Origin of the sequence: Falsiroseomonas sp. (assembly GCF_051859025.1) — a bacterium.
In the GTDB taxonomy this organism is placed as follows: domain Bacteria; phylum Pseudomonadota; class Alphaproteobacteria; order Acetobacterales; family Acetobacteraceae; genus Falsiroseomonas.
This window is the reverse complement of sequence record NZ_JBHYGL010000014.1, coordinates 1-55,564: the sequence shown is the minus strand read 5'-3', so window position 1 is coordinate 55,564 and position 55,564 is coordinate 1. Positions and strand designations below refer to the sequence as shown.

The window sequence follows — 55,564 nt, the reverse complement described above, 5'->3', positions numbered from 1 at the left end:
CTCGCCCGCTGGCTGCGGCGGCCGCATCTGGCGGGGTAGGCTGCCCCTATAACTTGCCCGTCTTCTTGCTGTTCGCCGTCACCCGGTCCACCAGCCCCAGCACCAGCGCCCCCAGCAGGAACATGCCGTGGATGGCCAAACCCCAGGTCACGGCGCGGTCGTCGTAATTGCCGATCTCCATGAAGATCTGCAGCAGGTGGATGGAGGAGATGGCGATCAGCGCCGTCGCCAGCTTCAGCTTCAGGTTCCCGGGATCCACCGCCGCCAGCCAGCGCACATCCTTCTCGCCATCCTTGGCCCCCAGCGGGTTGACCAGGCTGTCATAGGAGGAGACGGCCACCATCACGACGAGCGAGGCGACAAGCGCGGCATCCAGCAGGTGCAGCAGATCCAGCAATTGCTGGTTGTCCGCCCCGTTCGCGGCGTTGGTCGCGAACTTCCACAGCTTCTTGAGGAAGCCCACCGCGTAGATCGCGAGGGCCACCACCAGCCCGCCGAAGAACACCACCAGCAGGTAGCGGCTGGCGATCATGGCCTTGTCGAGGATGGACTGCATGTCAGGCTCCCGGTTATGCGCGATGTGGCATTCGCCGGCGCGGTTTGGAAGCTTGCCACGCCGCCATCATGACGGGAGACGACCATGACCATTCGCCGCATCGCGGAGGAGCAGCGCCTTTCGGGCGCCGTGATGGGGGGCGGCATCATCTGGCTGGCCGGCCAGGTGGCGGATGACCCGACGCTGGACGCCGAAGGGCAGACGGCCGACATCCTGGCCCAGATCGACGCCCTGCTGGCGGAGGCCGGGACCGACAAGCGCGCGCTGATGTCGGTGACGATCGTGCTGGCCGATATCCGGGACGCGCCGGCGATGAACCGCGCCTGGGATGCCTGGCTCGATGCCGGCGCCAAGCCCGCCCGCATGACGATCGAGGCCGCGCTTGTCGATCCGCGCTGGAAGGTGGAGATCACCGGCGTGGCGCTGGCGCCGTGAACCCGCTTCCGCCGCGCCGGCTGCTGCATGCCTGGGCGCGGTCCGTCGCCTTCACCGTCGCGCTGTCCCTGCTGGTGGCGCTGGGGGTGGGGGATGAGGGGCTGGCGCTTCCGGCCGTGGTGCTGGGCGTGGCGGGGCTCGGGCTCGGCCTGCTGTATCGCCTGTTCCCGCGCGGGCTGCATTTCGCCTTCGGCACGGCGACGGGCCTGGCGCTCTATGCCACGCTCTTCGTCGTGCTGGGGCGGGCGCAATTCCCGCAGGCCGCGGAATGGTCCCGCCCTATCGCCTTCCTGCTGCCGGTGCTGGCCTTCCTGGGCACCGTCTTCTGGCGCCGGCGCGAATTGGCGGAGATCGCGGAGAAGCAGGAGGCCGAGAGCCTGGACCTGCTGCCCTATGCCGCGCGCTGGCTGGCCGGGGTCTCCGCCGTGGGGCTGGTCTGCTTCGCGCTGCCGGTGAACCGCCTGGCGCCGGAATGGCAGGCGCTGACGCTGATGGTGGCGATGGCCGCGATCGGCGGCGTGGCAGCCTACTCGGTCCGGGACGTGGTGCGGTTGCTGGTCGATGTGGCGCTGATCATGGAGGAACTGGGCAGCCGCGCCCGCCACCTGGCGGTGCCGATCGTGGCCTTCCTGCTGATGTATGCGCTGCTGGTCATCGGCTTCGGTGCCACCTACCGCATCGCCGACGGGCTCAGCCACCACGCGCTGTTCATGGGGCCAGACGGGCCGATCCGGCTGAGCTATTCGGATGCGCTGCACTTCTCCATCGCGACGCTCTCTACCGTCGGCTATGGCGATATCCGCCCCGCCGACGACGGCGCGCGGGTGCTGGCGAGCCTGGAGGTGCTGGCGGGCCAGCTGCTGCTGCTGTTCGGCTTCGCCGAGATCATGCGCAGCCGCCGGGTGCGGACGGAAGGCCCGGCCGGCCGGGCGCGGGTGGCGGCGGACGCCCATGTAGACCCTGGCGGGGCCGCCGGGCATTCTCCGCCGCCGCGCGGCCATGGCGGGCACTGAGGCACCGCAGTGCCGACACGCCCGGGCCGTGGGGCTGCCTTAATTCAGGATCATTCCTGACGCCGACCGAGGAGTGGACATGCGTATCCTGCTGACGGGTGGCCTGGGGTTCATCGGTTCCGCCGTGATCCGCCGCCTGATCGCCACCACCGACCATGTGGTGGTGAATGTGGACAAGGAGACCTATGCGGCGAGCCATGAGGCGCTGGACGCCGCCCGCGGCCACGCCCGGCACGTCCACCTGAAGGCCGATATCTGCGACCCCGCCGCCATGGCCGCCGCCTTCGCGGAATGGCAGCCGGAGGTGGTGATGCATTTGGCGGCCGAGAGCCATGTGGACCGGTCCATCGACGGCCCGGCGGAGTTCATCCGCACCAACGTCGTCGGCACCCAGGTCCTGCTGGAAGCGGCGCGGGCCTATTGGTCGGGCCTGGACGCCCCCCGCAAGGCGGCCTTCCGCTTCCACCACATCTCGACCGACGAGGTCTTCGGCAGCCTGGAATCGGTTGAAGAAAAACCCTTCGACGAACACACGCCCTATGACCCGCGCAGCCCCTACAGCGCGTCCAAGGCGGCGTCGGACCATCTGGTGCGGGCCTGGCACCACACCTACGGGTTTCCCGCCTTCGTCTCCAACACCACGAACAACTACGGCCCCTGGCAATTCCCGGAGAAGCTGATCCCGCTGGTCAGCCTCAACGCGCTGGATGGCAAGCCGCTGCCGGTCTATGGCGATGGCTCCAACATCCGCGACTGGATCCATGTGGAGGACCATGCGGAGGCGCTGGTGCTGGCGGCGCTGCATGCCGGCAAGCCCGGCGGGACCTATTGCATCGGCCCGCGGCAGGAACGCAGCAACCTCCAGGTCGTGCACGCCATCTGCGCCGTGCTGGACCGGCTGCGGCCGGACCCCGCGGGGCCCCGCGCGCGGCTGATCACCTTCGTGAAGGACCGGCCGGGCCATGATTTCCGCTACGCCATGGACCCCACCTCGGCCGAGGTCGCGCTGGGCTGGCGGGCGAAATACGATTTCGAGAGTGGGCTGGAGCACACCTTGCGCTGGTACCTCGACCATGAGGATTGGTGGGGCCCGATCCGCGCGCGGCGCTATGCGGGGCAGCGGCTGGGCGGCGCCAACACGGCAGGTTGATGCCTGTGGGGGCGGAACGACGACGGAAGGAAACGGTTTCGGTGGCCATGGATAATTGGCGCGGCAAGCGGGTTCTGGTGACGGGCGGGGCGGGGTTCCTGGGCAGCGGCATCTGCCATGCCCTGGCGGCGCAGGGCGCGCGGGTGGTGGCGCTGGACGCCATGGTGCCGGATGGCGGCGCCAATCCGCTGAACCTGGAAGGCAGCAACGTGATGCTGGTGCGCGGCGACATCCGCGACGCCGAGATGCACAGCCTGTGCAATGGCATCGACGTGCTGTTCAACATGGCCGCCCAGACCAGCCATATGGGCGGGCAGAAGGACCCGGTTTCCGACATCGCCATCAATGCCGTGGCGCAGGTGCGGCTGATCGGCATCATGCGGGAAGCGGCGCCGAAGGCGGTGGTGGTGCATGCCTCCACAAGGCAGTTCTACGGCCGCCCGCAATACATGCCGGTGGATGAGAAGCACACGGTGAACCCGCCGGATTCCAACGGCGTCTCCAAATGGGCGGGGGAGCAGTACTGGCTGCTGGAGAACCGGGTGCATGGCCGCCCCGTCGTCTCCCTTCGTTTGACCAATTGCTACGGCCCGCGGCTGCGCATCAAGGATGCGCGGCAGACCTTCCTCGGCATCTGGATCCGCCGGGTGCTGGAAGGGGAGGCCTTCGAGGTCTGGGGCGGCGAGCAGCTGCGCGACCTCACCTACCTCGACGACGTCACCGATGCCTTTCTCCGCGCGGCCAGCCACGCGACGGAGCCGCAGGTGAATGGCCATGTCTTCAACATCGGCGGTCCGCCCCCACTCTCGCTGAAGGATCTGGCGGATCGCCTGGTCGCGGCGAATGGCGGCAAGGGCAGCTATGTCATGAAGGAATTCCCGGCCGATCGCGCGCAGATCGACATCGGCAGCTACGCCGCCGATGACCGCGCCTTCCGCGCCGCCACCGGCTGGTGGCCGCGGGTGGATGTGGATGAAGGCCTGCGCCGATCGCTCGAATGGTACCGTCCGCGTCTCGACGAATACGTGGCCTGAGGGGGCCGATCACCATGAATGCCACCACCATCACCGTCCCGCAGGCCGATCCCGGCGCGAGCTACCGCGCCCATAAGGAGGAGATCGACGCCGCCGCGCTGCGCGCGTTGGGCTCCGGCTGGTACATCCTGGGCAAGGAAGGCGAGGCCTTCGAAAAGGAATACGCGGCCTGGCAGGGCCAGAAGCGCGCCGTCGGCTGCGCCAACGGCACGGATGCGCTGGCGCTGACGCTCCGCGGCATGGGCATCGGCCCGGGCTGCACCGTCGTCACCGTCTCCCACACCGCCGTGGCCACGGTGGCGGCGATCGAGATGACGGGCGCGACGCCCCTGCTGGTCGATATCGACCCCGACACCTTCACCATGGATGCGGATGAGCTGGTGGCGGTGCTGGACGACCCGCCGCCGGGCCTGCCGCCGATCCGCGCCATCATCCCGGTGCATCTTTACGGCCAGGCCTGCGACCTCGACCCCATGCTGGCGGCCTGCCGCGCGCATGGCGTGATGGTCATCGAGGATTGCAGCCAGGCGCATGGCGCGTCGCTCACGGGGCGTAAGGTCGGCACCATGGGGGACGCCGCCTGCTTCTCCCTGTACCCGACCAAGAACCTGGGCGCGCTGGGCGATGGCGGCGTGCTGACCACGGATGACGAGGCCCTGGCCGACCGCATCGGCGCCATCCGGCAATACGGGTGGAAGGAGCGCTACATCAGCGACGGCGTGGGCGTGAACAGCCGGCTCGATGAGATCCAGGCCGCCATCCTGCGCGTGAAGCTGAACTACCTCGATGCCGGGAACGCCCGCCGCCAGGCGATCGCGGCGGCGTATGACGAGGCGTTGGCCGGCACGCGCTACGCCGCGCCGATCCGGCGCGTGGGGTCCGGCCATGTCTTCCACCAGTATGTCCTGCGGGTGCCGGAACGCGCGGCGCTGATGGCCAGGCTGCGGGCGGAAGGCGTGGCCACCGCCATCCACTATCCGTCCCCCGTCCACCTGCAGCCCGCCTATCGCGGCCGCACGCCCCTGGGACCGGCCGGCTGCGCGGAGACGGCGCGGGCGGCGGCGGAAGTGATGAGCCTGCCCATGTTCCCGGAACTCACCGATGCCCAGGTCGGGCATGTTTGCACGGTGCTCCGGGGGTTGTAGCAAGCGGGATCACCATAACCGGGGGATCCCAGGACCATGACGACGAAGAAGACCGCCCTCATCACCGGCGCCGGCCGCAACATCGGCCGCGCCATCGCCCTCGGCCTGGCGGAGGATGGGTTCAACGTCGTCATCAACGGCTCCTCCGACCGCGCGGCAGCGGAAGCGGTGGCGGCCGAGGCCCGGGTGAAGGGCGTCGGCGCGCTGGTCGCCATGGGCGATGTCGGCAGCCCCGAGGATTGCCGGCGCATCGCGGCGGAGGCGATTGCCGCCTTCGGCGCGGTTGATGTGCTGGTGAACAACGCCGCGCTGCGCCCCCAGCACAAGTTTCTCGAATTGACCCCGGCGGAGTTCCGCCGGGTGATGGCCGTGGACCTGGAAGGCGCCATCTGGCTGTCCCAGGCCTGCATCCCTGGGATGCTGGAGCGCGGCTGGGGCCGGATCGTGAACTTCACCGGCATGAACGCGATCCATGGCTATGCCGGCAGGGCGCCCGTTTCCGTCGCCAAGCATGGCCTCTGGGGCCTGACGAAGTCGCTCGGCAAGGAATTCGGGCCGAAGGGCATCACGGTGAACGCCATCTCCCCGGGCCCGATCGAGGCCGATGACGACCAGCCCGGCGTCCAGACCCACCGCCACGGCTATGTCGCCAAGGTGCCGGTGGGCCGCATGGGCAAGCCCGCGGAGGTCGCTTCCGTGGTGCGGATGCTGGTCAGCCCGGGCGGCGCCTATGTGAACGGCCAGATGCTGGCGGTGAATGGCGGCGCGGAAACCTGACACCAAGTTTCTATTCGCGCCGTGTCGTCAAGATTTTGGACACAGCCTCGCGCGAAGATGATGTTAGGATGAGGGTGCCGGGGGCCTGAAGCAGGCCCATGGCGCGCCATGCCCCGGCCCCGCTGGCCCGGGGCCAGGCGGGCCTTGGCATTGGGGGCGATGGAAGCGCAGCAGCAAGGCCGGGTGCGTGAGACGGAACCGGAGGCCTTCCGCTTCCGGCCGCTGCGCGCCTGGGCTTCAAGGCCGGGCCGGGCCCGGGCGCTGGGTGTCCTGGCCGGGCTCATGCTGGCCGTCTGCTTCCTTTCCCTCTTCGCCCTGCTCGGCCAGCGCGAACAGCGCGCCGCGTCAGAGGAAGCGCGCCGCGACGTGATCGGCGTGCTCGCCAGCGTGGTGGACCAGCTGACCCGCGCGCTGGAAACCACCGATATCCTGCTGATCGAGATGGTGCGCGGCATCGAGCAACGCGGCCAGCCCTGGGAGATCGACCGCGTCGGCATGCGCCTGGCGCAGCTGCCCCACCTCCGCGCCGCGGCGGTCGTGAATGCGGAAGGGCGGATCGTCTTCTCGACGGAGGAGGCGCTGCTGGGCACCTCTCTGGCGGACCGGCGGTGGCTGGAGGTTTCGCCCAGCGGGGCCTCCCAGCTCGCGATCGGCAGCCCGGAGCCGGGGCGCTTCCTCGGCCGGCCCGGCCAGACCATCCAGCAGGCGGGGCGGTGGAGCATCCCGCTGCTGCGGCCCATCCTGGACCCGAACGGCCTGCCGGGCGGCTTCGTCATCGCGCTGATGAACCCGGAATACCTCACCGCCATCGGCCAGCGCGCGGCGGATGCCTTCGAGGTTTCCGTCCGTTTCCACCGGCTGGATGCCGTGCTGCTGGCGCGGTCCGACGGAAGGGCGGAGGGCGTCGGCATCGCCAACCCCGCCGCCTGGCTGTTCCGGGATTACCTGCCGCGGCTCGATGCCGGCATCCAGCAGATGGAGGACAGCACCGGCGCCCCCGCCACCGCCGCCTTCGGCGTCACCGCCACCGGCATGATGGTGGTGGAGGTGTCGCGGACGCTCGATCTGATCCTGGCGCCGGTCCATCGCCACCGGCTTGAGATCGGCCTCGGCATCGGTGTGCTGGCCATCGTCACGCTGGTCTGCCTGGCGGTGATGATCCGCTTCAGCCGCCTGGTGCAGGCCCAGCAGGACGCCGCCAGCGCGGCGGAGGAACGCCACCAGATGGCGGCGCGGGAGACGGCGCTGCTGCGGTCCAGCCGGGCGGAGACGACCCGCCTGCTGGATGGCGTGCCGACGCTGATGTTCCAGGTGGAAGTCTCCCCCCGCGCATCCCCCCGCTATCGCCGCATCGGCGGCAATGTGGAGGCGGTGACGGGCTGGCCGGCGGAGGTGATCGAGGCGCCCGGCGGCTGGGCGGCGCTGCGCGCGCCAGAGCCCGACGCCTTCAACGAATTCATGGAGGCGGTGGCGCGGGAGGGACAGTCCCAGCGCGAGTTCCGCCTGCGCCAGCCCGATGGCGGCGGCCGCTGGCTGCGCACCGTTGCCGCCGTGACCCAGCGGCGCGGGGACGGTGTGGTGGAGATCGTCGGCTACACCGCCGATGTCAGCGCGGAGCGGGAGCGCGCCGGGCAGCTGGCCGCGGCCGGGCGCCTCGCCTCGCTGGGCGAGATGGCGACGGGCCTGGCCCATGAACTCCGCCAGCCCCTGACCATCATGTCCCTGGCCGCGCAGAACCTGCAGAAGGCGCTGGATTCCGGCCGGCTTTCCGCGGCGCGGCAGCGGATCGAACGCATCGTCGAGCAATCCGCCCGCGCCGGGAACATCATCGAACACCTCCGCCGCTTCGCCCGCGGATCGGATGAGGCGACGCCCACGGAACCCGTGGCGCTGGAGGCGGCGGTGGAGGGCGCCATGACGCTGGTCGGCGGGTCGCTGCGCGACGCCGATGTCGCCGTCTCCGTCGATTTCGGCGCCGCATCGCCGGTCGTGATGGGGCATCTGGTGGGGCTGGAGCAGGTGCTGGTGAACCTGCTGATGAATGCCTGCCACGCGATGGAAACCCTGCCGCCGGGCCAGCCGCGCCACATCACCATCGCGCTGGGCGCGGCGCCGCCGGAAGGCCGGGTGGAATTGCAGCTGCGCGATACCGGCGGCGGCATCGCGCCCAGGGTGCTGGCCCGGATCTTCGAACCCTTCGTCACCACCAAGGGCGTGGACAAGGGCACGGGCCTCGGCCTGTCCATCTGCCATGGCCTGGTGAAGGCCATGGGCGGCAGCATCGCCGCGCGGAACGAGGATGGCGGCGCGGTCTTCACCATCACCCTCCTCCAGTCGGAGGCGGTCGCTCAGTCGCCGCGGAGCGAGGCGCCGCCGGCCTTCCATTCCATCGCCGCGTCCAACGGGTAGATCGGGCGCGGCACTTCCCGCCAGGGCACGCGCGCCAGCACCACGGTGGTCAGGCCGGGCACATCGACCTCGATGATCCGGTCGGGGGTCCAGATGTCGTCGAAGCCGGCGCGGAAATGCCCGCGGGACTTCACCACCAGCGACCGCACGGCGCGGAGATCGACGCCGAGCGATTCCACCATCCGCGGTTCCGCCAATTGCCGGCGGTTGGTGACGACGGCGACTCGCACGCCGCCGATGCGCAGCAAGGCGGTCGCGCCGGTGGAGACGCTGCGGCCGCGATAGATGCCGCGGCGGCCGACGACCTCCCCCTCGCTCAGCGCCTCCACCACCGCCTCGGCCTCGAAGGGCTTCGAGAAGATGTTGGTCTCATCGCGGTTGAAGCGGGCGATGAAACGCGCGCCGAGGCCGAGCGCATGGGCCTCCGCCGCCAGGGCGGGGTCGTTGTGGATGCCGAAGACGGCGCCCTCCACGCCCGCCTTCACGAAGGATTCGAGGATGAAGGCGGTGTTGCCGCGCCCGCCGCCGCCGGGATTGTCGGCGACATCGGCGAAGAGGAGGGAGGGCGCCGCGGCCTCGCGCCCGGCGGCCAGGGCCATCGCCGTCGCGTCCTCCAGGCTCGTCAAATTGGTGATCCACGTCGAGCGCGTGGACCAGATCCAGGCCGCGATCTCCTCCGCCACCTGTTGCGCCCGCGCGCCGTCGGTGCGGGTGGTGACGATGACGGAAAGCCCGTTCTTCGGCGTGTCGCCCAGCGAGAAGCCGGAGGAGATGGAGACGTTCAGCACCTCATGGTCCAGGTAGCGCTGGCCGAAGGCGATGGCATCGGCATAGGGACCGCCGGCGGTGTTCTGGCTGGTGGCGGGCGGGATGAAGGGCAGTTTCACGAAGGCGCTGCGCGGCCGCATGCCGCCCAGCATGGCGCGCATCACCGCCGCGCATTCCGCCCCGCGCTCCGCCTGGTCCACATGCGGGTTGGTGACGTAGGCGGCCAGCATGTCCGCGGCCTCCACCATCGACCAGGCGACATTGGCATGCAGGTCGAGCGTGCCGAGGATGGGGACATCCGGGCCCACGATGGCGCGGACACGCTTCAGCAGCGTGCCATCGGGGTCGCGGTCCACGGTCGCGGTCGCGGCGCCATGCAGCGCCAGGAAGACGCCATCCAGCGGCATCGCCGCGCGCAGCGCCGATTCCAGCCGCGCCACCACATCGTCGAAGACATCCTGGTCCATGGGGCCGGAGGCACCGGCCGTGGCGGCGATGGTGAAGACGGGCTGCCAGGGCCGGCCGGCATCCATCGCACGCATGAAGCCCGAAAGCCCCGCCGGCGCGCGGGGTGCGGGCTTCGCCAGGTCCGCTTCCAGCGCATCGCCTTCCAGCCAGCAGGAAGCCTCGAACTCCGCCCGCGTGGCGACCGGCGCATGGCCGTTGCTTTCCAGCATGAAGCCGCCGAGTGCGATGCGTGGGCCTGTCATGGCGCGTTTTCCCCTAAAGCGAGGGAAGCCTATGGCCGTGGCGCTGGCGCGTCCATGCGCGGCCGGGCAGGATGGGGGCGGGGCGACGGGAGGCCCGAATCATGAAAAAGACCATCATCGCCGCGGCGATGCTCGCCCTGGGGGCGAGTGGCGCGACCGCGCAGAACCTGACCATCGCGACCAGCCTGTCGCTGAACACGATGGACCCGCATTTCTTCAACGGCTTCCCCGCGGGGTCCGCGCATCCGCAGATCTGGGACGCGCTGACCGAGATCGACGAGAATTTGCAGGTGAAACCGGGCCTCGCCACCGCCTGGCGGCTGATCGACGCGAATACCTGGGAATTCGACCTCCGTCCCGGCGTGCGCTTCCATGACGGCACGCCCTTCACCGCCGCCGACATCACCGCGACCTTCGCGCGGGTGCCCAACGTGCAGAACAGCCCGGCGCTGTTCACCAGCTTCATCCGGACGGTGCGGGAGGTGACCGTGGTGAACGACACCACCATCCGCATCACCACCAGCACCCCGACCGCGACTCTGCCGGGGGACCTGGCCCGCGTGCTGCTGGTGGCCGCACGGGATGCCGGGCAGACGACCAGCGAATTCAACGCCGGCCGCGTGAACGGCACCGGACCCTATCGCTTCGCCGGCTACGTCAACAGCGAAAGCCTGTCGCTGACGCGCAGCGATACGCATTGGGGCCCGCGCGCCGCCTGGGGCAACGTCACCATCCGCACCATCGCGCGGGACCCGTCCCGCGTCGCGGCGCTGCTGGCGGGCGATGTGGACGCGATCGACCAGGTGCCGACGGGCGACAAGGCGCGCATCGCGGCCGATCCGCGCTTCCGCCTGTTCAGCGGCCCCGCGGCTGTCGTGCATTACATCGCCCTCGACAGTGCGCGGCCGGAAAGCCCCTTCGTGCAGGGGCGGGATGGCACGCCGGTGCGCAACCCGCTGATGGATGTCCGCGTCCGCCAGGCGCTGTCGATGGCGATCGACCGCAACGCCATCGTGACTCGGTTGATGGAAGGCAGCGCGACCGCCGCCAGCCAGTTCCTGCCCAACAGCATCGACGGCACCAGCCCCAATCTCCGCCCCACCCCGCATGACCCCGCCCGCGCCCGCGCGCTGCTGGCGGAGGCAGGCTTCCCCCAGGGCTTCCGCCTGACGCTGCACGCGACGACGGACCGCTACCCCAAGGATGAACAGGTGGCCCAGGCCATCGCGCAAATGTGGAACCGCGCCGGCATCCAGGCCTCCGTCGCCGGGGTGGCGGGCCAGGTCTTCTTCACGGAGGCGACGCGCCAGGCCTATTCCGCCTTCATAGCGCAATACGGCACCAATGAAGCGGGCGAGGGGCCCCGCGCCGTGGTGCACAGCTTCGAGGCCGGGCGCGGCTACGGCAACGCCAATCGCACGCGCTATTCCAACCCGCGCGTCGATGCGCTGATCCAGGACGCCATGGCCGAGATCGACCCAGACCGCCGGCGCGCGAAGCTGCATACCGCGATCGATGCGGCCTTCGAGGATGTGGCCCTGATCCCGATCTTCCATCCCTCCTGGGATTTCGCGGCCAAGCGGGGCATCACCATCACCAGCCGGCCGGAGCGCCGCTTCAACGCGCTGATGATGCGGCCGGATTAGGCGCGGCCTGCCCGATCCGGCGGCGGATTCGTTGCGGGGCCACGGCGCCCCGCGATTCGGTGCTGGCGCCGGCCCGCTTCGCAGGTGCAGCATCGGGCCATGCCCGACGTCCAAGCCCCTGCGCCTGACCCCGTCGCCGAGACCCTGGCCGACCTCCTGGCCCGCCTGAAGGAGGCGCGGGAGGCCGCGGCCACCGACCCCTTCGGGGACCCGGTGCTGCTGATGGCGCTGGCGGTCAGCCGGCGGCTGGATGATGGCAGGCTGGACGCGCCCGCCATCGCCGCGCTGATCGGCCGGATCGCCGATGATGCCGCGGCGGAACGCGCGCAGCGCCTGGCGAATTACGTCGGCATCGGCCGCGCCGGCGGGCTGGATGCGCTGGCGGCGCGGCTGGTGCGGCCCGATCCCGATGACAGCCCCGTGCCCTTCGCCGCCTATCGGGAGGCGGTGGAGCGCCCGCGCTTCGCGGCGGTCTTCACGGCGCATCCCACCTTCTCCCTGCCCCCCGGCACCAATGCGGCGGTCGCGGCCGCGGCCTCCGGCGGCACCATGCCGCGCGGCCTCGCGCATCGCCCGGCGGCGCCGACGCTCACGGAGGAATTCGTCCAGGCCGCCGCCGCCATCGCGCGGGGGCGGGATGCGCTGGATGAACTCGCCGCTGCCCTGCTGCTGGCTGCGCAGGGGGTCTGGGGGGATCGCTGGCAGCAATTGCGGCCCTCGCCCGTGCTGCTCTCGACCTGGGTCGGCTACGACACGGATGGCCGTACCGATATCGGCTGGTGGGACACGATCGGGCTGCGGCTGACGATGAAGCGGCTGCAGCTGCAGCGCCTTGCCGCGCAGCTTTCGCCGCTGGGTGACGGCGTCGCTGCCCTGGCCGCGCGCGTGCTGCTGGCCGAACAGGCGGTGGCGGCGCAGCTGGAAGCCCTGCCGAGCGGCCCGAAGCCCGATGAGGTGCAGGCCTTCGCCGCCGTGCTTGTCGGCCGGCGCGACGATGCGCTGGTCGATCCCGCGCCGCTGCTGGCGCTGTTCCCCGCCGCCATGGCGGCCGCGCCGGATGATGCCACGCGCCTCAAGCTCGCCGTCGCGCGCGCGGGGCTGGCCGCGCATGGGCTGGCGCTCGCGCATACCCATACGCGCCTCAACGCCAGCCAGATCCACAACGCGCTGCGCCAGCGCCTCGGCCTCACCGCCGCGCCGGATGACATGGCCAGCCGCCGCGGCCTGCTCACGCAGATCAACCAGGCGCTGGCGGAGGTCGAGGCCCAGCCTGTCGATTTCGGCGCGCTGCTGGCGGAACAGGCCTCCGCCGCCAAGCTGATGATGACGGTCGCGCAGATCACCAAGCATGTGGACGCCTCCCAGCCCGTGCGCTTCCTGATCGCGGAGACGGAGACGGGCTACACGCTGCTCGGCGCGCTGTGGCTGGCGAAGCGCCTCGGCATCGCGGAGCGGATCGAGATCTCGCCCCTGTTCGAGACGGCGGAGGCGCTGGAGCGCGGCGACCGGGTGGTGGAGGAGGCGCTCCGCAGCCCGCATTTCCGCGACTACCTGCGGGCGCAGGGAAGGCTCTGCCTGCAATTCGGCTATTCCGATTCCGGCCGCTATGTTGGCCAGCTTCCCGCGAGCTACCTGGCGGAACGGCTCAAGCTGCGGCTGGCGGACCAGCTGCGGCGGCACGGGCTGAACGACCTCGAACTCGTGTTGTTCGACACGCATGGGGAGAGCATCGGCCGCGGCGGGCATCCGGACAGCCTGGCGGATCGGCTCGACTACCTCTCCCCGCCCCAGGCGCGCAGCGCGCTGACCAAGGTCGGGCTGAAACTGCGGGAGGAGAGCAGCTTCCAGGGCGGCGATGGCTACCTGCTGTTCGGCACGCCGCAACTCGCCGCCGCCACCATCGCCCGCATCGCCGAGCACGCCTTCGCGCCGCCGGAGCGCGAGCCCGACCCGATCTACGCCGAAAGCGACTGGGCCGCGGATTTCTTCGCCACGATACGGCGGGAGATGCAGGAACTGGTGGAAGACCCCGGCTATGCCGCGCTGCTGGGCGCGTTCGGCCCCGGGCTGCTGGACCGCACGGGATCACGCCCCGCCGCGCGGCAATCGGACATGGGCGGGCCGTCCCGCATCAGCCACCCCAGCCAGCTTCGCGCCATCCCCAACAACGCCATCCTCCAGCAAATGGGATGGCTGGCGAACACCCTGCACGGCCTGGGCGCCGCGGCGGCGGCCAACCCCGATGCCTTCGCGGACCTCCGCGCGCGCAGCCCCCGCTTCGCCCGGGCACTCGCCATGGCGGCGCGGGCGGCGGCGAGTTCCGATATCGGCGTGCTGCGCGCGGCGGTGGATACGCTGGACCCCGGCCCCTGGCTGGACCGCGCCGGCGCCACCCAGCGCCCGGGGCGGCGGGAGGAGTTGATGGCGGTGGCGGAGGCGCTGGAGAAGCTGGACCTCTCCGCCGTCGTCGTCCGCATGTTCCGGCGCCTGCAGGCCGACCATCTGGCGCTGCGTGCCGCCTGGCCGGACCTGCCGCGGATGCCGGACCGCCTCGTGCTGCTGCATGCGCTGCGGCTCGCGCTGATCCACCGCATCTGGCTGCTGGCGGTGGCGCTGCCGGAATTCAGCCCGCGCCATGGCGCGACGCGGGACAGCCTGGTGGCCGGCATCCTGCAACTGGATGTGGAGCGCGCGCTGAAACTGCTGGCGGAGGTCTTCCCGGCGAACCCGGACCCGTCCTCGGGCCTCGATTTCCATGAGCCGGCGCCGGAACGCACCAGCAATTCCTATGCGGCCGAGCATGCGGCGCTGTTCAGGCCGATGGGGCAGCTGTTCGCGCTGGTGCGCGAATGCAGCGCGGCGATCGTGCATGAGGTGGGTGCGTTTGGGTGATCAGAAGCCCAGGCACACCGCCTGTGTCGTGACCATCACGCTTTCCTGCCGGAAACGCTCGCGATAGGTCGCGATGACCGGCGCCAGCCGCCGCTGCGCTTCCGCGGCATCCCCGCCGGGCAGGGCCACGACGAGCACCTTGCTGTGTTGGCGGCTGATGGTCCCGGCGCGGCCGCGCCACTGGCCGGCGCCGTCCAGGACGGTCAGGCCGTCGGGGAAGGCCGGTGTCACGGCGTCGTCCATGAAGCGGGTCCAGGCAGCGTCGGTAACGATCTCCTCGCCCCCCGCCGTCCGGCCGAAATAGGCGCTGGCGAGGGTCGCGGGGGAAAGGCCCGGCGGGCAGGGGGGCTGCGTGGCGCAGCCTGCGAGCAGCAGCAGGGACAGCAGGGCGGGGCGCATGGCGCGAAGCCTACAACCCCCGCGCCGCGCGGCGAAGCATCAGGAAGCCGCCGAAGCAGATCGCGGCGATGATGGGCAGCGCCACATCGGCGCCCGTGTTCAGCAGCAGCGGCGCGAACATCACCGGCGCCACCGCCATGGCGAAGGTGACCGGCGCCATCACCTTGCCCGCCACCGTCGCGTAGCCATCGGTGCCATGCAGTTCGATCAGCGTGGCGGGGCGCATCACGCTCATCACGCCTGATGCCAGGCCGTAGCACAGCACGAAGATCGGCACGGTGATGGCCGCGCCGAGCCCTGGCGCCAGCACATGCCCCAGCAGCGGCAGCAGGATGGAAGCCGGCATGGCCAGCAGGGCGATCGAGGCGAGGGTCATCGCCCGCAGCCGCGCGCCGCCCACCAGGTCGAACAGCCTGGCCGCCACCTGGGCTGGTCCCGCGAGGGAGGCCCAGAAGATGGCGCTGCCGCGATCCATGCCCAGCGCCTCCACCACCGCCACCATGTTGGCCAGCAGCGAAGAGCCCACCAGCACCTGCACCGTCAGCGCGGCGGACAGCCAGCGCAGCCGGGGCGGCAGGCGCGGCGCGGGGCCACGCGGCGCCCTTTCCCGGCTGCCGCGCGGGACCAGCGTGGCATGCAGCGGCAGCGCCACCAGCAGGTGGGACGCCGCCGCGCCCAGCACCGCGATCCGCCAGCCCCACTGCGCCTCCGCCCAGGCGAGGGCGGGCCAGGCGACAGCGGCGGCGAGCCCGGAAATGGCGGCCAGCGCCGCGATCCGCTTCCGCGCGCCATCGGCACCCAGCGTCGCCAGCGCGGCGTTGCTGGCCTCCGACAGGGTCATGGCGGCGGCGATGCCGAGCACCAGGCAGGCGAGGAGCGCCGTCAGGGCGCCTGGTGCGGCTGCCAGCAGCGCCAGCCCCGCCGCGTAGAAGATCGACCCCGCCACCATCACCGCGCGCGGCCCGCGCCGATCGATCAGCCGCCCGACCCGGGGTGCGAGCACGCCGGCCAGGCCGAGCTGGATGGCGACGATGAGGAAGCTGGCGCCGGCGGGCAGGCCGAGGTCCCGCTCCATCGCCACGCCCAGCACGCCCGGCAGGAAGTATCCCGTGCCCCAGCCCAGGATGAGGGAAACGCCAAGCGCGGTGACGACGGCCCAGCCCGGCGGGGACGCAGTCCCTCGCCCCGGGACGGCTGGTTTCACGCAGTCGTGGCGAGCAGCAGGACGCCCGCGGAGATCAGCCCGATCGCCGCCAGCTTCTGCGCGCCGAGGCTTTCCCCGAAGACGGCCCAGCCGATGACGGCGATGACGACATAGCTCGCCGCCGTGCAGGGCAGCGCCACGCTCATCGGGATCTTCCGCAGGGCGATGATGTAGAGCAGCGCCGCGCCGCCATAGGCGCCGAGCCCGATGATGGTCTGCCAGCGGAAGAGCTGGTCGATGAAACCCGTCTCCGCCGCGACGGAGCCGGAGGCGCCGGCCTTCAGCAGCACCTGGCCGACCAGCGATGTCGTGATCGCGGCGGCCAGGGTGATCCAGGCACTCAGCATCGGGGCAATCCCTTCGGGCCGGGCGTCACGAAACCACGCGCACCCGGCTTGCCTCGGCTGCCGGCGCCTCGGTCTCCGCCGCGCCGAGCACCTCCCGCACCACGCCCTGCGGCTTGCCGTTGGCGGAAAGGAAGGCGCGGCCGACATATTCGCCGAGCACACCGAGGATGAGGAACTGCACGCCGGAGACCAGCAGCACCACCGTCATCATGGAGGCCCAGCCCGAGGGCGTCTCCCCGCTCAGCCCCTCGAAGATCACGACGGCGGCGGCCAGCAGGCCGAGCATGCCCATCGCCGCGCCCGCCAGGATCGCCATGCGCAGCGGCAGGACGGAGAAGTTGGTGGCGAGGTTCATCCACAGCAGCACCAGGCGCTTCAGCGTGTAGTTGCTGCGCCCCTCCGCGCGGGGCAGGTGCTTCACCTCGATGCTGTCGAGCCGCTGCGTCACCTGCATCAGCAACCCGTCCACATAGGGGTAGGGGCCGCTGTATTTCGCGACTTCCTTGACCGCCAGCGCCGACATGCAGCGGAAGGAGGAGAGGTAGAGCCCCTTCGGCTTGTCCAGCAGCAGATCCGCCACGCCATTGGCAAAACGGCTGCCGAGATTGCGCCAGCCCTCATGTTCCTTCTTCGCATAGCGCGTGTAGACCACGTCCCAGCCACCCAGGCGGGCATGGTCATACAGGCGGATCACTTCCTCCGGCGGGTTCTGGAGGTCGTCATCCATGGTGATGACGTAGGCGCCGCGGGCATGGCGGAGCCCGGTCATCACCGCGTTGTGCTCGCCGAAGTTGCGGGCGTGCTCGATGTAGGTCAGCGGCACGGTCGCGCTGCGCTGCAGCGTGCGGCAGACCTCCCCGGAATTGTCGGGGCTGCCATCGTTGACCAGCACGATCTCGATCCCGCCGGCGGGGCGCAGCGCGGACAGCGCCTCCACCAGCGCGCCGACGGTGCTGGCGCCGCGATAGACGGGCACCACGATCGAAAGCCCGACCGGGGGGCCGGTCACGTCACTCATGTCTTCGGTCTCCATCACGGGCGCGTCGCGATGACGAGGACGGAGCCGCCCGCCGGCATGGGGATGCCGGCCAGGCCGATCCGCCGCTCCGTCTCCGCGACGGCGTGCAGGGTTCGGTCGATCCAGGGGGGGAAGTGGGTCACGTCACTCGGGGCATCGGGCTTGCGGTGCAGGACCTTGCGCTGAAGCGCCATGAGCGGGAGCAGCAGGCCGTTCCAGTACCGGGACGTAACGGCGGTGAAGCCCGCCTGTTCCATCATCGCGGTGGTGCCGGCGGCGGTGTAGCGGCGGGCGGTGTGCACGCGGGCGTCATGCGCGCTGCGCAGCCATTCGAAGGCGGGCAGGTTGAGCACCACGGTGCCGCCCGGGCGCAGCACGCGGTGCAGTTCCGCCAGGCCGCGGGCGGGATCGACGCCGGCATGGCAGATCACGTCGATGCTGACCGCGGCGCCGAAGCTGGCGTCCTGGAAGGGCAGGGCATTCGCATCCCCGGCCGCCACCGGCCAGCCGGATTTCTCCTGCGCACGGCGGGCGGCGTCGGGCATGTATTCCAGGCCCATCGCGGCGCGGCCGGGCATCTCATCCCGCATCCGGCGGAGGAAGCCGCCGGTGCCGCATCCCGCATCGAGGACAGGGCCTTCGGGGCCGGGGCGGGCGCGCAAGGCGTCCAGCACGCGGGCATGGGCGGCCTTGAACCACCACATGCCATCCTCGGCGGCGTCCATCAGGGCGTATTCGGCGGGTTCCACGAAACCGTTGTGGCGGCGGAGCGCGGCGAGGGCAAGGCGGGACCGCGGCCGGCGCGGGGCAGATCCGCCGCATCGGCGCCGCAATGCGGTTGCGCCCTGACCCTTGCGGGCGGAGGATGCGCCCGCCGATGACCCCGCCGACCAGCCCGCCGCACCAGGCCAACCAGGCCCGGGGTGCCCACCCCCTGCCTGCCCCTGGCCAGCCGGACCGCGCCGTCGCGGCGGAAGTGGCCGCGCCGCAGGGCCCCGCGATCGACGTACCGGCGGAAACCCGCGCCCGCATCCTGCGCGCCCTGGCGCTGGCGCCGGCCCTGGCCTTCCTGCTGATGGTGCTGGCGCCGCCGCTCAATCACGATGTCGCGGCCATCCTGAATTTCGCCGAGCGATGGGTGGGCGGGGAGCGGTTGTACCGCGACCTGATCGACGTCAACCCGCCGCTGATCTTCGCGCTCACCGCCATCCCGGCGCTGATCGACCGCTTCACGCCCCTGGATTCCGTCCAGGCATTGCAGGCCTGCGTGCTGGGTTGCTGCGCCCTGGCCTGGCGCTTCTGCGTGGCGCTGCGGCGCGACCAGCGGGAAGGGCCGGTGGAGGCCGCGGTGCTGGATGCGCTGGTGCCGCTCACCTGCCTGCTGGCGGCCTATGATGTCGGCCAGCGGGAGCATCTGATGGGGCTTTTCGCCCTTCCCTACGCCCTGCTGGCGGCGCGGCGGATGGAGGGCCAGGCCACGCCGAGCGGACTGGCGCTGTCCGTCACGCTGGCGGCCGCGCTCGCCTTCGCGCTGAAGCCGCATTTCCTGGCCGTGCCCCTGCTGGTGGAGGCGCTGGTGCTGTGGCGCCGCGGCCTGGCGCCGGCCTTGCGGGACCCGCTGCCGTGGCTGATGGCCGTCGTCTGGCTGTTGTACCTGGCGACGCTGCCGCTGCTGTTCCCCGACTACCTCGGCCACGTCGTGCCGCTGGTGATGGATTTCTACTTGGGCACCGGCGGGCTCAATGTCTTCGCCGTGCTGCTGACGGACAAGATGGGATCGGCCGTGGTGGCGGTGCTGCTGGTGCTGCCGATGCTGGCCTGGCGCGGGGCGGGGCCGGGGGCGCGGGCACTGGGCTGCGTTGCGTTGGGGGGGATGCTTTCCGCCATCGTGCAGCACAAGGGCTGGTCATACCACGTGGTGCCCATGACGATGGCGACGGCGCTGGCCGGCGGCTGGGTGGCTGCGCGGTGGTTCGACCGGGCGTTGCCCGCCGGCCGGGCGCTGGCCGCGGCGCCGATGCTGGCCATCGCCTGCACCTTCGCCATCGCGGCCGTCCATATCCGGGGCGAAAGCCCCTGGCGGCAGATCTGGTACACCACCCTGGCCGATGGCCAATTGGCGGCCGAGTTGAAGCGCGAAGTGGCGGGGGAGAGGCTGCTGGTCCTCTCGCCCGACATCTACCCCGTCTATCCCGCGCTCAACTACGCCCGCGCCCGGTCGACGCTGCGCACCATGAACCTCTGGCTGCTGGTCGGCGCCTATCCCGATTGCCCCGAAGGCGCCGCCCGCTACCGGGAGCCGTGGGAGATGTCCCGCCCCGAATTCCTGGTGTATCGCACGGTGGCGGAGGACTTCGCCCGCGCGCCGCCCGGCGCCGTGCTGGTGGCCAAACGGTCCGGCATCCCCCGCTGCGGGGCCGAGGAATTCGACCCCATCGAGTATTTCTCCCGCCACCCGGCCTTCGAGGAGACCTGGCGGCGCTACACCCGCATCGTCCATCTGGACAATTACCTGCTCTACCTGCGCGAGGAATGATGGCCTACGAAGACTACGTCGGAAAAACCGACATCCGGGAGGACACGCTGGATGCCCGCCTGGTCCGCGGCCTGGCCGCGACGCTGGGCCGGCCCGTGCCGGCGGCGCTGCCGCCGCTGTGGCACTGGATGCTGTTCCAGGACTGGGTGATGCCCGACGGCATCGGCCCCGACGGCCACCCGAAGCGCGGCGGCTTCCTGCCGCCCGTGCATGACCTGCCGCGCCGCATGTGGGCCGGCGGGCGCGTTGCCTTCCCGGGCGCCGTGCTGCGCATCGGCGATGCCGTGCGGCGCACCAGCACCATCCTGAAGGTGGCGGAGAAATCGGGCGGCGCCGGGCGCCTCGTCTTCGTCACCGTCCAGCATCGCGTGGAAGGCCCCGCGGGCCTCGCGGTGGAGGAGGAGCAGGACATCGTCTATCGCGGCGCCGATGGCGCGGCGGTGAAGGCGGCGGACCCCGCCCCCGCCTGGCCCGATGCGGTGGCGACGGTGGTGGTGCCGGACAGCGTCATGCTGTTCCGCTACTCCGCCCTGACCGGCAACGGACACCGCATCCACTACGACCACCCCTATGTGACCGGGGAGGAAGGCTATCCCGGCCTGGTGGTGCATGGCCCGCTGCAGGCCACCTTCATGGCCCACCATGCGCTGGACCACGCCGCCGCCGGCGCCCGCCTGGCGCGCTTCGCCTATCGCGGCCGCCGCCCCTGCTTCGACAGCCGGGCGCTGACGGTGCTGCGGCGGGAGGAAGCCGGCCAGGTGATGCTGGAGACGCGCGACGATACCGGCGCCACCTGCATGCAGGCGGAAGCGATCCTCGAAGGGCAGCCACTTGGCTGACCGAACACCCGGCGCGACGACGGGTCCATCCCCCCGGGCCCCCCCCACGTCGCGCCCCCGCCTGCCGCTGACGCCCCGCCTGCCGCTGACGCAGGACACGATCAAGGGCATCGCCGTCGTCGCGCTGGGCTATGGCATCATCTCCGGCGCGGATGCCGCGGTGAAATGGGCGCTGCCGGAAGTGGGCGTTGCCGTCGCCATGATCTGGCGTGGCGTCTTCGGCATGATCGCCATCGCCATCCTGTCGCGCGGCCAGGGCCTGGTGCCGGTGCGCCGGCCGCTGCTGGCGCTGCGCTCCATCCTGCACTGCGCCGTCACCGTGTCCTTCTACCTCGCCTGGTTCCAGGGCTTCCCGCTGGGCGGGTCCTATGCCGTGAACGCCGCCGCGCCGCTGATGATGACGGTGCTGGCCATCCCCCTGCTGGGGGAGAAGGTGGGCTGGCGGCGCTGGACCAGCACCTGCGTGGGCTTCCTGGGCGTGATGGTCATCCTGCAGCCCGGCGGCGAGTTGTGGCGGTGGGAGGCGGGGATGCTGCTGGCCGCCGCGGCGCTGCTGGCGCTGACGCGCATCTGGACGCGCGTGCTGGCGCGTACCGATACGCCCCAGGCCATCGCCTTCGCGCTGCTGGCCGCGCATGTGCCGATGGGTTTTCTCCTGTTGCCGGTCTTCCCGCCGCTCGGCCCGCTGATCCCGGCCTGGGACGTGACTTTGTGCCTGGCCTTCCTCGGCCTGGCCAATGGCTGCGCGCATTTCCTGTTCGCCCGCGCCTTCGCCATCGCGCCGGTCTCGGCATTGGCGCCCTACGAATACACGACGCTTCTGTGGGGCGGCATCCTCGGCTTCCTGCTGTGGGCGGAAGTGCCGGCGGTGAACACGCTGATCGGCGCGCTGATCGTCATGGCCGCCGGCCTCTACAATTTGCACCGGGAGCATGTGCGCAAGCGGGAGGCCGAGGCGGCTTCGCGCAACGCCGCCCATGGCAAGGTGCCCTAGATGCCGTTGCGCCATGATCTGCGCCGCGGCGTGATCTTCATGCTCTCGGCCTGCGCGCTTTTCGCCTTGATGTCGGTGCTGGTGAAGTCGCTGGCCGGCCGCGTGCCATTCGAGGAGCAGATGTTCTTCCGCAGCGCCTTCGCCCTGCCGGTGGTGGCGCTGATCGTGCTGCGGCGCACGGGCTTCACCACCGGCTTCACCTCCGTGCTGAAGACCAAGCGCCTCGGCGGGCATTTCGTGCGCGCGGCCAGCGGCGTCTGCGCCACCGCCTGTTCCTTCTACGCGCTGGGCGTGCTGCCGCTGGCGGAGCACCAGGCGCTGACCAACGCCACGCCGCTGTTCGTGACGATCCTGTCCATCCCCTTCCTGGGGGAGAAGGTGGGGCTGCACCGCGCCGGCGCGGTGTTGGCCGGTTTTCTCGGCATTCTCATCATCGCCTTCGGCCAGGGCGCCTTCACCGGAGATTTCGGCGGTGCGGCGCGGATGGGCATCATCGCGGCCACCACGCATGGAATTTTTTCCGCCATCACCACCTTGATGGTCCGCAGCCTCTCGGCGACGGAGGCCTCCACCACCATCGTCATGTGGCAATCCCTGCTGATGACAGGGATCATCGGCCTGGCGCTGCCCTTCGTCTGGGTCACGCCGAGCTGGCAGGACATGCTGATCCTGATGGCGATCGGCACGCTCGGCGGCGTGGCGCAGACGCTGCTGACGGAGGCCTGGGCCAGCGCGCAGGTCTCGGCGCTCGCGCCCTATTCCTATTCCTCGCTGCTCTGGGCGATCCTGTTCGGCGTCGTCTTCTTCGGCGACGTGCCGAGCCTCTGGACCCTGGCGGGCGCCTCGGCGATCGTCGCCGCCAGCCTCTACATCATGCACCGCGAGCTGCTGCGCGGGAGGAAGAAGCAATGAGCATTCCGTTCCTGCGCGATGACAGCGCCGCGATTGGCGTGGTGCAGCAGGTGGCGCCGGGGGTGCGGCGCATCCTCTGCGGCAATCCCGGCCCCTTCACCTGGCGCGGCACCAACACCTATCTGATCGGCCAGGGCCGCGTGGCGGTGCTGGACCCCGGGCCGGCGGATGACGCGCAATGCGAGGCGATCCTGCGGGCGACGGCGGGGGAGGCGATCACGCATATCCTGGTCAGCCACACGCATCGCGACCATTCCCCCGGCGTCGCCGCACTGGTCGCGGCGACCGGTGCGGCCACCTTCGGCTTCGGCCCGCATATCACGCCGCCGGAGCAGGGCGGGGAGGGTGGCGACCACGACTTCCGCCCCGACGCGATCCTGCCCGATGGCGCCGTGCTGGAAGGCGATGACTGGCGCGTGACGGCGCTGCACACGCCCGGCCATTGCGCCAACCACCTCTGCTTCGCGCTGGAGAACGAGGCCGGCAGCGGCACGCTATTCAGCGCCGATCATGTGATGAGCTGGTCCACCACCGTGGTCAGCCCGCCCGATGGCGACATGGCGGCCTACATGGCGTCCCTGGCCAGGCTGGCGGAGCGCGACCACGACCTGTACCTGCCAGGCCACGGCCCGCCCTTGCCCGACCCCGCGCCCTTCGTGGCCGCGCTGGCCGCGCATCGGCTGGAGCGCGAGGCGAAGGTGCTGGACGCGCTGCGGGCGGCGCGGCGCGCCACGGCGCTGGAATTGGTGCCGGCGGCTTACGGGCCGACGCTCGACATGCGCCTGGTCCCGGCCGCCGCGCGCAGCCTGCTGGCACACCTCATCAAGCTGGCGGCGGAGGGCGCCGCGGCCAGGGATGGCGAGGTATTCGAGGCGCGCTGAGGCGCTACTCGTCGCTCATCCGATTGTCGTTGCCGCGATAGACGATCTTCGGCATCGCGGCGCGCGCGTCAGGCGCCGTCGCGTGCCATTCCCGAAACTCCACCAGGATGCGTTCGGTGATGTTGGCCAGCTTCGCCTTCAGCGCCTTCGACAGCGGATACCAGTCGAGCCCTTCCAGTTCACCGGACCCCGCGATCTCCCCCCGCACCGCGCTGGCGGGCGCGATCAGGAAGCGCGCGTTGAAGCGCATGGAGCGGGAGGTCGGCGTGACGGCACGGCAGAGATAGTCGAGCGCGGAGAGATCGGCGAGCAAGCGCTGGCCCTTCATCTCCCCCATCAGCAGCCCGGTTTCCTCATGCAACTCCCGCACCGCCGCCACGCCCAGCGCCCGGGCCAGGGACGGCGGTGCGCGATGCGCGAGCAGCGAGAGCGTTACCGGCTTGAGTTCGGCCAGCACCTTCACGCCATGATCGGCGCGGTCCACGCGGCCGCCGGGGAAGACCAGCACGCTCGGCATGAATTTGTGCTTGGCGTGGCGCATGCCCATCAGGATCTCGGGCTCGTCCTGGCCGTCGCGCCAGACGATGAGGCTGGCGGCGTGGCGCGGCTTCACCGCGTGCTTCTTCGCGGCCTTGGCCGGAACGAGGTCCGCGCCCCCGGGATTGTCGGCCGTCGGGTCCTTGGAGTCAGTCAAGGTTCAGGCCCCTCGATGCCAGCCAGGCGCGGAAATTCGCGCGCTCCGGCACGGATAGCTGCCGCGCGGCGTTCTCGCTCCATGTGCAGCCCTCGGGCTTCGGGCCATGCGCTTCCGGGTAACGCGGCTTGCCCGGCGGGCGCAGCGCATCATAGGCGGGCAGGGCGGGCACAAGGCCGCTGTCGTCATAGCGTTCGCGATGCACGACCACGCAAGGCGGCAGGCGTGGCGAGGTCGCGTTGCGCGCGGCGGGAAAGCCGAGTGTCAGCCCGGCCACCGGGAAGACGCCTTCCGGCAGCCCGAACAGCGACGCCACCAGATCGAGGTTGTTCCGCACATAGGAGATCGGGCAGGTGCCGAGCCCCGCGTGATGCGCCGCCATCACGCAGAACCCCATGGCCAGCGCCGCATCCGCGCTCGCGTTGAGGAAGGTGTCGACGCTGTCATTGGCATGCGCCAGGCCGTGATGCGCGCAGACCTGTCGCCCGCGGCGGATGTCGCCGCAGAAGATCAGCAGCACCGGCGCTTCCTTGATCCACGGCATGGTGCCGATGGCATCGGCGATGGCCGCGATCTTGACCGGGTCTCGCGTCACCAGGATCGAAAACTGTTGCAGGTCGGACTTCGCCGGCGCGGATTGCGCGCCCGCCAGCACCGTATCCAGCAGCGCATCCGGCACGGGATCGGCGGTGTAGCGCCGCGTGACGCTGCGGCTTAGCAACTCGGCCAGCGCAGCCGGTACATCGACCGGGGCGAAGGGCAGGGCGCCGTAGCGCGCGCGGATCAGGTCTTCGGCGTTCATGGCACGCAGCGTGGCACCGGGCGCGGCCGGCGTCACGCCCGCACCACCCAGGCATCGGCGACGGTCACGCCCTCACCAGGCCGTCCGACGATCAGCGGGTTGATCTCCGCCTCCGCAACCTCCGGCACCGCCGCCAGGGCGGAGACGGCGACGATGGCGCTTGCCAGCGCCTCCAGGTCGCCCTTCGGCAGGTTGCGCCAGCCCGTCAGCGGCTTCATCGCGCGGACCTCCCCGATCATCGCATGGGCTTCGTCGAGGCTGACGGGTGCCAGGCGCAGCGCGATGTCGCGATGGAGTTCGGACATCACGCCGCCGGCGCCCAGCAGCACAACCGGGCCCACTTCCGGATCGCGACGGAAGCCGAGGATCGCCTCCGCCAGCCCCTTCGCCATGGGCTGCACCAGCATCCCCGTTATGCGCGCATCCGGCGCCGCCGCAGAGACGCGGGCCCGCATGGCGGCGGCCGCATCGCGCAGCGCGGCCTCATCCGCGATGTGCAGCGCGACACCACCGACTTCCGTCTTGTGCGCCAGGTCCGGCGACAGGATCTTCAGCGCCACGGGATAGCGCAGCCCGGCTGGCGGCTCGTCCTGCATAACTCGGCTGTCCGAGGCGAGGCCCAGCGCGGCGAAGAGCGCCCGCGCATCGGCCTCATCCGGCTCCGCCGCCAGCGTCACCGCGGGCGGGCTGGCGGCCGGCGTGGCGACGGGCGCGCGCCAGTCGCAGAAGGCGCGGATCGCGTCGGCGGCTCCCTCCGGCGTGCGGAAGGCGGCGATGCCCGCTTCCGCCAGCATGCGGAGCGAGGCTTCCGCCTGCGGCGCCAGGAAGGCGGCAATGGGTTTTCCTGGGATCTTCGCCGCTTCGACCACGCCGCCGACAGCATCCTTGGGCCTGAACTGGGCGGAGGAGCCGACAACGACCAGCGCGAGGTCCGTGTCTCCCGCGCTGCGCAGCGCATCCAGCCCCGCCATCACGCGGTCCGGCCTGGTGCCGGCCAGCGTCATGTCCAGCAGGCGCGCGTGATGCGGAAGCTTGGCCGCTTCCAGCTTCGCGGAGGCGACGGCATCGGGCTTCTTCGCCTCGATCCCCAGCACCCCCAGCGCGTCCACCGCCAGCGCGCCGCCGCCGCCCGTGGTGGTCATAACGCCGACGCCGCGATGGGTGCGCGTGGCGGGACGCCGGCCTGCCACGAGAAGCGGCAGCTCGAGCAACGCTTCCAGCATGGTCACGCGCAGGATGCCATGCGCGCGGAAGAAGGCATCCGCCGCCGCATCGCTGCCGGCCAGCGCGCCGGTATGGCTGTTGGCGAGTTCCGCGCCGAAGGGGCTGCGGCCGAGCTTCAGCGCGACGATGGGCTTGCCGAGCGCATGGGACTTCGCCGCCGCCGCCGCCATCTGGTCCGGTGCGCGGATCGCTTCCAGGAACAGGCACACCACATCCACATCGGGATCATCGAGCGCGAGCGAGGCGATCTCCCCCGCCGTCAGATCGGCCTCGTTCCCCGTGCCGATGAGGTGGGAGAAGCCGAGCCCCCGCGCCGCGCCGCGCGACAGCAGCGCACCCATCATGGAGCCGGATTGCGAGATCAGCGCGACGCGTCCCGCCGGCAGCGTCTCGGCCTCGAGCGCCGCATTGGTCGTCAGCGCCGTGCGGGCATTGGCGTTAACCACGCCCATCGAATTCGGGCCGAGCAGCCGCATCCCGCCCGCCTTCGCCGCGGCCAGGACGCGCGCCTGCAGGGCCGCACCCTCCGGCCCCGCCTCCGCGAATCCATCGGCCAGCACGCAGGCCAGCGGGATGCCGCGCGTGGCGCAGGCGGCGACCTGGGCTTCGACATTGTCGGTGCCCAGCAGGATATAGGCGAAATCGACTTCGCCCGGGATGTCGTCGAGCGAGGCATAGGCGCGTTCGCCCAGTACCTCCGCCGCGCGGGGATTCACCGGGAACAGGTCTCCGGTATAGCCATGCCGGCGCAGGTAGCGCTGCGGCCGCGCCGTCAGCCTTCCCTCATCGGCGGAAGCACCGATGAGGGCGATGCGGCGCGGATTGAGCAGCGCCTGCGCCAGCGGCGTCACTTGGCCGGCCTCTGGGAGAAGCTGCGCCCGAAGATGCCTTCCGCGATGCGGTTCTTCATCATCTCCAGGCTGCCACCCGCGATCATCCAGCCCCGCGTCTTGCGCACGCAGTATTCGATCAGCAGATCCTGGCTGTAGCCCGTGCCGCCCATGATCTGCATGGATTCGTTGGAGGCCATCCAGCCGGCCTGGTTGCAGGCGTATTTTGCCAGCGCGATCTGCTGGGCATCCGGCAGCCCATCCCCGGCGCCGACGGCGGCGCGGTAGAGCAGGAGCTGCGCGCTATCCAGCGCCACGCGCATCTCGGCAAACTTCCATTGCAGGCCCTGGAATTCCATCAGCGCCTTGCCGAACTGCTTGCGCTGTTCCGCGTGGGCCTTGGCCTGGCGGAAGCAGTATTCGCCGAGCGCCAGCGCGCGTGTGGTGTTGCCGCAGCGCTCCACGTTGAAGCCTGCGATCTGCTTGCGGAACCCGCCCTCGCCCAGCAGCACATTCTCCGCGGGGATGAAGACGTTGTCGAAATACAGCGCACACCAAGTCTCGCCATTCATGTAGCGGCTGGGCTGGCCGAGGCGGAACCCTTCCATCCCGCGTTCCACGATGACGCTGCCGATGCCGTTCACGCCGGGTCCGAAGCGGCAATAGATGACGAAGACGCCGGCATCTTCCGTGTTGGAGGTGAACACCTTGCCGCCATTCAGGCGATAGCCGTTCCCGTCCTTGGTGCAGGTGGTCTTCAGGTCCGTCAGCGCGGACCCCGCATCGGGCTCCGTCATCCCCACGGCCGCGATCGTCTCGCCCTTCAGCAGGGGGGTGAAGTACTTCTCCTTCTGGCCAGGAGTCGCGTATTCCGCAAACGTACGAAAAGCGCCGAAATTGCCGGCCTGGAGGACATCCGCGCTGCGCGGGCAGACATAGGCGATCTGCTCCATCGCCAGCACGGCGTCGAACAGCGTGCCGCCCTGGCCGCCATCCGCCTCCGGCAGCATGATGCCGAAGAGCCCGTTCTCGGCCATCAGCTTCGCGACATCCCAGGGGAAGCGCTCATCATGCGCGCGCGCCACGGCATCCTTCGCCAGATGCTGCTCCGCGAAGCGGCGCACGCTGTCCTGGAAGGCGATCTGTTCCTCGGTCAGGCCGAAATGCATCAGACGGGATCCCACGAGAAGACGTCGCCGCTGCGATCGAGCGGCAGGAAATGCGACTTGAGTGCCGGCAGCGCGGTTTCCGCGATGGCTTCCGGCGTCCAGCCCTCACTGCGATGCGTGCTGCGGATGGGCCGCGGCTGGCTGAACAGGAACAGCTCATTGTGGCGCGCGGCGAAGATCTGCCCGGTGACGTCCTTGGCGGCGTCGGACGCGAGAAAGACCGCCAGCGGCGCGTTCTTGTCCGGCGTCATCTGCTGCAGGCGGGCGACGCGCGCGCGCTCGGCCTCCGTGCCCGCGGGGATGGAGCTTGTCATGCGGGACCAGGCGAAGGGCGCGATGCAATTGGACCGAACGCCGAAGCGCTGCATGTCGAGTGCGATCGATTTCGACATCGCTGCGATGCCGAGTTTCGCGGCGGAGTAGTTCGCCTGCCCGAAATTGCCGATCAGGCCGGATGTGGACGTCATGTGCACATAGGCGCCGGAGCCCTGCTTGCGAAAATGCTCGGCGGCGGCGCGGCTGACGAAGAAGGTGCCGTTGAGGTGGACGTTGATGACCGCCAGCCATTCCTCCGGCGACATCTTGTGGAAGATCTGGTCGCGCAGGATGCCGGCATTGTTCACGACGATGTCGATGCGGCCGAAGGAATCCAGCGCCGTCTGGACGATTCGCTGGGCATTCGCCCATTCCGCCACGCTGTCGGTGTTGGCGACGGCCCGGCCGCCGCGCTGCTGGATGATCGCGACGGTCTGCTCGCCCGGCGTCGCGCTGGTCGGGCCTTCGCCCGTCAGGCTTGCGCCGATGTCGTTGACCACCACGGCCGCGCCGGCCAGCGCCATGGCCAGCGCGATCTCCCGCCCGATCCCGCCGCCCGCCCCGGTCACCACCGCGACCTTGCCTTCGAGCATCATGCCGGCTGCCTCCCTTGTGCGCAGAGGCGTTCTAGTCCCGGTGGATCGGGTCGTGAAGCCGGGTTGCCCCCATCGTCCCGCGCACTATTGTGCTGCGCATAGCGGGGTCAGGGAAACAGCATGGCGTTGGTGACCCTTGAGGGGGTTGGAAAGACCTTTCGCGGCCGGACCGGCGCGTGGGAGGCCGTGCGCGACTTCTCACTCGAACTCGCGGAGGGCGAGTTCTTCTGTCTGCTCGGTACTTCGGGCTGCGGCAAGACCACCGTGCTCAACATGCTGGCGGGGTTCGAGGCACCGACCGCGGGCCGCATCCTGCTGGATGGCAAGCCCGTGCGCGGCCCCGGCGCCGATCGCGGCGTCGTCTTCCAGGGCCATGACAGCCTGTATGACTGGCTGACGGCGCGGGACAATATCGCCTTCGGGTTGCGCCTTCGCGGCATGGCGAAGGCCGAACGCCGCGCCGTGGCGGATCGCTTCCTGACCATGGTCGGGCTGACGGGGCAGGGGGCCAAGCACCCTTCCGAACTGTCCGGCGGCATGAAGCAGCGTATCCAGATCGCCCGCGCCCTGGCCAATGATCCGCGCATCCTGCTGATGGACGAACCCTTCGGCGCGCTGGATGCGATGACGCGCGCGGTGCTGCAGAACGAATTGTCCGACATCTGGGCGAAATCCGGCAAGACCGTGCTCTTCATCACCCATGACATCGAGGAAGCGGTGGCGCTTTCCACCCGCGTCGGCGTGATGAAGCGGGGCCCGGGCGGCACGCTGAAGGCCGTGGTGCCGGTCGACCTGCCCTTTCCCCGCGAACGCACATCGGACGGATTCATGCAGACCTTCCGCCAGGTGCATGCGCTGATCCATGAGGAGATCCACCCTCATGAATAGCCGCGCGGCCACCATCGGCGGCTACATCGCCGGCTTCGCCCTGCTGTTCCTGATCTGGCACCTGGCCGCGCTGTATCTGGTGCGCTCGGTGCTGTTTCCCTCGCCCTTTCCGGTGTTCGAACGGGCCGTGGTGCTGATCGAGGATGGGTTGCTGCAGGAGGCCGTCATCGCCTCCATGCGCCGCATCCTGCAGGGCTTCCTGCTCGGCAGCGCGCTCGGCATCCCGATCGGCCTGGCACTCGGCAGCTTCAGGCCCGTGCGGCTGCTGCTGGAACCCTGGACGGAATTCTTCCGCTTCATCCCCGCCGTCGCGATGATCACGGTCGCCGTGATCTGGTTCGGCATCGGGGAGGAGAGCAAGATCTTCCTGATCGCGTATACCACCGTCTTCGTCGTCATCATCGCGACGGCCGCCGGCGTCGGCGCCGTGGGGAAGGACAAGATCCGCGCGGCGCAATGCCTGGGTGCCAGCAAGTTCCAGGTCTTCGCCCTGGTCGCCCTGCCTGCGACGGTGCCCTACATCCTGACAGGCATGCGGCTGGCCATGGCCAACGCCTTCGTCACCATCGTCGCGGCGGAACTCGTCGCCTCCAATGACGGGCTCGGCAAGTTGCTATGGGATGCCCGCCTGTTCATGCAGGTGGAGGACATCTTCGTCGCCCTCATCTCGCTGGGCCTGCTGGGTTTCGCGACGGACCGCGCCTTCCGCCTGCTGATCCGCGCCTTCGCGGGCCGCTTCAACCCGACCATGTGAATTAGAACAGGGAGAGAGAGAACCATGATCAACCGCCGTAGCCTGCTTGCCGCGGGCGCTGCTGCCACCGCGTTGCCCATCCCGGCCTTCGCGCAGGGCGCGCCCATCCGCATGACGATCGCGACGGGCGTCGATCCGTCCTTCGCGCCCTACTACGTCGCCCGCGAAGGCGGTTTCTTCCAGCGCAACGGGCTGGAGGTGACGGTGAATACCGGCCCCTCCGGCTCCGCCATGATCGCCTTCCTCGTCGGCAACCAGATCAACTCCGCCTATGGCGCCGAACAGGCCGGCGTCTCCGCGCACCTGGTCGATCCCAATGTGGTCGCGGTGGCGGAAGGCACGGCGCTGCTGCGCTGGATCAGCATCCTCGGCCGCAATGTCGAGAACATGGAAGCGCTGAAGGGCAAGCGCGTCGGCGTCGCCCGCGGCACGGGCAGCGAGACCTTCTGGCTCTCCGTCGTCGCCAAGCTCAACCTGAACCCGGCCGACTACACCATCGTGAATGTCGAGGCGCCGGAGATGGTGGCTGCGCTGGAGCGCGGCAACATCGACGCCTTCGCTGTGTGGGAGCCCTGGCCGACCCGCGCCATGCGCGCCATCCCCAACACCAAGATCCTGCTGTCGAACGACCAGATCCAGATCGTCCGCAACTTCATCTACATGAACAAGGGCTGGGCCGAGTCGAACCAGGAAGCGACCCAGCGCTTCATGCGGTCCATGATCCAGGCGCAGGAATTCATCGCCAGCAACCCGACGGAAGCCGCCGCGCAGGTCGCCCGCTTCCTGCGCCAGGACCGCGCCTTCATCGCGGAACTGATGACCAAGGTGGAGTTCAAGGTGAACCTGACGCCTGACAGCGTCGGCAACATCCAGCTCGCCATCGATCAGCTGCGCGGGATGAACCGGCTTGCCCGCCCGGTCACGCCGGATCAGGTGATCTGGAAGGCGCCGCTCGCCGCCGCCGCCGCCGGCCGCGTGACGATCTGAGGCTCAATCTGCTTCCGCCAGGGCGCGCAGCCCTGGCGGATCGGTGATCCTGAGGCCCGCGCGGGCCGGCTCCACCAGCCTGCCCGCGCGCCATTCCACCAGCAGCACATTCACCTTGGGGCGCGTCGCCGCCACCAGGGCGGCCAGCTGCCCCTGCGGCAGCCGCACCAGTCCGGCGGGATCGGCCGCCGCCAGCTTCAGCAGCGCCGTCGCCAGGCGCTGGGGCAGGGGGCGCAGCGCCACCGCCTCCGTCTGCTCCGTCGTGCGCCTAAGCCGCGCGGCCAGCGTTCGCAGCAAGGCCAGGGCGGTCGCGTGGTCCTCCGCCAGCACCGCGGCGGCGTCGGCATGGCGGATCAGCAGGCCCGATACCGGCGTCAGCGCCGTGCAATCCGCGCTGCGCGGGCCGCCATCGACCAGCGCGACCTCGCCCACCGGCTCCCCGGCTCCCGCCAGGCCCAGCGTGAGTTCCCGCCCGGCGCCGGTGGCCAGGTGGAGGCGCACCACGCCGTCCAGCACCAGCAGCATGCCATCCGTGCCGGGATCGCCGCGGCGGAACACGACCTCCCCCTCCCGGTACCGGACGGGCCGCGCGGCGGCGGCCAGGCGGGCGCGGGCGCCTTCCGGCACGCCGGCCAGCAGGGGCAGGCCGTCGATGGCGCGGCGGGCCTCGATGGACATCGCCGCGCCCGTTGCTGCTACTTCTCGGCCGCCGCGATGATGCCGCCGGACAGGCTGGCGGGGATGCGGTTGGTCCAGCGGCCGGCATCCACCTGGGTGACGAAGTCCAGCACCGCGCGGTTGAAGGCTTCCGGATCCTCCAAATTCATGGTGTGGCCGCATTTCGGCATGACCAGCAGCGCGCTGCTCTTGATGGTGCGCTTCAGGTAGATGCTGGCCTCCAGCGTCGGGTCATCCTCGTCGCCCGCGATCACCAGCGTCGGCACTTCCATGCTGGCGAAGCCGTCCTTCAGGTCGAACAGGCTGGGGCGGCGGCGCTGCACGCCGTTCATGGTCAGGGCGGAGCCTTCGGTGCTGTGTTCCCGCAGCTGGTCCTGGAATTCCTTGTAGCCGCGGGGGTCCTTCTCCTCGAACACCAGGCGGGTCGGGCCGCGGCTGTAGGTCAGGCCGAAGGTTTCCATGCCCTCGGACCGGATGCGGGCGATGGCGGCGTCCGTCTCCTTGTGGAATTGCGGCATCTTGTCGGGGGATGCGCCATAGCCGACGCCGGCGGCCACCAAGCTGCGGCAGATATCCGCGTGCCGCAGGCCCATATGGAGCGTCGCGAAGCCGCCCATGGACAGGCCGACGACATGCGTCTTGCCGAGGCCGAGACCCTTGATCACGGCGGCGATGTCATCCGTCGCGCGGTCCTGGCTGTACTTGGCGGGATCGGACGGGACCTCGGACGGCGTGTAGCCCCGGGCGGCGTAGGTGACGCAGCGATAGCGGCGGGAGAAGAAGCGCATCTGCGCCTCCCAGCTCCGATGGTCGCCGGCATATTCATGCACGAAGACCATGGGCGTGCCGGAGCCCGCTTCCTCGTAGTACAGGTTCACCCCGTCATCGGCGCGGATCGTAGGCATCGTCTCTCCAGTCTGGTCGCAGGCCCTGGTCTCAGGCAGGGCGGATCGTGGCGCCATGACATTGAGTCGGCAAGCCATGCGGCATGACCTTGACTCCGGCGGGGGGCGGGCGCATCTGCCAATCCGGACCCTCAGGGTCCCCTTTGACAGAGCGGGAGCGACGCCGCGTGCTGCGGGTCTCGAAATTCACCGATTATGCCGTGGTGGTGCTGAGCCGCCTGGAGGCCGAGGGAGGCGTTCAGACCGCCCCCGGGCTTGCCAGCGGCACCGGTGTTGCGGAACCCACGGTCGCCAAGGTGTTGAAGATGCTGGCCCAGGCGGGGCTGGTGGAGGGGCTGCGTGGGGCGCGGGGCGGATACCGCCTGCTGCGCCCGCTGTCATCCCTGCCGCTGTCGGACGTGATCGTCGCCATCGACGGCCCGATCGCCCTGACCGCCTGCGTCGATGGTGGATTCGGTCTTTGCGAGGCCGAGAATACCTGCCCCGTGCGTGGTCGCTGGGACCCCGTGAATGCCGCCATCCGCGGCGCGCTGTCCGCCATCATGGTCAGCGAGATCGCGGCACCCGGTCCCCGCCTGCCGATGCCCGCGCCACGCACCGTCGAAATCCCCGTGCCTGCCCTTCTGGCCGAGTAGGACAAGTTCCATGCCCGCCGTCACCGAGACACTCGAAACCGTCCAGTCCGTCACCGAGGGCGGCTACAAATGGGGTTTCGAGACCGACATCGAGATGGAGTTCGCGCCCAAGGGCCTGAACGAGGACATCGTCCGCTTCATCTCCGCGAAGAAGAATGAGCCCGCCTGGCTGCTGGAATGGCGGCTGAAGGCCTTCGCCATGTGGAAGAAGATGGAGGAACCCGCCTGGGCCGCCGTCTCCTACCCGAAGATCGACTTCCAGGATTCCTACTACTACGCGGCGCCGACGCAGAAGGTGAAGCCGAAGTCGCTGGATGAGGTCGATCCGGAATTGCTGCGGGTCTACGCCAAGCTCGGCATCCCGCTGAAGGAACAGGCCATCCTCGCCGGCGTCGATGGCGCGGGCGACACGCCGGCGGATGGCGGGCGCATGCCCATCGCCGTGGATGCGGTGTTCGACAGCGTCTCCGTCGCCACCTCCTACAAGGAGCGCCTGGCCAAGGACGGCATCATCTTCTGCGCGATCAGCGAGGCGGTGCAGGAACATCCTGAACTCGTGCGGAAGTACCTCGGCACCGTGGTGCCGCAGGCCGACAATTTCTACGCCGCGCTGAACAGCGCCGTCTTCACCGATGGCAGCTTCGTCTACATCCCGAAGGGCGTCCGCTGCCCGATGGAGCTGTCCACCTATTTCCGCATCAATGCGAAGAGCACGGGCCAGTTCGAGCGCACGCTGATCATCGCGGATGAGGGCAGCACGGTCAGCTACCTCGAAGGCTGCACGGCCCCGCAGCGGGACGAGAACCAGCTGCATGCCGCGGTGGTGGAACTCGTCGCGCTGGATGATGCGACGATCAAGTACAGCACGGTGCAGAACTGGTACCCCGGCGACGCCGAGGGGAAGGGCGGCATCTACAACTTCGTCACCAAGCGCGCGGATTGCCGCGGCGCGCGGAGCAAGGTGAGCTGGACGCAGGTCGAGACCGGGTCTGCCATCACCTGGAAGTATCCGTCCTGCATCCTGCGTGGCGATGACAGCGTCGGTGAATTCTACTCTGTCGCCATCACCAACAACCGCCAGCAGGCCGATACCGGGACGAAGATGTTCCACATCGGCAAGAACACGCGCAGCACCATCGTCAGCAAGGGCATCAGCGCCGGCCGCGGGCAGAACACCTATCGCGGCCTGGTGAAGATCAGCCCGCAGGCCGCCGGCGCCCGCAACTTCACGCAATGCGACAGCCTGCTGATCGGCGACGAATGCGGCGCGCATACCGTGCCCTACATCGAGAACCGCTGCATGTCCGCCAAGGTGGAGCATGAGGCGACGACGTCCCGCATCGCGGAGGACCAGCTCTTCTACTGCCGCCAGCGCGGCTTGAGCGAAGAAGATGCCGTGGGCCTCATCGTCAACGGGTTCTGCCGGGAGGTCCTTAAGGAACTGCCGATGGAATTCGCCGTGGAAGCGCAGAAGCTGCTGCAGATCAGCCTCGAAGGCTCGGTCGGTTAAGGGATCGCCTGATATCATGCTGAAGATCGAGAACCTGCACGCCACGGTCGATGGCAAGCAGATCCTGAAGGGCCTGACGCTGGAGATCGCGCCGGGCGAGATCCACGCCATCATGGGGCCGAACGGCTCCGGCAAATCCACCCTCAGCTACGTGCTCGCGGGGCGGGAGGGCTATGAGGTCACGGAAGGCTCCGTCACCTACAAGGGCCAGGACCTGCTGGCGATGGAGCCGGAGGAGCGTGCCGTCGCCGGCGTGTTCCTGGCCTTCCAGGCACCCGTCGAACTGCCCGGCGTCGGCAACGCCAACTTCCTGCGCACGGCGCTGAACGCGGTGCGTCGTGCGAAGGGCGATAGCGAGGTGGACGCGATCCAGTTCCTCAAGCTCGCCCGCGCGCGCATGAAGGTGCTGAACATGCCGGACGACATGCTGAAGCGCCCCGTGAATGTCGGCTTCTCCGGTGGTGAGAAGAAGCGGAACGAGATGCTGCAGATGGCGATGCTGTCGCCGACGCTGGCGCTGCTGGATGAGACCGACAGCGGGCTCGACATCGACGCCCTGAAGATGGTGGCGGATACGGTGAACAGCCTGCGCGGCCCGACCTTCAGCGCGCTGGTCATCACGCATTACCAGCGCCTGCTGAACCACATCGTGCCGGACCACGTGCATGTGCTGTCCGCCGGCCGCATCATCCGCAGCGGCGGCCCGGAACTGGCGCAGGAGCTCGAGGCGACGGGCTACGCCGCCTCGGTGGCCGCGGCATGACGGCGGTCAACACCACCGGCGCCGCGGCCTTCCTGGCGCGGCATGAGGGGCTGCGCGCGCGCCTGCCGGGCGCGGGGCTGCCCTGGGTCGTGGCGATGCGCGAAGCCGCCGCGGCCGCCTTCCGCGCGCAGGGCTTCCCGACGCGCCGCGTCGAGGCCTGGCGCTACACCGACCTCGCCGCCGTCAACGGCACTGTGTTCGGCGAACCGCTGACGGGCGTGGACGATGCGCTGGCGCTGCCCGCCACCGGCAATCCCCGTGCGGTCTTCGTCGATGGCCGCTTCCGCGCGGACCTCTCGACGCTGGATGGCCTGGCCTATGCGGTCGAAAGCCTGGCCGTGGCGCTGCCCTCGCTGGAAGGGCGGCTCGGCGCCGTCGCGCGCCCGGCGGAGCAGGCGCTGGCCGCGCTGAACGCCATGCTGTTCGAGGATGGGCTGGTCGTGACCGTGCCCGCCGGCGTTGCCGGTGGCGTGCTGGAACTGCTGTCCTTCGCCACGCTGTCGGACCGTGCGCCGGCCTACCATCCGCGCCATTTGGTGCGGCTGGCGGAAGGCGCATCGCTCACGCTGATCGAGACCGCCGCCGGCCCCGCCGCCGCACGCTACCTGCACAATCCGGTCTTCGAGATTGAGGTCGCCGCCCGCGCGCGATTCAATCATGGCCGCCTGCAGCAGGAAGGCCTCGATGCCTTCTTCCTCTCCACCGTCTATGCGGCGGTGGCGGAGGGCGGGACCTACGACAATTTCACGCTCAACGCCGGCGCCCGGCTGGCGCGGAACGAGATCCATGTGGCGCTGGCCGGCCCCAAGGCCGAATGTCACATGAACGGCGTGCAGCTGGTCGCCGATGGCCAGCATGCCGATACGACGACGGCGCTGGACCACGCGGCGCCGGATTGCGCATCCCGCCAGACCTACAAGACGGTGCTGGCCGGCCGTTCGCGCGGCGTCTTCCAGGGCAAGATCCTGGTGCGCAAGATCGCGCAGAAGACCGATGGCTACCAGATGAACCAGGCGCTGCTGCTGAGCCCGGACGCGGAGATCGACAGCAAGCCGCAGCTCGAAATCTACGCTGACGACGTGAAGTGCAGCCATGGCGCGACCGTCGGTGAGCTGGATGCGGACAACCTGTTCTTCCTGCGCAGCCGCGGCATTCCCCTGGAACAGGCCAAGGCGATTCTCGTCGAGGCCTTCCTGACGGAAGCGGTGGAAGCCGTGGCCGATGAGGCGATCCGGGCGGCGCTGTCCGGCGCGGTGGCCGGCTGGTGGCAGCGCCAGGGCGTGGCCGGCGGGATCGAGGTCGCGTGATGGACGGGCACATGGCGCCGAGGCTCGACCTTGCGGCGATCCGGGCGGATTTCCCGATCCTGTCGGAGACGGTGCGCGGGAAGAAGTTCACCTTCCTCGACAGCGGTGCCTCCGCCCAGAAGCCGCGCCAGGTCATCGGCGCCATGGTGCGGATGATGGAGAAGGCCTACGCCAACGTCCATCGCGGCGCCTACCACATGAGCGAGCAGGCGACGGAGGCCTTTGAGGCCTCTCGCCGCGCCGTGCAGCGCTTCCTGAACGCGGCCGATGAGCGCGAGATCATCTTCACCGGCAGCAGCACCAACGCCATCAACCTGGTGGCGCACAGCTACGGCCGCGGCGTGATGAAGCCCGGCCAGGCGGTGGTGATCTCCGAGATGGAGCACCACGCGAACCTGGTGCCCTGGCAGATGCTGCGCGACGCGCATGGCATCGAGCTTCGCGTGGCGCGCATCACCGATGCCGGGGAGCTTGACCTCGAAGACCTCGCGGCGAAGCTCGCGGATGGCAAGGTCGGGCTCGTCGCCGTCACGCATATGTCCAACGTGCTCGGCACCGTCACGCCTGCGGCGTTGATCGCGCGGATGGCGCATGAGGCCGGGGCCAAGGTGCTGTTCGATGGCAGCCAGGCCGCGGTGCATCGCCGCGTGGACATGCAGGCGCTGGACGCGGACTTTTATGTGTTCACCGGCCACAAGCTCTACGGCCCGACCGGCATCGGCGTGCTCTATGCCAAGGCCACGCTGCTGGAAGCGATGCCGCCTTTCCTCGGCGGCGGGGACATGATTGCCGAAGTCACCTTCGAGAAGTCGATCTGGGCGCCCATCCCCGGAAAATTCGAGGCCGGGACGCCGCCGATCATCGAGGCGATCGGCCTGCACGCCGCCATCGACTATGTCGAGGCCATCGGCATGCCGGCGATCGAGGCGCATGAACGCGCGCTGGTCGATCGCGCCATGGCGCGCCTGCCGCATATCGAGGGTGTCACGCTGCTCGGCCGCGCGCAGGATCGCGGCGGCGTCTTCGCCTTCGCGATCGACACGGCCCATGCGCATGATGTCGCGACGCTGCTGGACCGTGCGGGAATCGCGGTGCGGTCCGGCCGCCATTGCGCGGAACCGCTGCATGCGCGCTTCAATGTCGAGAGCACCTGCCGTGCCTCCTTCGGCCTCTACACGACGCCGGAGGAAGTCGATCTCCTCGCTGATGCGTTGGGGCAGGCGAGGGAGTTCTTTCGATGAGTGGCGGTCTCTTTGACGATCTCCGCGACCTCTACCAGGAAGTCATCCTGGACCATGGCCGCAAGCCGCGTAACTTCCGGCGGCTGGATGACGCCGACCGCACCGCGCGGGGTGACAACCCCATGTGCGGCGACCGGATGGAGTTGTTCCTGAAGATGGCGCCCGATGGTTCCATCGCCGACGCCGCCTTCCAGGGCCGCGGCTGCGCCATCTCCATGGCCAGCGCCTCGCTCATGACCGATACGGTCAAGGGCAAGTCGCCGGCGCAGGCGCATGAGATGAGCGACAAGTTCCGGACGCTCGCCATGACCGGCACCTGCCCCGAATGCGGCGGCGACCTGGCGGATGACATGGAGCGGCTCGCTCCGTTGTCCGGCGTGCATGACTTCCCGAGCCGCGTGAAATGCGCGACGCTGGCCTGGCATACCTTGAACGCCGCCCTCGATGGCCAGGCGAAGGAGGCGAGCAGTGAGTGAGACGCCAACCCTGCCGAACCACGGCGCCTGGACGCCTGATGGCGCGACGGAGCCGCCGGTGAAGATCCATGAGGATGCGGTCATCGCCGTCCTCAAGACCGTCTTCGACCCGGAAATCCCCGTCGATATCTACGAACTCGGCCTGATCTACGCGGTCGAGATCGGCGACGACGGGCATGTGAAGGTCGAGATGACGCTGACCACCCCTTCCTGCCCCTCGGCCCAGGAACTGCCGGCCCAGGCGGAAGAAGCGGTCCGCGCCGTGCCGGGCGTGACCGATGTGACGGTCGAGGTCGTCTGGGATCCGCCCTGGGACCAGAGCCGGATGAGCGAGGATGCGCGCCTCGCGCTCAACATGTACTGACGGCGGCCGCAGCATCGGCCGCCCCAAGGTTAGGGTGACACCATGAGCATCTCCACCGAGGCTCCCGCCCGCCCCAAGCGGGCCCTGCCGCCGCTGATGACGCTGTCCGACGGCGCCGTGGAACGGCTGCGCGGGCTGTATGAGAAGGGCGAGGCCGGCAAGCTTCTGCGCATCGCCGTCAAGACCAAGGGCTGTTCGGGCATGTCCTACGACCTGTCCTGGGTTGATGCGGCGGGCCCCGGTGATGAAGTCGTGACCGACAAGGGCATCACTGTCCTGGTGGACCGCAAGGCGACGCTGTTCCTGATCGGCACCGTGATGGATTACGAGGTGAAGGCCATGTCCGCCGGCTTCACCTTCACCAATCCGAACGAGAAGGGCCGCTGCGGCTGCGGCGAAAGCTTCCACGTCTGACGGATTGTTACGACGCCTTGGCGCGGTGTTGTCGCCGCGCCACATGCTGGCTTCCACCATGGGAAGCCTACCCTTGCCGCCCCACGCCATCACCCGCCGCAAGCTGGCCGCCCTGCTGGCCAGCATCCCGATCCTCGGCGCCTGCGTGACCACGGGGGGTGGCAGCGACTACTACGCCGGCCCCGTTTCCGACCATTTCGACGGCGCCCGCTTCTTCAACCCGGGCGGGGAGCCACCGCGCCCCTTCACGCAGTTCCTGCGCTGGCAGCTGACGGAAACGCGCACCGCCTGGCCGGAAGCCTTCCCGAGTCCCTTCCCGCAGGATGTGCCGCCGGATCGCGTACCGGGCGGCGCGCTTCGCATCAGCTTCGTGGGGCACGCGACCTTCCTCATCCAGGGCGCGGGCCTCAACATCCTCACCGATCCCGTCCTCTCCGACCGCGCGAGCCCCTTCAGCTTCACCGGCCCGAAGCGCGTCAACGCGCCCGGCATCGATTTCACGAAGCTCCCGAAGATCGATGTCGTGCTGCTCTCCCACGCCCATTACGACCACATGGATGTGGAGACGCTGCGTCGGCTGTGGGAACGCGACCGCCCGCGTATCCTGGCGCCGCTCGGCAATGACGTGATCTTGCGCGGCCACCACCCCGGCATGGTGGTGGAGACGATGGACTGGCATGAGCAGCGGGACCTCGGCATGGGCGTGACGACGACGCTGGAGGCCGTGCACCACTGGTCCGCCCGCGGCGTCTTCGACCGCAACCACGCGCTATGGGGCGGCTTCGTGCTGAAGGGCATCGGCGATGGCATCTTCTTCGCTGGCGACACGGGTTTCGACCAGGGGCGCCCCTTCCGCCGCATCGCGCAGCGCCATCCCGGCCTCGGCATGGCGCTGCTGCCGATCGGCGCCTATGAACCGCGCTGGTTCATGCAGGCGCAGCACATGAATCCCGATGATGCCGTGCAGGGCTTCGAACTGCTCGGCTCGCGCCAGGCGCTCGGCTACCATTGGGGCACCTTCAACCTGACGAATGAAGGCGTGGACAGCGCCCCGGCCGATCTGGCGCAGGCGCTGGCCGCGAAGGGGGTCGATCCCGCCCGCTTCGTCGCCGCGCTGCCCGGCCTCGTCTGGACGAATGGGGTGGCCTGATCCTCAGGCGATCACGACGAAGCAGCTCGCGGTCGGCGTCGCGCCGGGCAGTTCGGCCAGCACGGTGGCGCCACCGGCCAGCGTGCCGTTGCTGTCCCAGCTCAGCAGATGCGTGTCCGTGGCGAAGATCAGCTGCGCCAGCGTGCCCACCGGCGTTCCCGCCGCGTTGATCTGCAGGCGGTTCAGGGCCGCCAAATCCATGCCCGCCACCAGCCCGCCGCGGAAGCCGATGGCGGAGATCTGAACCACATCCTCCCCCGCCGTGAAGTCGGTGATGCGGTCGCCGCCTTCCGTCGGCAGGGCGAAGCGGAAGGCATCCGCGCCATCGCCGCCGGTCAGCGCATCGGCGCCCAGCCCGCCACGCAGCGTATCCGCGCCCTCGCCGCCCAGCAGCGTGTCGTTGCCGGCCATGCCGGAGAGGATGTTGTCGCCGTCATTCCCGGTGATGGCGTTCGCCACCGCATTGCCGGTGCCGTTGATGGCGTCCGATCCCGCCAGTTCCAGCGCTTCCAGGTTGGTGGCCAGCACGAAGGAATGGCTGGCGAGCACCGTATCCATGCCGCTGCCCGCGGCCTCCACCACCCGGTCCGCCGCATTGTCCAGGATGTAGCGGTCATCGCCCAGGCCGCCGGTCATCAGGTCATTGCCTGCCCCGCCCTCCAGCGTATCGTTGCCCAGGCCGCCAGTCAGCGTATCGGCACCCTCCAGGCCGCGGAGCGCATTGTCGCCCGCATTCCCGGTGATGAGGTTGGCCACTGCATTGCCCGTGCCGGCCAGGCCCGCACTGCCGGTCAGCGTCAGCCGCTCCACCTCACTGCCCAGCGTCCAGTCCACGCTGCTCTGCACCAGGTCGGTGCCGCCGGGCGCATCCTCCACGACCAGATCGCCTGCATCGTCCACGACATGCACATCATTGCCGAGGCCGCCGATTTGGCGATCCGCGCCCGCGCCGCCATCCAGCGTATCGGCGCCCGCGCCGCCCAGCAGCGTGTCGGCGCCGTCCAGGCCCCGCAGGCGGTTGGCGCCGGTATTGCCGGTGATGACGTTGTTCTCGGCATTGCCGGTGCCCGCGATGCCTGAGGTGCCGGACAGCACCAGATCCTCGACCGCGGTGGCCAGGGTCAAGGCGACGGAGGAGATGATGGTATCCGCGCCTTCGCCGGCCGCCTCCACGACGACCTGCGTGGCAGCACGGATGTAGTGGAGGTCATTGCCCATGCCACCGACCAGCGTATCGGCGCCGAGCCCGGCATCCAGCACATCCGCCCCGCCCAGGCCCTGGATCAGGTCGTTGCCGGCCCCACCCGCCAGGCGGTTGGCGCCGGCATTGCCGACCAGCGTATTGGCCAGCGTGTTGCCCGTGCCGTCGATATCGGCGGTGCCCGTCAGCGTCAGCGATTCCAGGTTGGTGCCCAGCATCCAGGTGACGGAAGCGCGGATGAGGTCATTGCCCTGGCCCGTCGTCTCCACCACCACGCAGGCGGCATCGCCCACGACGTAGCAATCATCCCCGAGGCCACCCACAAGGCTGTCGGCGCCCGTGCCGCCTTCCAGCGTGTCCGCGCCCCCTCCGCCCCGCAGCGTATCATTGCCGCCATTGCCGCGCAGCCAGTTCGCGGCCTCGTTACCCGTGATGCGGTCATGGCCCGCGCCGCCGACCGCGTCCTCGATCAGCGATCGCGCATCGCCCTGGTGCTGCATCGCGTTGAAGACATTGCCGCGCGCCATCCTGCCGGTGCCGAGCATCGCCAGCTGCGCCGTGCTGGCGATGGACCAGCCGCCGGGCGAGAGGTCGATGGTGACGCCGCCGGCATGGTTCGAGAGGTCATAGGTATCGCGACCGCCACCGTCCCAGATCGTCAGGAAGATGCGGTTGCCGCCCGGCGTGCCCTGGCCCGCGCCGTTGACGGACATCTGCCCGGTGGCGGGGTTCCAGCTATAGGTCGTGTCCCCGGCCTGCATGGCGAAGTCCGCGCCGTACATCACCTGCAGCGCCGCGACGTCCAGCATCATGTAGGATTGCGGCGCGGACCATTGTTCGTAGGTGTAGCCACCGGCCGGGCCGCCGATGTAGCTGCGGTAGCTCATCACCGTGAATTCGAGGCCGTCGCGATCCGCCGGCACCGCGGTGGCGCCCGGCCCGCCTGCTTCCTGCGAATGCTTCAGGCCCAGCGCGTGGCCGATCTCATGCAGCGTGGTGTGGTAGGCGTAGTTGCCCAGCGTGGGGTTCCGGTAGTTGTAGGCGGTGCCGAACCAGATATCGCCGCCCGATCCGCCGGCGGGATAGCGGGCATAGGCCGTGGCGGGCAGGCTGGACTGCGCCAGGCGCAGATCGCCGCCATCGAACCCCGCGTCGGTGATGGCGAGCAGCGTGAAATCGGCCACGCCGGCGCCACGCAGCACGGCATTGCCGCCGGTGGTGCCGCTGGTGCCGGCCAGCGCATGGCGGGCGACCTGCATCGTCGCCAGCGACACCTGCGCGAAGCCGCTGCCGGGTTCGTTGGTGCCATAGGGCGATTCGTATTCGCCGGCCGCATCGGGAAAGCTGAAGGTCAGCGGGCCGTTCCAGGCGGTGCCGGACAGCACGCCGTCGATGTACCTGTTGCCGGTCGCGGCAACCGCCCGTGTCGTCGCCATGGCTGCCGTCCCTTCAACTTGGGTCGCGGAACGGGACGTCCCGCGCCCTCGCAGCCTTGTCGAGCCTCCTTAACCGCTTGTTGCGGGGACGTGTCTGCGCCGGTCCTTGCCGCGGTTCTGCCCGCCCTTGTCGTTCTGCGTTGCCTGGCCTGCCATCCCCGCATCCTCGCCGCGCCGCGGGGGGGAGAACGCCTTCGCATCGCGGCCCGTTCGGCACCGCGGGCGTATTGACCGCGCCGGGCCGAAGCGCGAGGAGGGGGCATGGCCCGTTTCCAGGTTCTCGTCACCCACACCCATCTCGACCAGCCCGGCCTCGGGATGCTCGAGGCAGCCGGCTGCCGGGTGGATTTCCTCGCCGCCGACGCGTCCGGCGCGCTGTCGGCGCAGGGCGCGCGGGCGGAGCTGGAACGCAGGCTCGCCACCACGGCCTATGACGGCATCATCTCCCGCATCGTGCCGATCGGGGGCGATGCGATGCGAAGCTGCCCCACGATCCGCGTCATCAGCCGCGCGGCCGTGGGCTACGACAATCTCGACATGCCGGCGGCGACGGCGCAGGGGATCGCGGTGCTGACGGCGGTCGGCGCCAATGCGCAATCCGTCGCCGAATACGCCATGGGGCTGATGCTGACCGTCGCGCGCAACATCGCGCGGCACAACACGGCGATCCAGGCGGGGGGCTGGGAACGCGCGCGGCTCGGGCTGGAACTGCGCGGGCGGCGGCTCGGCCTGGTGGGCTATGGGCGCATCGCGCAGAAGGTGGCGGCGCTGGCGCAGGCCTTCGGCATGGAGGTCAGCGCCTGGAGCCCCAACCTCCACAAGGCCGGCGACATCGCCCCCGTCACCCGCGCGGCCACGCTGCACGACCTGATCCGCGGCTGCGACGTGCTGTCGCTGCACATCCCGCTGACGGAGACCTCCCGCAACCTGATCGGCGCCGACGAACTGGCGCTGATGGGGAAGGAGGCGATCCTGGTGAATACCGGCCGGGGCGGCCTGGTGGATGAAGCCGCGCTGGCCGAGGCGCTGCGGGAGGGCCGCATCTGGGGTGCCGGCATCGATGTGCTGACGCAGGAGCCGCCGCCCCGCGACAACCCGCTGCTCGGCCTGCCCAATGCCATCCTGAGCCCGCATGTCGGCGCCGCCACCACCGTCGCCCGAAGCGCGACGGCGGAGACAGCGGCGCGCCACCTGCTCGACATCCTGCTCGGCCGCACGCCGCCAAGCGATGCCGTGGTGAACCCGGAAGTCCTGAGGTCGTCAGGGCGCTCCGGCGGCTGAGGATTCGCGAGGGATTTCTTGTCCCTGCAAGGCACCGGGCGCCGCCGATGCTGGTTGCATCGGCCAGCCTGGTAACGACGCAGGGGCGAGAAAGACCCGCGAAGCCGACCCGCCGGGGTGCCTGGGCGACCTTCTACCAGGTCAGCTCCGCAAGCGTGATCCGGTTCTCCGCCGCCGGCCAGGCGCGGGAGACGACGCGTTCCTCGTTGAAGATGCCCACCACCGGGCGCCCGAGTTCCGCCGCGGGAAGCTGCCGCGTGGCGAGCGCCGAGATCGCGACACCAGGCCGCAATTCCGGCGGCACGCGGCCATCCAGCAGGATCGCGTCGCGCGGGATGCCGAAATAGCCGCGGGTGCGCTGGAACAGCACCACGCCGCCGCCGCCATCGCGCTCCGCCTGGGTTGGCGCGCGGGCGGGCCGCAGGTTCACCACCGATGATCCCCGCGGGAAGGGGCCGCGATAGATGTGGGTGATGGGGTGGCGCGGCGCGGCGACGACGAATTCCAGCGTCCAGTCCGGCCCCACCGGCACCCCGCCCCAGCGGCCATCCTCCTCCGTCACGCGGCGATGGATGGCGTCCCCCATCCGCGCGCCCGTCTCGGGCGAGACGCGGAAGACCTCGACCGTCGCGCCCGCCACGGGCCGGTTGGTGACGCCGCCGGCGGTGTTGGTGACGCGCCCGTCCAGCACAGGCCTGGCTTCGGGTTCCACCGACAGGCGGGAGGGCGGGCGACCGGTCACGAACGAAAAGATCTCGGCGAAAGCGCGCGCGTGATAGGCGACCTCCCGGTGATCCAGCGCGCCCAGCACCAGATTGGTGGCGCCGCGCAGTTCAGGCCCGTCGACATCGGTGCCCGTGGGCCGGTCCGGCGTTCCGGACCAGATGGCGCGGGGCTGGGCGAAGACGTCGTTCCAGGCGCTGCGCAGCGTCAGGAAGGCGGTGCCGGGCACCACATCGGTCGTGCCGCCATTCAGCCGGCGCAGGAAATCGGACTGGCTGTTGAATTCGCGGTTGCGGATCTCCGGCCAGTCATAGACGCCGCGATTGGGCGTGCCGCAGAGCACGGCGTGGGAGACGGCGTCGCTGCCGCCCTGCTGCACGACGAAGTCGCGGATGGGGTAGCCACCGCGGGAATTGCCGACGAGCGCGATGCGCGCGCCGCCGTGGCGGGCGCGGAAATCCGCGACGAAGGCGGCCAGGCGTTGCGTCTGTTCCGCGCTGCCGCTGCGCCCCGCCTGGGGCACGGCGTCATCGTCCCGCGCCAGCGGGTCCGGCATGTCCACCGCCAGCAGCCGATCCGCCGGGTAGCCATTGCTCTCGAACCGCCAGAGCGTGGAGAGCCACAGCGCGGCATGGTCGCCATTGCCATGCACGAACAGGATCGGCGGCGGCTGGGCCGTGCCCTGGGCGCGGGCGATGAAGGGCACCGCCAGCGGCATCGCGCCGGCGGCGAGGAGGAGGCTGCGTCGGGACGTTTCCATTGGCCGGAAGATTAGCGGGACGGGCGACGGCATGGAACAGCCATCGCCCGTCCCGCCTGGTCACGTCACGCGTTGGCCGGCACCAGGCGGAAGCTGGTGCCCGCGCGCTCCACCCGGCCCGTGGCCGGCATGGGGAAGTGGTAGCCGACGACCGGGATGCGGTCCGTCGCCGCCTGGTCCAGCAGGCGGCGGCGCGTCTCCACCGCCATGGTGGCATCCATGTCGAAGACCGGGTGCCATTCCGGATTGGCCATGAAGAAGGCCGGCGCGTTCACCGCATCGCCGATGACCAGAAGCTGGTCCCGCCCATCGGCGATCATGAAGGAGGCATGGCCGGGCGAATGCCCGTTGGTCGCGATGGCCGTGATCCCCGGCGCCACCGTCGCGCCGGGCGCGAAGGTCTGCACGCGGTCGCGATAGGGCGCGAATTTCTGCCGCACATTGGCGAAGCCGGGGCGGCGGCCTTCCGGCGCGCGGGATTCCTCGCCGGCATCGGTCCAGTAGGCCCATTCCCGTTCCGGCACGAGGACCGGCACGCCCGGGAACACCGCCTGGCCCTGCGCATCCGTCAGCCCGCCGATATGGTCGCCGTGGAAATGCGTGTGCACCACCAGGATCACCTGCGCGGGGTCCAGCCCCGCCGCGCGCATATTGGCCAGCATCTGGCTGCCCGGCGCGCCGCGCCCGACATCCAGCATGATGAGCCCCCGCGGCGTCTTCACCACCGTGACGTTGAAGGGGTTGTCCAGCGCCGTGCCTGCCATCCCCGCGGCCTGCATGGCGGCGGCCACCTGCGCGGGCGTCGCGTTCAGCACGAAGCCCTGGGTGGCATCGGCCCGCACCACGGACCCGTCCGTGACCACGAAGGCCTCCAGCCCCCCCACCGCCACGCGATGCAAGGCGGGGGACTGCGCCAGCGCCTGGGACGGGGCGAGGGAGGGCGCGAGCGCCAGGCCCGCGCCGGCGGCCAGCAGGCCGCGTCGATCGATCGTCATGGTCATCTCTCCTTCAGCCAGCCGCCGCCCAGTCGGACGGTACGAAGCGGTAGCCATTGCCGTCCTTCGCCATGAAGCCCGTGGAGGGGAAGGGGAAGTGGTAGCCGGTGACGCGGATCCGGTCCGTCGAGACCATGTCGAACACCCGGCGCCGCGTGGCTTCCGCCGCCTGCGCGTCGAAGTCGAAGACCAGGTGGAAATCGGGGCGGCGGGCGAAGACCTCCGGCCGGTTGGTGAGGTCCGCCAGGAAGACCAGCTGTTCGTTGCCGCTGGAGACCCGGTAGATCGTGTGGCCAGGCGTATGGCCATGCGCCGCGATGCTGGTGATGCCGGGCAGCACCTCCGCCCCCGGCGCCACCTGGCGCACCTTGCCCTGGTACGGGGCGAAGCGCCGCGTGGTGTTGGCGAAGGTGGCCCGCTGGAATTCGGGGCTGCGGCTCTCATTCCCCGCATCGGTCCACCAGGCCCATTCCGGCGTCGGCACCACCAGTTCCGCATTCGGGAAGGCGGCCGTGCCATCGGCGTTCAGCAACCCGCTGATGTGGTCGCCATGGAAATGGCTGAACACGACCGTGGTGACGCGCGCGGGATCGAGCCCCGCGGCCCGCATGTTCTGCACCAGCAGCCCGACCGGCGCATTGGGGCCGGAGGGTCCGTTGCCGGTATCGAACAGCACCAGGCCGTTCGCCGTCTCCACGCAGGTCAGGGTGAAGGGGATGCGGAAGGTGTCGGTCGGCAGGAAGCTTTCCGCCAGCACGCGCTGCACGTCTTCCAGCGAGGCATTGCGCACGAAGCCCGCATTCAGCGGGATGGCGCGGCTGCCGTCATGCAGCATCGTGACCGTCAGCGACCCCAGCCGGAAGCGGAAGAAGCCCGGCGCCTGGGCGAGAGGAGCCGGGGCCACCGGCGCCGTGGTAGGGGCGGCCGCCTGGGCCAAGGCGGGGGAGGCACGCAGCAGCGCGGGCGCGGCAAGGGCGGCGGCCGCCCCCATGAACATGGACCTGCGGATCATGGTTCTTCCCTCCGTGGCGGTTGGCTCGCCGCGACGTTGGGCGGCTGGCGCTGGATGCAACCCCCAAGGGCGGTCCCGCCGCAAGCTTCTTTCGTCAGGCGGGATTTCAGCGCGCGAAGGCGACAACCGATTCGAGGTGCGGCGACCACGGGAACTGGTCCACCGGCACGGCGGAGACCGCCTTGAACCCCGCCTTGCCCAGCACCGCCGCATCCCGCGCCAGCGCGACCGGGTTGCAGGAGACGTAGATGACGTGCCGGACCTTGCTGCGCGCGATCTGCGCCACCTGCTCCACCGCGCCGTTATAGGGCGGGTCGAGCACCACGGCCCCGAAGGCATCCAGCTCCGCCGGCAGCAGCGGGCGATAGGCGAGGTCCCGCTTGATGGCCTCCACCCGCCCACCCGCCTTGCGCGCGGCGGCATCCAGCGCGGCGACGGCGCCGGCCTCGCCCTCATAGGCCGCGACGCGGTGGGTGGTGGCCAGTGGGAAGGACAGGGTGCCGATGCCGGCATAGAGGTCCGCGATCCGCGCCCTCGGCGCCAGCTTGCGCGGCAGGGCGGCGCGCACCGCGGCGACGATCCCGGCCTCGCCTTCTGGTGCTGCCTGCAGGAAGGCGCCGGGCGGCGGTGCCACGGCGACACCGGCCAGCATCAGCTTGACCGGGCCGGCCTGCGCCGCCGTCTCCAGCACGCCATCGCCCAGCGCCCAGGCGATGCGCGGGATGCCATGGGCGATGCCGAAGGCGGCCAGGATGGATCGCTGCGCCGCGTCCAGCGGCCCATCCGTGCGCAGCAGCAGGTCGGGCCCGCTATCCAGCAGGTTCAGCACGGCGGAGCCCTCCCGCTTCAGCGCGCCGAGCCTTTTCAGCACCTCCCGCAGCGGGCGGAACAGCGCCACCAGGCGGGGGTCCAGCACACGGCAGGTGGAAAGGTCCGCGATGGCATTGGTGCCGCGCTGGTGGAAGCCCAGCGCCACGCCATGCGGCACGCGCTTCAGCGCCAGGTCGGCGCGGCGGCGCGTGCCGGGGGGGGCGGCGACAAGGGGCGCGACTTCCACCTTCATGCCCGCGCGGGCCATCGCCTCCACCAGCCTGTCGCGCTTCCAGGCGTGGTAGGCGGGCAGGGCCATGTGCTGCAGGGCGCAGGCGCCGCAATCCACCAGGAAATGCGGGCAGGGGGGCGCGACGCGATCGGCGCTCGGCGTTTCCACCGCCACCAGGCCCGCGGCGATGCCTTCGCCGCGGCGGCCGGCCATGTCCACCAGCACCTCCTCGCCCGGCAGCGTGCCGGCGATGAAGACGGGGCCCTGCGGCGTCTCCGCCACGCCATCCCCCGCGCTGCCGAGGCGGGTGACGGTCAGGCGCTGGGTGGTGGGTTCGGACAAGAAGGGGATCCAGTCGGGGCAAGGGGCGGCAGGTCGGTGCGGGCGAGTGCCGCCTCGGCCAGGAAACACAGCAGGCCCGCGGCCAGCATGGCCATGGTGCCCAGCATCAGCGCCGCCAGCAGCGGCCCCAGCGCCCAGTCATAGATCAGCGCGAGGAAGGTGGCCGCCACGAGTGCGCAGACCAGCAGCGCGGCCAGGATGCAGCCCAGCATGGCACCAAGGGCGATGCCCGCGCGCCGCCGCAGCAGCGCGATGTTGGGGCCGGACTCACGCGCCGCATGGGCGGCATGAACCCGGTCCACCAGGCGGTTCCGGCGTTCCGACAGCAGGCGAAGCGCCGTCATCACGCCGGCCAGCAGGAAGGCCGGCGTCAGGCTGCCGGCGATGGCGTTGCCCGCGGCGGCGACGGAAAGCGTGTCCATCGCGCGCCGTCGGGCGGTTCCGGCCTCAGCCGCCGAAGGCGTTGAGGCCGGTCTGGGCGCGGCCGAGGATCAGCGCATGGACGTCATGCGTGCCCTCATAGGTGTTCACCGTCTCCAGGTTCACCATGTGGCGGATCACGTGATACTCGTCGACGATCCCGTTGCCGCCGTGCATGTCGCGCGACACGCGGGCGATATCGAGCGCCTTGCCGCAATTGTTGCGCTTGACGAGCGAGATCATCTCCGGCGCCGCCTTGTGTTCGTCGAACAGCCGGCCGACGCGCAGCACGGCGTGCAGGCCGAGTGTGATCTCGGTCTGCATGTCGGCCAGCTTCTTCTGCACCAGCTGGGTCTGCGCCAGGGGGCGGCCGAACATCTTGCGGCCCATCGTGTAGTCGCGCGCGGCGTGCCAGCAGAACTCGGCGGCCCCCATGGAGCCCCAGGCGATGCCATAGCGCGCGCGGTTGAGGCAGGAGAAGGGCGCGGCGAGGGACTTCACGCCGGGCAGGCGGTTCTCCTCCGGCACGAAGACCTCATCCATCATGATCATGCCGGTGACGGAGGCGCGGAGCGAGAACTTGCCCTCGATCTTCGGGAAGGTCAGGCCCTTCATGCCGCGTTCCAGCAGGAAGCCGCGCAGGATCCCCTCATCATCCTTCGCCCAGACCACCGCGACATCGGCGATCGGGGAGTTGGTGATCCAGGTCTTGGAGCCGGAGACCAGGTAGCCGCCATCCACCTTCTTCGCGCGCGTGCGCATCGAAGACGGGTCGGAACCGGCATCGGGCTCCGTCAGCCCGAAGCAGCCCACCCATTCGCCGGTGCGCAGCTTCGGCAGGAACTTCTGCTTCTGCTCCTCCGACCCATAGGCATGGATCGGGAACATCACGAGGGAGGACTGGACGGAGAAGGCGCTGCGATAGCCGCTATCCACGCGCTCCACCTCCCGGGCCATGAGGCCATAGGCGACGTAGGAGACGCCGGCGCAGCCATAGCCATCGAGGGTCGCGCCCAGGAAGCCCATCTCGCCGAACTCGTTCATGATCTCCCGGTCGAACTTCTCGTTCCGGAAGGCCATCAGGACGCGGGGCTGCAGCTTCTCCTGGCAGAACTGGCGGGCCGCGTCGCGGATCATCCGCTCGTCCTCGGTCAGGACCTCATCCAGCAGCAGCGGATCGTCCCAGGTGAAGGGGGCGGTGCTGGACTTCTTCGGCGTGGTGACGGGGGTGACGACGTTCATGGCGTTCTCCTGGCTCCTGCGGGTGGGCGGGCCTCGGCTGGTAGTCCTGGCACTATGGGGCGCAATCTGGCGCGGGTATCGGCATCCGGCAACCAGCGCCGCCAAGCAAAAAGGGGGCGCCTTCGCGCCCCCTTGGAAGGATCAGGCCGCTTCCGCGGTCCTGTGCCGAAATCAGGCCGCTTCCGCGTCCCGTTCCAAAGATCAGGCCGCTTCCGCGTCCGGGCCCGGATCGGAGTCCTGCCCACTGTCCCGCTTCGGGCGGGGCAGGGGGAGCAGCATGAAGGCGGGCACGGCATCGCCGAAGCCGCGGGGGGAGGGGCCGGCTTCCCGGTCCTCCTTCCGCTCGCGGCGGAATTCCTCGCGCCGCGCGGCGTAGCTCTGCATCTCCTCGCGCGGCGGCAGGTCGCGGGACGGGCGGCCATCGCGGCGCGGGCCGCGATCGTCACGGCGTCCACCCTCACGCGGGGCCCGATCACGCGAGGACGCATCACGCGATGCGGCGTCGCGCGAAGGCAGGTCACGCGATGGCAGGTCGCGGGGCGCTTCGTCACGCGGCGCTTCGTCCCGGCGCCCGCCGCGCGGCGGGCGGGCTTCGCGCGGCGGCACGTCATCGGCCGCGGTCTCGATGGTCTCGACCGGCGGGCGGCGCCCGCGATCGTGATCGCGGCCACCCCGGTCACGCCCGCCATCACGGCCACCGCGGCCGCCATCGCGGCCAGGCCGGGCGCCGTCGCGGCCACCACGGGCGCCATCGCGCCCGCCAGCCATCGGCTTGCCGCCACGGCCACGCTTGGCCTTGGCGCCTTCCGCGATCTCCTCGGCGGAGACGGGGTCGAGACCGTCGATCTCCATGCGGGGGATCGGCTTGCCCGTCAGCTTCTCGATCGCCGCGACGGATTTCGCATCCTCCGGCGCCGCCAGCGAATAGGCATGGCCCTGGCGCCCGGCGCGGCCGGTGCGGCCGATGCGGTGGACGTAGTCCTCCGCGTGGAAGGGCACGTCGAAGTTGAAGACGTGGCTGAGCCCGCCGATGTCGAGCCCGCGCGCCGCCACGTCGCTGCACACCAGCAGCTGCAGCTCATTCGCCTTGAACTTGTTCAGCGTCGCGAAGCGCATGGACTGCTCGAGGTCGCCATGCAGCGCACCGACCGAAAAGCCGTGGCGCTTGAGCGACTTGTAGAGGATGTCCACGTCGATCTTGCGGTTGCAGAAGATCAGCGCGTTCTGCACGGCTTCACGCCGCAGAAGCCGGCGCAGCGCTTCCCGCTTGTCCATGTCCCGCACCCAGACCAGGCCGGTCGTGATGGTGGAGGCCACGGTCGCGGGGGCGCTGACCGAGATCTCCTTCGGGTTCTGCAGGAAGGCATCGGCCAGGCGGCGGATTTCCGGCGCCATGGTGGCGCTGAAGAACAGCGTCTGGCGCATCCGCGGCAGGAGGGAGACGATCCGCTCCACATCCGGGATGAAGCCCATGTCCAGCATCCGGTCGGCTTCGTCGATGACGAGGACCTTGCAATCCGCCAGCAGGATGCGGCCGCGATCGAACAGGTCCAGCAGCCGGCCCGGCGTGGCGATCAGGACATCGACGCCCTTGTCGAGCACGTCGCGCTGTTCGTTCATGCTCTCGCCGCCGATGAGCAGCGCGTGCGTGAGGTTCAGGTGCTTGCCGTACTTCACGAAGTTCTCGGCGACCTGGAGCGCCAGTTCGCGAGTCGGCTCCAGGATCAGGCTGCGCGGCATGCGCGCCTTGGCGCGCGACCCCGCCAGGATGTCGAGCATCGGCAGGGTGAAGCCCGCGGTCTTGCCGGTGCCGGTCTGCGCGCAGCCCAGAACGTCACGCCCCATCAGCACCGTGGGGATGGCGAATTCCTGGATCGGCGTGGGATGCAGGTAGCCGGTTTCCGTCACGGCGCGGAGGATGGGCTCCGACAGGCCGAGATCGGCGAAGGTGGTGCGGGCGGGCTCGTCGGGCTCCTGCTCGTCATAGGCCCGCTCGGCCTCGCTGCGCTGGTCGTCCCCGTCTTCATCGCCGCGGTCTTCATCATCGCGATCGTCGTCATCGCGGTCGTCTTCGTCGCGGTCTTCATCATCGCGATCGTCTTCGTCGCGATCCGAATCGTCCCGGTCATCATCGTCCCGGTCGTCATCAGCGCGGTCGTCGTCGGCCCCGCTGTCCGCGGCCTCGGCCATGGCGGGCGCCGGTTCCGGCTCAGCCGGGGTCGCCGCCGGTTCGGCGGGCGCCTGGGGCTCCGCCGATAGCGTTGCCACCGGCGTCGCCGGGGCGTCGTTCTTGTGCTCGGGATCGGCCGCGCCCGTTGCGGTCGCGTCGCTGTGATCGCTCAACGTGATTGGTTCTCTGTCTGCCTCGGGCCTGCCCGACACCCTGGCGCGCCGCGGTTGGAAACCGAGGCCCGTCTTCGGGTGGGGATGCCCCGCTGGCGCCAAGGGGCGCGGAAGGCGGGACCGGGCGGGACCGACGCCATATGCGCCGGAAACGCGCGGAAATCAAGGCAAGACGGCTTGCCCGCGCGCGGCACCCGCCATAGAGCCCCTGCCATGACCGACAGGCCCACCCTCCTGCTCCTGCCCGGGCTGCTATGCGACGCCCGTCTGTGGCGCGACCAGGTCGCCGCCTTCGCGCCCGCCTGGCGCTGCGTCGTCGCCGATCTGGCGCATGACGACAACCTGCCTGCCATGGCCGGCCGCGCCCTGTCGGCGGCGGGGGATGCCCAGGGGATCGCCGTCGCCGGCCTGTCCATGGGCGGCTATGTGGCGCTGGAGATCATGCGCCAGGCCCCGGGCCGCGTGGGCCGCCTGGCGCTGATGGACACCTCCGCCCGGCCCGACACGGAAGAACAATCCCGCCGCCGCCGCGCCCTGCTGGCCCTGTCGGAATCCGGCATGTTCCGCGGCGTGACACCCCGCCTGCTGCCGACCCTGCTGGCCCCGCGCCACCTGGCCACGGCCCTTGGCGCGGAGGTAACGGCCATGGCCGAACGCGTCGGCCGCACCGCCTTCCACCGCCAGCAACGCGCCATCCTCAAGCGCCCCGACAGCCGCCCGGACCTGGCCCGCATCGCCGTGCCCACCCTGGTCGTGGTGGGCGAACACGATGCGCTGACACCACCCCATCTGGCGGAGGAGATCGCCGCCGGCATCCCGGGCGCCACCCTCGCCCGCATCCCCGAAGCCGGCCACCTGCCGACCATGGAGGAACCGGACGCCGTCATCACCGCGATGCGGGACTGGCTGCGGGCCTGACGCGCCCCTAGATTCGCCGCCACAACGGAGAATCCCATGGCCGAGACCGACATCCTCGTCACACGCGAAACCAAGCGGTCCTACGGCCTGGTCCGCGGCACCATCGCCATCCTCTGCCTCGGCCTGCCCTTCCTCGGCCGCCAGCGCATCCAGGTGACGACCGAACGCGTCATCATCGAAAGCGGCTTCCTGACCAAGGTGCGCGACGACGTCGAAGTCTTCCGGATCCGGGATGTCGTCACCACCCAACCCCTGTGGCACCGCCTGCTCGGCATCGGCGACGTCATCATCAAGGCGACCGAAGGCCGCACCGAGGAACGCCACACGCTGCGCGGCGTGCCCGACCCCATCGCCGTCGCCGAAGCCATCCGCCAGGCCTGGAACCAGGCCGCCCGACCCCGCTCGGCGACGAACATCGACGGGTAGGGGGGTGTTGCGCGGGTGGCCGCAGAGAGGGGCTGCGCGCCCCTCTCCGCACCTCT

General features: G+C 70.1%; 51 protein-coding genes and 2 pseudogenes (1 of these 53 cut by a window edge). 31 read left to right on the top strand and 22 right to left on the bottom strand.

Going from position 1 to position 55,564, the window contains the following annotated elements; all coding sequences use genetic code 11:
• Positions 1-39: the 3' portion of a metal ABC transporter permease gene (locus tag ACTIE5_RS15230; protein WP_439550548.1), read on the top strand. 825 nt of this gene lie to the left of the window's left edge; 39 of the gene's 864 nt are visible here — the last part of the coding sequence; its start codon lies off the left edge, out of view; the stop codon is at positions 37-39.
• 7 nt (positions 40-46) lie between these two features.
• On the opposite strand, the gene ACTIE5_RS15225 is transcribed toward ACTIE5_RS15230, so the two are convergent.
• A complete protein-coding gene (locus ACTIE5_RS15225) occupies positions 47-556 on the bottom strand; it encodes a YqhA family protein (protein ID WP_439550547.1) in 510 nt (169 codons plus the stop codon).
• Positions 557-640: 84 nt separating this feature from the next.
• On the opposite strand from ACTIE5_RS15225, the gene ACTIE5_RS15220 reads away from it, so the two are divergent.
• The 7 genes from ACTIE5_RS15220 (at position 641) to ACTIE5_RS15190 (ending at position 8,519) form a co-directional block, all read left to right on the top strand.
• Positions 641-991, top strand: coding sequence for a RidA family protein (locus ACTIE5_RS15220; RefSeq protein WP_092961914.1), 351 nt, complete (start codon positions 641-643; stop codon positions 989-991).
• On the top strand, positions 988-2,004 hold the full coding sequence (locus tag ACTIE5_RS15215) for a potassium channel family protein (RefSeq protein ID WP_439550546.1): 1,017 nt from the start codon (positions 988-990) through the stop codon (positions 2,002-2,004). The genes ACTIE5_RS15220 and ACTIE5_RS15215 overlap by 4 nt, the downstream gene beginning before the upstream one ends.
• 79 nt (positions 2,005-2,083) lie before the next feature.
• A complete protein-coding gene (gene rfbB, locus ACTIE5_RS15210; protein ID WP_439550545.1) occupies positions 2,084-3,154 on the top strand; it encodes a dTDP-glucose 4,6-dehydratase in 1,071 nt (356 codons plus the stop codon).
• Between the two features lie 47 nt (positions 3,155-3,201).
• Positions 3,202-4,188, top strand: coding sequence for an NAD-dependent epimerase/dehydratase family protein (locus ACTIE5_RS15205; protein WP_439550544.1), 987 nt, complete (start codon positions 3,202-3,204; stop codon positions 4,186-4,188).
• A 14-nt stretch (positions 4,189-4,202) separates the two neighbouring features.
• Positions 4,203-5,333, top strand: a complete 1,131-nt coding sequence (locus tag ACTIE5_RS15200; protein WP_439550543.1) for a DegT/DnrJ/EryC1/StrS family aminotransferase — start codon at positions 4,203-4,205, stop codon at positions 5,331-5,333.
• Positions 5,334-5,369: 36 nt separating this feature from the next.
• Complete coding sequence (locus ACTIE5_RS15195; RefSeq protein WP_439550542.1) at positions 5,370-6,110, top strand: SDR family NAD(P)-dependent oxidoreductase; 741 nt, start codon at positions 5,370-5,372, stop codon at positions 6,108-6,110.
• 183 nt (positions 6,111-6,293) lie between these two features.
• Positions 6,294-8,519 carry an ATP-binding protein gene (locus tag ACTIE5_RS15190; protein WP_439550541.1) on the top strand — a complete coding sequence of 742 codons (2,226 nt, stop codon included), beginning with the start codon at positions 6,294-6,296 and terminating at the stop codon, positions 8,517-8,519.
• On the opposite strand, the gene ACTIE5_RS15185 is transcribed toward ACTIE5_RS15190, so the two are convergent.
• Positions 8,459-9,997: a M81 family metallopeptidase gene (locus ACTIE5_RS15185; protein WP_439550540.1), complete on the bottom strand. Its 1,539-nt coding sequence runs from the start codon at positions 9,995-9,997 to the stop codon at positions 8,459-8,461. The two genes, ACTIE5_RS15190 and ACTIE5_RS15185, sit on opposite strands and share 61 nt — an antisense overlap.
• A 101-nt stretch (positions 9,998-10,098) precedes the next feature.
• Here ACTIE5_RS15185 and ACTIE5_RS15180 point away from each other — a divergent pair, with 101 nt between their 5' ends.
• Together ACTIE5_RS15180 and ACTIE5_RS15175 are read left to right on the top strand one after the other, a co-directional pair.
• Positions 10,099-11,643, top strand: coding sequence for an ABC transporter substrate-binding protein (locus tag ACTIE5_RS15180; protein WP_439550539.1), 1,545 nt, complete (start codon positions 10,099-10,101; stop codon positions 11,641-11,643).
• A 99-nt stretch (positions 11,644-11,742) separates the two neighbouring features.
• A complete protein-coding gene (locus ACTIE5_RS15175) occupies positions 11,743-14,535 on the top strand; it encodes a phosphoenolpyruvate carboxylase (protein WP_439550538.1) in 2,793 nt (930 codons plus the stop codon).
• Here the strand turns inward: ACTIE5_RS15175 and ACTIE5_RS15170 are convergent, their stop codons facing one another.
• From ACTIE5_RS15170 to ACTIE5_RS15150, 5 genes are read right to left on the bottom strand one after another with little or no spacing between them, the layout of a single operon-like run.
• Positions 14,536-14,934 carry a DUF3574 domain-containing protein gene (locus ACTIE5_RS15170; protein WP_439550537.1) on the bottom strand — a complete coding sequence of 133 codons (399 nt, stop codon included), beginning with the start codon at positions 14,932-14,934 and terminating at the stop codon, positions 14,536-14,538. It lies immediately after the preceding gene.
• Between the two features lie 10 nt (positions 14,935-14,944).
• Positions 14,945-16,138: an MFS transporter gene (locus ACTIE5_RS15165; RefSeq protein ID WP_439550536.1), complete on the bottom strand. Its 1,194-nt coding sequence runs from the start codon at positions 16,136-16,138 to the stop codon at positions 14,945-14,947.
• On the bottom strand, positions 16,135-16,485 hold the full coding sequence (locus ACTIE5_RS15160) for a DMT family transporter (protein WP_439550535.1): 351 nt from the start codon (positions 16,483-16,485) through the stop codon (positions 16,135-16,137). Before ACTIE5_RS15160 ends, ACTIE5_RS15165 begins: the two co-directional genes overlap by 4 nt.
• A 25-nt stretch (positions 16,486-16,510) precedes the next feature.
• Entirely contained in the window at positions 16,511-17,503 is a 993-nt protein-coding gene (locus tag ACTIE5_RS15155) for a glycosyltransferase family 2 protein (RefSeq protein WP_439550534.1), read from the bottom strand.
• A gap of 14 nt (positions 17,504-17,517) precedes the next feature.
• Positions 17,518-18,228 carry a class I SAM-dependent methyltransferase gene (locus ACTIE5_RS15150; RefSeq protein ID WP_439550533.1) on the bottom strand — a complete coding sequence of 237 codons (711 nt, stop codon included), beginning with the start codon at positions 18,226-18,228 and terminating at the stop codon, positions 17,518-17,520.
• Between the two features lie 152 nt (positions 18,229-18,380).
• On the opposite strand from ACTIE5_RS15150, the gene ACTIE5_RS15145 reads away from it, so the two are divergent.
• The 6 genes and pseudogenes from ACTIE5_RS15145 to ACTIE5_RS15120 all read left to right on the top strand — a co-directional run bounded on the left by ACTIE5_RS15145 (position 18,381) and on the right by ACTIE5_RS15120 (position 23,665).
• Entirely contained in the window at positions 18,381-20,039 is a 1,659-nt protein-coding gene (locus ACTIE5_RS15145) for a hypothetical protein (protein ID WP_439550532.1), read from the top strand.
• Positions 20,036-20,878, top strand: a complete 843-nt coding sequence (locus ACTIE5_RS15140; protein ID WP_439550531.1) for an FAS1-like dehydratase domain-containing protein — start codon at positions 20,036-20,038, stop codon at positions 20,876-20,878. Before ACTIE5_RS15145 ends, ACTIE5_RS15140 begins: the two co-directional genes overlap by 4 nt.
• Positions 20,871-21,872, top strand: coding sequence for a DMT family transporter (locus tag ACTIE5_RS15135; RefSeq protein WP_439550530.1), 1,002 nt, complete (start codon positions 20,871-20,873; stop codon positions 21,870-21,872). The genes ACTIE5_RS15140 and ACTIE5_RS15135 overlap by 8 nt, the downstream gene beginning before the upstream one ends.
• Positions 21,873-22,298, top strand: a pseudogene (locus tag ACTIE5_RS15130) (DMT family transporter); the annotation flags it as partial.
• 57 nt (positions 22,299-22,355) lie between these two features.
• A pseudogene (locus tag ACTIE5_RS15125) lies at positions 22,356-22,739 on the top strand (EamA family transporter); the annotation flags it as partial.
• 41 nt (positions 22,740-22,780) lie between these two features.
• Positions 22,781-23,665 (top strand): MBL fold metallo-hydrolase, encoded by an 885-nt coding sequence (locus ACTIE5_RS15120; RefSeq protein WP_439550529.1) that lies wholly within the window; start codon positions 22,781-22,783, stop codon positions 23,663-23,665.
• Between the two features lie 4 nt (positions 23,666-23,669).
• On the opposite strand, the gene ACTIE5_RS15115 is transcribed toward ACTIE5_RS15120, so the two are convergent.
• The 5 genes from ACTIE5_RS15115 to ACTIE5_RS15095 are packed head-to-tail and all read right to left on the bottom strand — an operon-like array spanning position 23,670 to position 29,295.
• Complete coding sequence (locus tag ACTIE5_RS15115) at positions 23,670-24,359, bottom strand: NUDIX hydrolase (RefSeq protein WP_439550528.1); 690 nt, start codon at positions 24,357-24,359, stop codon at positions 23,670-23,672.
• Positions 24,352-25,197, bottom strand: coding sequence for a nitroreductase family protein (locus ACTIE5_RS15110; RefSeq protein ID WP_439550527.1), 846 nt, complete (start codon positions 25,195-25,197; stop codon positions 24,352-24,354). Before ACTIE5_RS15110 ends, ACTIE5_RS15115 begins: the two co-directional genes overlap by 8 nt.
• Positions 25,194-27,236: an acetate--CoA ligase family protein gene (locus tag ACTIE5_RS15105; RefSeq protein ID WP_439550526.1), complete on the bottom strand. Its 2,043-nt coding sequence runs from the start codon at positions 27,234-27,236 to the stop codon at positions 25,194-25,196. The genes ACTIE5_RS15110 and ACTIE5_RS15105 overlap by 4 nt, the downstream gene beginning before the upstream one ends.
• Positions 27,233-28,384, bottom strand: a complete 1,152-nt coding sequence (locus ACTIE5_RS15100; protein ID WP_439550525.1) for an acyl-CoA dehydrogenase family protein — start codon at positions 28,382-28,384, stop codon at positions 27,233-27,235. The genes ACTIE5_RS15105 and ACTIE5_RS15100 overlap by 4 nt, the downstream gene beginning before the upstream one ends.
• Positions 28,384-29,295 (bottom strand): SDR family NAD(P)-dependent oxidoreductase, encoded by a 912-nt coding sequence (locus ACTIE5_RS15095; protein WP_439550524.1) that lies wholly within the window; start codon positions 29,293-29,295, stop codon positions 28,384-28,386. The genes ACTIE5_RS15100 and ACTIE5_RS15095 overlap by 1 nt, the downstream gene beginning before the upstream one ends.
• A 120-nt stretch (positions 29,296-29,415) precedes the next feature.
• On the opposite strand from ACTIE5_RS15095, the gene ACTIE5_RS15090 reads away from it, so the two are divergent.
• From ACTIE5_RS15090 to ACTIE5_RS15080, 3 genes are read left to right on the top strand one after another with little or no spacing between them, the layout of a single operon-like run.
• A complete protein-coding gene (locus tag ACTIE5_RS15090) occupies positions 29,416-30,183 on the top strand; it encodes an ABC transporter ATP-binding protein (RefSeq protein WP_092961937.1) in 768 nt (255 codons plus the stop codon).
• The gene (locus ACTIE5_RS15085) at positions 30,176-30,937 is read left to right on the top strand and encodes an ABC transporter permease (protein ID WP_439550523.1); all 762 of its coding nucleotides are present in this window, start codon (positions 30,176-30,178) and stop codon (positions 30,935-30,937) included. The genes ACTIE5_RS15090 and ACTIE5_RS15085 overlap by 8 nt, the downstream gene beginning before the upstream one ends.
• Positions 30,938-30,961: 24 nt before the next feature.
• Positions 30,962-31,924, top strand: coding sequence for an ABC transporter substrate-binding protein (locus ACTIE5_RS15080; protein ID WP_439550522.1), 963 nt, complete (start codon positions 30,962-30,964; stop codon positions 31,922-31,924).
• A 3-nt stretch (positions 31,925-31,927) separates the two neighbouring features.
• On the opposite strand, the gene ACTIE5_RS15075 is transcribed toward ACTIE5_RS15080, so the two are convergent.
• Both ACTIE5_RS15075 and ACTIE5_RS15070 read right to left on the bottom strand, forming a co-directional pair.
• Entirely contained in the window at positions 31,928-32,602 is a 675-nt protein-coding gene (locus ACTIE5_RS15075; RefSeq protein ID WP_439550521.1) for a Crp/Fnr family transcriptional regulator, read from the bottom strand.
• 17 nt (positions 32,603-32,619) lie between these two features.
• Positions 32,620-33,507 (bottom strand): alpha/beta fold hydrolase, encoded by an 888-nt coding sequence (locus ACTIE5_RS15070; RefSeq protein ID WP_439550520.1) that lies wholly within the window; start codon positions 33,505-33,507, stop codon positions 32,620-32,622.
• A gap of 167 nt (positions 33,508-33,674) precedes the next feature.
• On the opposite strand from ACTIE5_RS15070, the gene ACTIE5_RS15065 reads away from it, so the two are divergent.
• From ACTIE5_RS15065 to ACTIE5_RS15025, 9 genes are all read left to right on the top strand, one after another.
• Positions 33,675-34,142 carry an SUF system Fe-S cluster assembly regulator gene (locus ACTIE5_RS15065; RefSeq protein WP_439550519.1) on the top strand — a complete coding sequence of 156 codons (468 nt, stop codon included), beginning with the start codon at positions 33,675-33,677 and terminating at the stop codon, positions 34,140-34,142.
• Between the two features lie 10 nt (positions 34,143-34,152).
• A complete protein-coding gene (gene sufB, locus ACTIE5_RS15060; protein WP_439550518.1) occupies positions 34,153-35,652 on the top strand; it encodes a Fe-S cluster assembly protein SufB in 1,500 nt (499 codons plus the stop codon).
• Positions 35,653-35,668: 16 nt separating this feature from the next.
• Positions 35,669-36,415: a Fe-S cluster assembly ATPase SufC gene (sufC, locus tag ACTIE5_RS15055; protein WP_439550517.1), complete on the top strand. Its 747-nt coding sequence runs from the start codon at positions 35,669-35,671 to the stop codon at positions 36,413-36,415.
• Positions 36,412-37,722, top strand: a complete 1,311-nt coding sequence (gene sufD, locus ACTIE5_RS15050; protein WP_439550516.1) for a Fe-S cluster assembly protein SufD — start codon at positions 36,412-36,414, stop codon at positions 37,720-37,722. The genes sufC and sufD overlap by 4 nt, the downstream gene beginning before the upstream one ends.
• The gene (locus ACTIE5_RS15045) at positions 37,722-38,963 is read left to right on the top strand and encodes an aminotransferase class V-fold PLP-dependent enzyme (RefSeq protein ID WP_439550604.1); all 1,242 of its coding nucleotides are present in this window, start codon (positions 37,722-37,724) and stop codon (positions 38,961-38,963) included. The genes sufD and ACTIE5_RS15045 overlap by 1 nt, the downstream gene beginning before the upstream one ends.
• Positions 38,960-39,439: a Fe-S cluster assembly sulfur transfer protein SufU gene (sufU, locus tag ACTIE5_RS15040; protein ID WP_439550515.1), complete on the top strand. Its 480-nt coding sequence runs from the start codon at positions 38,960-38,962 to the stop codon at positions 39,437-39,439. The genes ACTIE5_RS15045 and sufU overlap by 4 nt, the downstream gene beginning before the upstream one ends.
• Positions 39,408-39,803, top strand: a complete 396-nt coding sequence (locus ACTIE5_RS15035; protein ID WP_439550514.1) for an SUF system Fe-S cluster assembly protein — start codon at positions 39,408-39,410, stop codon at positions 39,801-39,803. Before sufU ends, ACTIE5_RS15035 begins: the two co-directional genes overlap by 32 nt.
• Before the next feature lie 42 nt (positions 39,804-39,845).
• Complete coding sequence (locus tag ACTIE5_RS15030) at positions 39,846-40,217, top strand: HesB/IscA family protein (protein WP_439550513.1); 372 nt, start codon at positions 39,846-39,848, stop codon at positions 40,215-40,217.
• Between the two features lie 73 nt (positions 40,218-40,290).
• The gene (locus ACTIE5_RS15025; protein ID WP_439550512.1) at positions 40,291-41,367 is read left to right on the top strand and encodes an MBL fold metallo-hydrolase; all 1,077 of its coding nucleotides are present in this window, start codon (positions 40,291-40,293) and stop codon (positions 41,365-41,367) included.
• Between the two features lie 3 nt (positions 41,368-41,370).
• On the opposite strand, the gene ACTIE5_RS15020 is transcribed toward ACTIE5_RS15025, so the two are convergent.
• Entirely contained in the window at positions 41,371-44,004 is a 2,634-nt protein-coding gene (locus ACTIE5_RS15020; protein ID WP_439550511.1) for a M10 family metallopeptidase, read from the bottom strand.
• 261 nt (positions 44,005-44,265) lie between these two features.
• Here ACTIE5_RS15020 and ACTIE5_RS15015 point away from each other — a divergent pair, with 261 nt between their 5' ends.
• Entirely contained in the window at positions 44,266-45,285 is a 1,020-nt protein-coding gene (locus ACTIE5_RS15015; RefSeq protein WP_439550510.1) for a hydroxyacid dehydrogenase, read from the top strand.
• 133 nt (positions 45,286-45,418) lie between these two features.
• On the opposite strand, the gene ACTIE5_RS15010 is transcribed toward ACTIE5_RS15015, so the two are convergent.
• From ACTIE5_RS15010 to ACTIE5_RS14980, 7 genes are all read right to left on the bottom strand, one after another.
• The gene (locus ACTIE5_RS15010) at positions 45,419-46,768 is read right to left on the bottom strand and encodes a hydrolase (RefSeq protein ID WP_439550509.1); all 1,350 of its coding nucleotides are present in this window, start codon (positions 46,766-46,768) and stop codon (positions 45,419-45,421) included.
• A 65-nt stretch (positions 46,769-46,833) separates the two neighbouring features.
• Positions 46,834-47,763, bottom strand: a complete 930-nt coding sequence (locus ACTIE5_RS15005) for an MBL fold metallo-hydrolase (protein WP_439550508.1) — start codon at positions 47,761-47,763, stop codon at positions 46,834-46,836.
• A 13-nt stretch (positions 47,764-47,776) separates the two neighbouring features.
• Positions 47,777-48,775, bottom strand: coding sequence for an MBL fold metallo-hydrolase (locus ACTIE5_RS15000; protein WP_439550507.1), 999 nt, complete (start codon positions 48,773-48,775; stop codon positions 47,777-47,779).
• Positions 48,776-48,881: 106 nt separating this feature from the next.
• Positions 48,882-50,159 carry a class I SAM-dependent RNA methyltransferase gene (locus ACTIE5_RS14995; protein WP_439550506.1) on the bottom strand — a complete coding sequence of 426 codons (1,278 nt, stop codon included), beginning with the start codon at positions 50,157-50,159 and terminating at the stop codon, positions 48,882-48,884.
• Positions 50,132-50,581 (bottom strand): DUF2721 domain-containing protein, encoded by a 450-nt coding sequence (locus ACTIE5_RS14990; RefSeq protein ID WP_439550505.1) that lies wholly within the window; start codon positions 50,579-50,581, stop codon positions 50,132-50,134. The genes ACTIE5_RS14995 and ACTIE5_RS14990 overlap by 28 nt, the downstream gene beginning before the upstream one ends.
• A gap of 25 nt (positions 50,582-50,606) precedes the next feature.
• The gene (locus ACTIE5_RS14985) at positions 50,607-51,821 is read right to left on the bottom strand and encodes an acyl-CoA dehydrogenase (RefSeq protein WP_439550504.1); all 1,215 of its coding nucleotides are present in this window, start codon (positions 51,819-51,821) and stop codon (positions 50,607-50,609) included.
• 201 nt (positions 51,822-52,022) lie between these two features.
• Positions 52,023-54,011 (bottom strand): DEAD/DEAH box helicase, encoded by a 1,989-nt coding sequence (locus tag ACTIE5_RS14980; protein WP_439550603.1) that lies wholly within the window; start codon positions 54,009-54,011, stop codon positions 52,023-52,025.
• A gap of 366 nt (positions 54,012-54,377) precedes the next feature.
• Here ACTIE5_RS14980 and ACTIE5_RS14975 point away from each other — a divergent pair, with 366 nt between their 5' ends.
• Both ACTIE5_RS14975 and ACTIE5_RS14970 read left to right on the top strand, forming a co-directional pair.
• Positions 54,378-55,082, top strand: coding sequence for an alpha/beta fold hydrolase (locus ACTIE5_RS14975; protein ID WP_439550503.1), 705 nt, complete (start codon positions 54,378-54,380; stop codon positions 55,080-55,082).
• A gap of 36 nt (positions 55,083-55,118) precedes the next feature.
• Entirely contained in the window at positions 55,119-55,508 is a 390-nt protein-coding gene (locus ACTIE5_RS14970; RefSeq protein WP_439550502.1) for a PH domain-containing protein, read from the top strand.
• Positions 55,509-55,564: the final 56 nt, after the last annotated feature.

What these genes read in the sequence shown, in the direction of transcription:
- ACTIE5_RS15225 (WP_439550547.1), bottom strand. Translation starts at nt 556, where the DNA reads ATGCAGTCCATCCTCGACAAGGCCATGATCGCCAGCCGCTACCTGCTG.
- ACTIE5_RS15220 (WP_092961914.1), top strand. Translation starts at nt 641, where the DNA reads ATGACCATTCGCCGCATCGCGGAGGAGCAGCGCCTTTCGGGCGCCGTG.
- rfbB (WP_439550545.1), top strand. Translation starts at nt 2,084, where the DNA reads ATGCGTATCCTGCTGACGGGTGGCCTGGGGTTCATCGGTTCCGCCGTG.
- ACTIE5_RS15205 (WP_439550544.1), top strand. Translation starts at nt 3,202, where the DNA reads ATGGATAATTGGCGCGGCAAGCGGGTTCTGGTGACGGGCGGGGCGGGG.
- ACTIE5_RS15200 (WP_439550543.1), top strand. Translation starts at nt 4,203, where the DNA reads ATGAATGCCACCACCATCACCGTCCCGCAGGCCGATCCCGGCGCGAGC.
- ACTIE5_RS15195 (WP_439550542.1), top strand. Translation starts at nt 5,370, where the DNA reads ATGACGACGAAGAAGACCGCCCTCATCACCGGCGCCGGCCGCAACATC.
- ACTIE5_RS15185 (WP_439550540.1), bottom strand. Translation starts at nt 9,997, where the DNA reads ATGACAGGCCCACGCATCGCACTCGGCGGCTTCATGCTGGAAAGCAAC.
- ACTIE5_RS15180 (WP_439550539.1), top strand. Translation starts at nt 10,099, where the DNA reads ATGAAAAAGACCATCATCGCCGCGGCGATGCTCGCCCTGGGGGCGAGT.
- ACTIE5_RS15175 (WP_439550538.1), top strand. Translation starts at nt 11,743, where the DNA reads ATGCCCGACGTCCAAGCCCCTGCGCCTGACCCCGTCGCCGAGACCCTG.
- ACTIE5_RS15170 (WP_439550537.1), bottom strand. Translation starts at nt 14,934, where the DNA reads ATGCGCCCCGCCCTGCTGTCCCTGCTGCTGCTCGCAGGCTGCGCCACG.
- ACTIE5_RS15160 (WP_439550535.1), bottom strand. Translation starts at nt 16,485, where the DNA reads ATGCTGAGTGCCTGGATCACCCTGGCCGCCGCGATCACGACATCGCTG.
- ACTIE5_RS15155 (WP_439550534.1), bottom strand. Translation starts at nt 17,503, where the DNA reads ATGAGTGACGTGACCGGCCCCCCGGTCGGGCTTTCGATCGTGGTGCCC.
- ACTIE5_RS15150 (WP_439550533.1), bottom strand. Translation starts at nt 18,228, where the DNA reads ATGGACGCCGCCGAGGATGGCATGTGGTGGTTCAAGGCCGCCCATGCC.
- ACTIE5_RS15145 (WP_439550532.1), top strand. Translation starts at nt 18,381, where the DNA reads ATGACCCCGCCGACCAGCCCGCCGCACCAGGCCAACCAGGCCCGGGGT.
- ACTIE5_RS15140 (WP_439550531.1), top strand. Translation starts at nt 20,036, where the DNA reads ATGATGGCCTACGAAGACTACGTCGGAAAAACCGACATCCGGGAGGAC.
- ACTIE5_RS15120 (WP_439550529.1), top strand. Translation starts at nt 22,781, where the DNA reads ATGAGCATTCCGTTCCTGCGCGATGACAGCGCCGCGATTGGCGTGGTG.
- ACTIE5_RS15100 (WP_439550525.1), bottom strand. Translation starts at nt 28,384, where the DNA reads ATGCATTTCGGCCTGACCGAGGAACAGATCGCCTTCCAGGACAGCGTG.
- ACTIE5_RS15095 (WP_439550524.1), bottom strand. Translation starts at nt 29,295, where the DNA reads ATGATGCTCGAAGGCAAGGTCGCGGTGGTGACCGGGGCGGGCGGCGGG.
- ACTIE5_RS15090 (WP_092961937.1), top strand. Translation starts at nt 29,416, where the DNA reads ATGGCGTTGGTGACCCTTGAGGGGGTTGGAAAGACCTTTCGCGGCCGG.
- ACTIE5_RS15085 (WP_439550523.1), top strand. Translation starts at nt 30,176, where the DNA reads ATGAATAGCCGCGCGGCCACCATCGGCGGCTACATCGCCGGCTTCGCC.
- ACTIE5_RS15080 (WP_439550522.1), top strand. Translation starts at nt 30,962, where the DNA reads ATGATCAACCGCCGTAGCCTGCTTGCCGCGGGCGCTGCTGCCACCGCG.
- ACTIE5_RS15075 (WP_439550521.1), bottom strand. Translation starts at nt 32,602, where the DNA reads ATGTCCATCGAGGCCCGCCGCGCCATCGACGGCCTGCCCCTGCTGGCC.
- ACTIE5_RS15070 (WP_439550520.1), bottom strand. Translation starts at nt 33,507, where the DNA reads ATGCCTACGATCCGCGCCGATGACGGGGTGAACCTGTACTACGAGGAA.
- sufB (WP_439550518.1), top strand. Translation starts at nt 34,153, where the DNA reads ATGCCCGCCGTCACCGAGACACTCGAAACCGTCCAGTCCGTCACCGAG.
- sufC (WP_439550517.1), top strand. Translation starts at nt 35,669, where the DNA reads ATGCTGAAGATCGAGAACCTGCACGCCACGGTCGATGGCAAGCAGATC.
- sufD (WP_439550516.1), top strand. Translation starts at nt 36,412, where the DNA reads ATGACGGCGGTCAACACCACCGGCGCCGCGGCCTTCCTGGCGCGGCAT.
- ACTIE5_RS15045 (WP_439550604.1), top strand. Translation starts at nt 37,722, where the DNA reads ATGGACGGGCACATGGCGCCGAGGCTCGACCTTGCGGCGATCCGGGCG.
- sufU (WP_439550515.1), top strand. Translation starts at nt 38,960, where the DNA reads ATGAGTGGCGGTCTCTTTGACGATCTCCGCGACCTCTACCAGGAAGTC.
- ACTIE5_RS15035 (WP_439550514.1), top strand. Translation starts at nt 39,408, where the DNA reads ATGGCCAGGCGAAGGAGGCGAGCAGTGAGTGAGACGCCAACCCTGCCG.
- ACTIE5_RS15030 (WP_439550513.1), top strand. Translation starts at nt 39,846, where the DNA reads ATGAGCATCTCCACCGAGGCTCCCGCCCGCCCCAAGCGGGCCCTGCCG.
- ACTIE5_RS15020 (WP_439550511.1), bottom strand. Translation starts at nt 44,004, where the DNA reads ATGGCGACGACACGGGCGGTTGCCGCGACCGGCAACAGGTACATCGAC.
- ACTIE5_RS15015 (WP_439550510.1), top strand. Translation starts at nt 44,266, where the DNA reads ATGGCCCGTTTCCAGGTTCTCGTCACCCACACCCATCTCGACCAGCCC.
- ACTIE5_RS15010 (WP_439550509.1), bottom strand. Translation starts at nt 46,768, where the DNA reads ATGGAAACGTCCCGACGCAGCCTCCTCCTCGCCGCCGGCGCGATGCCG.
- ACTIE5_RS15005 (WP_439550508.1), bottom strand. Translation starts at nt 47,763, where the DNA reads ATGACGATCGATCGACGCGGCCTGCTGGCCGCCGGCGCGGGCCTGGCG.
- ACTIE5_RS15000 (WP_439550507.1), bottom strand. Translation starts at nt 48,775, where the DNA reads ATGATCCGCAGGTCCATGTTCATGGGGGCGGCCGCCGCCCTTGCCGCG.
- ACTIE5_RS14990 (WP_439550505.1), bottom strand. Translation starts at nt 50,581, where the DNA reads ATGGACACGCTTTCCGTCGCCGCCGCGGGCAACGCCATCGCCGGCAGC.
- ACTIE5_RS14985 (WP_439550504.1), bottom strand. Translation starts at nt 51,821, where the DNA reads ATGAACGTCGTCACCCCCGTCACCACGCCGAAGAAGTCCAGCACCGCC.
- ACTIE5_RS14980 (WP_439550603.1), bottom strand. Translation starts at nt 54,011, where the DNA reads ATGGCCGAGGCCGCGGACAGCGGGGCCGACGACGACCGCGCTGATGAC.
- ACTIE5_RS14975 (WP_439550503.1), top strand. Translation starts at nt 54,378, where the DNA reads ATGACCGACAGGCCCACCCTCCTGCTCCTGCCCGGGCTGCTATGCGAC.
- ACTIE5_RS14970 (WP_439550502.1), top strand. Translation starts at nt 55,119, where the DNA reads ATGGCCGAGACCGACATCCTCGTCACACGCGAAACCAAGCGGTCCTAC.